This window comes from Aurantimonas sp. Leaf443, assembly GCF_001425575.1.
Classification (GTDB): Bacteria; Pseudomonadota; Alphaproteobacteria; order Rhizobiales; family Rhizobiaceae; genus Leaf443.
Genome location: NZ_LMRD01000008.1, coordinates 283,230 through 337,742 on the forward strand (window position 1 = coordinate 283,230; position 54,513 = coordinate 337,742).

The window sequence follows — 54,513 nt, forward strand, 5'->3', positions numbered from 1 at the left end:
GCGACAACCTCACCCTCAACGTCCTCATGCTCGTCTGGCCGCTCGACGCGGTGCGCGCCTGGCAGGCGGGCGGGTAAGGACGGGCGTCGCGCGCCCTCAGCCCTTGTCGGTGTAGAGCACGCGGTGGTCGAGGAGGAAGCGGGCGAAGAAGGGCAGGCTGGCCGATCCGATCTCGCGGGCGGGCGAGCCGATCGTGCCGGGGCGCACGTCCACCGGCGTCAGGCCCTCGCGCTTGAGCGTGCCCATGGCGCGCGCGGTGGCGGCCACGAGCCGGGCGCGCACGGACGGGGGAAAGCTGCCGTCGATCACCGCGCATTCGAAGTCGTAGACCGAGGCGGCGGCGACGATGGCATAGGCGAGGCCGTAGGCGCAGGTCTCCAGCCAGCGATCGAGCAACGGGCCGAGGCTCTCGAAGGCCGCTTCCGAGCGCCAGATCTCCTGCGGGTCGCCCCCTTCGGCGACGATCATCTTCTCCAGGACGTGGATCGAGGCGAAGTTGATGAGCTGGTCGAAGCCGCCCTCGCGGCGCGGCACGGGCATGGAGCCGAGCGCGCCGGCATTCCCGGACCGGCCCACCACCACGTCGCCGGCGATGACGATGCCCCCGCCGACGAAGGCGCCGACGAAGAAGTAGAGATAGTCGTTGGAGGTCGTCTGGCCGAAGACGTGTTCGGCGGCGCAGGCGGCGGTGGCGTCGTTGGTGAGTTCCACCGGCTTGCCCGTCAGGGCGCCGAGCTCGGCGGCGATGTCGACGCTGCGCCATTCGTCCATCGTGCCGGCCGGCGCGCCGATCTCCTCGCCCCAGGCCCAGAGCTCGAAGGGCATGGCGACGCCGAGGCCGAAGATGCGCGGGCGCAGCCGCGGGCTCAGCGCCTGCACGAGCCGGGCCTCCGCCTCCTGGACGAAGGCGAGGATCTCGGCGACGCGCGGCAGCGCGTAGGTGCGCCGCTCGTGGCCTCGGATGGCGCCGACGAAATCCATCAGCACGAGGTCGACCGAGCGCCGGCCGATCTTGAGGCCGAGCGAGAAGGCGCCGTCGGGATTGAGGCGCATGGGGATGGAGGGCTGGCCGACGCGCCCGCGGCGCGGCTTCTCGCGCAGCACCAGTTCCTCCGCCTCGAGCGCGCGCATGATGACCGAGGCGGTCTGCGGCGAGAGGCCGGTGCGGCGGGCGATGTCGGCCTTGGCGAGTTCGCCGTGGCGGCGGATCAGCGAGAGCACGGCCCGCTCGTTATGGGCGCGCAGGCCCGACTGGTTGGAGCCGCGCATGCGCTCGTCGGTGGCGAGCGGGACGGCGGCCGGGGCGGTCACGCCCCCGTCGCGGTCCGGTCCTGCAGCTATATGCGGCTCCGCCATCTCGTTCCCCCCGCTTCTCGATCCGTCCGCGCGCCCGGCGTCCGAGGGCGCGCGTCGCCCGATCGCCCGGCCTTGATGCCCCCTCGGCGATGCGGGACAGGCCCGATCGCCGCAGGAGGCCCGAGAGGCGGTACCGATCGGCTTCCCAGAAGGCCGGGACCGTGCCATCCTCTTCTCCCGCCTCGCAGATTTCCACGTCGCCCCGCCCGGGTCAATAAATAAATCCACGTGATTTATTATTGTTGACAGGCGGCCGGCGGTTGTGGTTCCTTGAATGGGACGGGTCCGGCAGGGAGGTCGACCCACCATGCACGACGGCGCCTGCCCAGCCGCGGCATCTCTCGGGAGGAGATCCACATGAACATCCGCACGCTTCTGGCTTCGGTCGCGCTCACCGGCCTCGTCGGCCTTGCCGCTTCCCCTGCCCTCGCGCAGGACGCCGGCACCGTCTGCCTCATCACCAAGACCGACACGAACCCGTTCTTCGTGAAGATGAAGGAAGGCGCCGAGGCCAAGGCCAAGGAACTCGGCATCAAGCTGCAGTCCTATGCCGGCAAGATCGACGGCGACACCGAGAGCCAGGTCGCGGCCATCGAGAGCTGCATCGCCGCCGGCGCCAAGGGCATCCTCATCACCGCCTCCGACACCAAGGCCATCGTGCCCTCGCTGAAGCAGGCGCGCGACGCGGGCATGCTCGTCATCGCCCTCGACACCTCGCTCGAGCCGATCGACGCGGCCGACGCCACCTTCGCCACCAACAACCTGACCGCCGGCGAGCTCATCGGCCAGTGGGCCAAGGCCCAGCTCGGCGACAAGGCGGCCGACGCCAAGATCGCCTTCCTCGACCTCAACCCCTCGCAGCCCTCCGTCGACGTCATGCGCGACCAGGGTTTCATGAAGGGCTTCGGCATCGACACGAAGGACATCAACGTCATCGGCGACGAGGACGACGCGCGCATCGTCGGCCACGACGTGACCAACGGCAACGAGGAGGGCGGCCGCACGGCGATGGAGAACCTTCTCCAGAAGGATCCGGGCGTCAACGTCGTCTACACGATCAACGAGCCGGCCGCCGCCGGCGCCTACGAGGCGATCAAGGCCGCCGGCATGGACGGCCAGGTCCTCGTCGTCTCGGTCGACGGCGGTTGCCCGGGCGTCGCCAACGTCAAGGAAGGCGTCATCGGCGCGACCTCGATGCAGTACCCGCTGAAGATGGCGGCCATGGGCGTCGAGGCCGTCGACAAGTTCGTCAAGACCGGCGAGAAGCCCGCCGCGACCGAGGGCCTGAACTTCACCGACACCGGCGTCGACCTCGTCACCGACAAGCCGGCGGACGGCGTGAAGTCGATGAGCTCGGCCGACGCGATGAAGGCCTGCTGGGGCTGAGCCCTGGCGGCGGACCCCGGGCCCTTCAGGCTCGGCGGTCCGCCTCCCCTGCGGCGGCCCGTCCGCCTCGTCCCGATCACGGGGGCCGCTCCAGGGCGGGCCCCGGCCCCGGCCCCGGCCGCGCCAGCGTGGAAGCGCCCGGCCACGGGACTGTCCCGCGCCCGTTCCAGGCCCCGGCGCGGCGGATGCGAGGCCCCTTGCCGGGCACCCTCGCCCAAGGGCCTGCCGCACCGCTCCGCGGACCCGGCGCGCGTCGTTGCCGATGCTCGTGAATTGGCGCAGACTTCGCGCAGAGCGGGACGCCTGAAACGAATTCCGCCAGGGAGAGAACCGTCATGACCGAGACATCCGGGACGCCTCCGCGCGCGCCCACACGACAGAGCGCGGCGGATTTCGAGGCCGTCGCGGCCAAGGGCGACACGCGCGTCGCCGAGTTCGACCGGGGCGGCGGGGCGCTCGCCCGGCTGCAGCATTTCCTGCACGCCAACCCGACGATGGTGCCGGTCATGGTGCTGGCGCTCAGCGTCGCCGTGTTCGGCCTCATGCTCGGCAGCCGGTTCTTCTCGCCGCAGACGCTGAACTTCATCCTGCAGCAGGTGACGATCGTCGGCATCGTGGGCGTCGCGCAGACGCTCGTCATCCTCACCGCCGGCATCGACCTCTCGGTCGGCGCCATCATGGTTCTCTCCTCGGTCGTGATGGGCCAGTTCGCCGTCAAGCTCGGCCTGCCCGCGCCGCTGGCGCTTCTGTGCGGCCTCGCCGTCGGCACGCTCTGCGGCTTCATCAACGGCTTCCTCGTCGCCCGGCTGAAGCTGCCGCCCTTCATCGTCACGCTCGGCACGTGGTCGATCTTCCTGGCCACCAACTTCATCTACTCGGCCAACGAGACGATCCGCGCGCAGGACGTGGAGGCCAACGCGCCGCTCCTGCGCTTCCTCGGCGAGACCTTCCGCATCGGCTCGACGACCTTCAGCTACGGCGCCGTCTTCATGGTGCTGCTCGTCTGCGCCTTCTTCTACATCCTCAACAACACGGCCTGGGGCCGGCACGTCTACGCCATCGGCGACGATCCGGACGCGGCGCGCCTGTCGGGCATCTCCACGCAGAAGACGCTGATCTCGGTCTATGTCGTGGCCGGCCTCATCTGCGGCCTCGCCGGCTGGGCGCTGATCGGGCGCATCGGCTCCATCTCGCCGACCTCCGGCCAGGAGGCCAACATCCAGTCGATCACCGCGGTCGTCATCGGCGGCACCTCGCTCTTCGGCGGGCGCGGCTCGGTCTTCGGGACGCTGATCGGCGCCCTCATCGTCGGCGTCTTCGCCATGGGCCTGCGCATCTGGGGCACCGACCCGCAGTGGACGCAGCTCACCGTCGGCGCGCTCATCATCCTGTCGGTCGCGGCCGACCAGTGGATCCGGAAGGTGTCGGCATGAACCCGCAACTCGTCCTCTCCGCCCGCGGCCTCAACAAGAAGTACGGCAAGGTCGTCGCCATCGACAATGCCGACTTCGACCTGCGCGCCGGCGAGATCCTCGCCGTCATCGGCGACAACGGCGCCGGCAAGTCGACGCTCATCAAGGCGGTCTCGGGCGCGGTCGTGCCCGATTCCGGCGAGATCCGCCTCGACGGCACGCCGGTCAACTTCTCCAACCCCCAGGCCGCGCGCGACGCGGGCATCGAGACGGTCTACCAGCAGCTCGCGCTGTCGCCGGCCCTCTCCATCGCCGACAACATGTTCCTCGGCCGCGAGATCCGGCGCGAGGGCTTCGCCGGCCAGTATCTGCGCATGCTCGACAAGCCCAAGATGCGCAAGATCGCCCGCGACAAGCTCTCCGAACTCGGCCTGATGACGATCCAGAACATCGACCAGCCGGTCGAGACGCTGTCGGGCGGCCAGCGCCAGGGCGTGGCGGTGGCGCGCGCGGCCGCCTTCGGCTCCAAGGTGCTCATCCTCGACGAGCCGACGGCCGCACTCGGCGTGAAGGAGAGCCGCAAGGTGCTCGACCTCATCCTCGAGGTGCGCGCCCGCGGCCTGCCGATCGTCCTCATCTCGCACAACATGCCGCACGTCTTCGAGATCGCCGACCGCATCCACATCCACCGCCTCGGCAAGCGGCTCTGCGTCATCGACCCGCGCAGCGCCACCATGTCGGACGCCGTGGCGCTGATGACGGGCGCCAAGGCCCCCGAGGACACGATGATGGCGGCCTGACCCGTCGCATCCGCTGTCGAAACACCACGCCTCGGCCCCGCGGCCGGGGCGTTTTCCTGTCTCAAGGCGGCGTGAGCGCGGGAACGCCGGGGGCGCGTCGCGGATTGGAGGGATTACAACCTTCGGAGACAGTGCCCGTGCTCGACGCCGCCACCTCACGCCCCGTGCCCTACGACCCCGCCTTCGAGATCGAGGAGGAGAACGAGGCCGAGACCGCCCGCGAGCTCGTCGAGACGATGCGCTCCATCATGGAGACGGTCGTCCGGGACGAGGGCCGCGCCGTGCGCGCCGTCCATGCCAAGAGCCACGGTCTTCTCACCGGCCGGCTCGACGTCCTCCCAGACCTGGCCGAACCCTATGCGCAGGGTCTCTTCGCCAGACCCGGCACGTATGGGGCGGTGCTGCGCTTCTCGACCAATCCCGGCGACGTCCTGAAGGATTCCGTCTCGCTGCCGCGCGGCCTCGCGCTCAAGATCGTCGGCGTCGAGGGCGAGCGCCTGCCGGGCTCGGAAGGCGAGAGCGTGCAGGACTTCGTGATGATCAACGCGCCGGCCTTCACCGCGCCCAACGCGCGCAAGTTCCTGGCCACGCTAAAGCTGCTGGCGGCCACGACCGACACGCCGCAGGTCTTGAAATCCGCGCTCTCCACCGCGCTGCGCGGCGCCGAGAGCCTCGTGGAGGCGGCGGGCGGCAAGAGCGGCACGCTCCTCTCGCTCGGCGGCCATCCCGCGACCCATATTCTCGGCGAGACGTTCCACAGCCAGGCGCCGCTCCTTCACGGCCGCTACATGGGCAAGGTCTCGCTCGCGCCCGCCTCGCCCGAACTCAAGGCGCTGACGGACCGGCCGGTCGACATCACCGCCCATCCCGACGCCCTGCGCCAGGCCGTGCGCGCCTTCTTCCGCGAACATGGCGGCAGCTGGGACCTGCGCGTGCAGCTTCTCACCGACCCCGCCTCGATGCCACTGGAGGATTCCAGCACCGTCTGGCCGGAGGACAAGAGCCCGCACGTCACCGTCGCGCGCATCACCGTGGAGCCGCAGGACCCCTACGATCCACCGCGCGTCTCCGGGATCGACGAGGCCATGTCCTTCTCGCCCTGGAACGGGCTGGCCGAGCACCGGCCGCTCGGCTCGATCATGCGCGTGCGAAAGCCCGCCTACGAAATGTCCTCGGACCTGCGCGCGCGCACCAACGGCTGCCCCATCCACCAGCCGAAATCGGCAGCGGATCTCCCGGCATGAGCGTTCACGCCGACAGCGTCGATCTCTACTACTGGCCGGCGATCCCCGGCCGCGGCGAATATGTGCGCCTCGTCCTGGAGGCGGCGGGCGTTCCCTATCGCGACGTCGCGCGCCTGCCGGAGGAGAAGGGCGGGGGCGTCCACGCCATGCTCGCCTTCCTGCAGTCGTCCGAGCGCCATCCCGCGCCCTTCGCGCCGCCTGTCCTCGTGGAGAGCGACGGCACGCTCCTGTGGCAGAGCGCGCTCATCACGGCCCATCTCGGCGAGAAGCACGGGCTGGCCCCGGCCGATGCGCCGAGCCGGCTCGCCGCGCGCGCCATCGCCATGACCATCGCCGACTTCGTCGACGAGGTGCACGACACGCATCACCCGCTCGGCGTCTCGCGCTACTACGAGGAGCAGACGGAGGCCGCGCAGGAGCGGGCGCTGGCCTTCCGCGACGAGCGCATGCCGAAATATCTCGGCTTCCTGGAGCGCTGCGTCACCGACAATCCGACCCTGTCGGGCTATCTCGTCGGCGACAGCCTCACCTATGCGGATCTGGCGCTCTTCCAGACGCTGGAGGGTCTCGCCTACGCCTTTCCGCGGCGGCTTGCGACGCTGCGCCCCGACGTGCCGGCGATCTTCGCCCTGCATCACCGCGTCGCCGACGATCCGCGCCTTGCCGACTATCTCGCCAGCGACCGCCGCCTCCCGTTCAACGAGGACGGCCTCTTCCGCGCCTATCCCGAACTCGACGGCGACTGAGCGCGCACGAAAAACGCCCCGGTCCTTCTCGGACCGGGGCGCCGTTTTTGCGTCTGCGACGATGGAACGCCCTTCGGCGTCCCGTCCCGCCTTCAGCCCTCGAGCTTGGAGGCGAAGAGCGCGAGCGCCTTCTGGTAGACGCCGGCGCGGTTCCAGTCGCGCAGCACGCCGAAATTGCCCTCGCCCTGCTGGTAGCCCACGCCCGGCTGCCAGCCGTGCTGGCGCAGGAAGTTGGCGGTCGAGAACAGGACGTCGGCGCGCGAGTTGATGAGGTCGCGACGCCCGTCGCCGTCGCCGTCGACGCCGAAGCGCAGGTAGTTCTTGGCGAGGAACTGCGTCTGGCCGATCTCGCCGGCCCAGGCGCCCTTCATCTGGCTCGGGCGCATGTCGCCACGGTCGACGATGGCGAGCGCGGCGAGCAGCTCCTCGGCGAAGAAGTCCGAGCGGCGGCAGTCATAGGCGAGCGTGGCCAGCGAGGAGAAGATGTTCATGTTGCCGGAATTGGCGCCGAAACCCGTCTCCATGCCCCAGATGGCGACGACGATCTCCTTCTGGACGCCGTACTTCTTCTCCATGGCGTTGAGCACCTGCGCGTTGTCGCGGATGATCTTCTTGCCCTTGGTGACGAAGGAGGCCGGCGCGCGGCGCGCCATGAAGTCCTCGAGCGAGATGTTCATGGAATGCTGGTTGCGGTCGAGCTTGATGACCTGCGCCGAATAGGCGGTGGGGGCCAGCGCCGACTGGATCGTGCCCTGCGAGATGCCGGAGGCCATGGCCTCCTGCGCGAACTGCTGCTTCCAGGCCGAGAAGCCGGACGCGTCGTTGCCGCACTGCGCCGCGACCGCCGGGGCGGCGGAAAGGCCCAGAACCATGAGCGTCGCCGCGCCGAGCGCCTTGATCGTGCGGGGGGTGAACGTCATTCTGTCCTCACTTCGTTGTCCATGCGCCGCGGTTCGGCCGCTCGCTCTCAGGATGGGTCCGGACTTCGCCCGCGCGCCTTCGGGTGCCCGTCTCCCCGCGCGGGGCGGGACGGCGGGCGCCCGAGGGCGGGCCGGGAAGCTGCCTTCGTCCGGGGCTTAACGCATCGAAATCCGCAACAGTAGTGCAGACTTGCGACACGCGGTGCGCCGGGGAATGCAAGCAAACTATGGTGAGGGTGTGGACGAGACGTTTAACGCGCAAGCACAGGCGTAAAAGAGCGGGTGCCCCGCCCTCACGATCGCGTCATAGGGCCGCGCGTCGGGACCGACGTGTCTCTGCATCTGCCGCCCGGCGTCCCGCATCGCGGGGATGGACCCGGAGCGTCAGGTCAGGGGCGGGCGCCGCCCGGCTCGGAGCCGGGCGCGGCCTGGCGGCGTCAGGCCGCGGCGGGGAAGAGCGCCCATTTCAGCGGCCGCACCGCGATCGGCCCGGCGACGGCGGACGGCGCATCGGCCGGCACCTCCACCTCCAGGCGCTCGCCGCCGGAGAGAAGCTCCAGTTCCACGACGCGCGTGCCCGCCGAGCGGCGCGAGGCGGTGACACGCCCGGCCAGCGTGCCGGGGCCGCCTTCGGCCACGACGAGGTCGTGCGGGCGCAGGAAGATCTGCGCCGGCCCGTCCGGCAGCGAGCCGTCGCCGGGGCCGATCGGCGTGCCCGCGTGGAAGACCGTGCCGCCGCGCAGTTCCACCGGCAGCGCGTTGGAGGCGCCGATGAAGGAGAAGACGAAGGGCGAGGCGGGCCGGTCGTAGATGTCGTCGGCCCCGCCCACCTGCTCGATGCGGCCCTGGCTCATGACGACGACACGGTCGGCGAGTTCCAGCGCCTCCTCCTGGTCGTGCGTGACGAAGACGGTCGTGTGGCCGGTCTTCTCGTGCAGGTCCCGCAGCCAGCGGCGCAGTTCCTTGCGCACCTTGGCGTCGAGCGCGCCGAAGGGCTCGTCGAGGAGGAGGACCTTCGGCTCGATGGCGAGCGCGCGGGCGAGCGCCACGCGCTGGCGCTGACCGCCCGACAGCTGGCTCGGATAGCGCTGGCCGAGGCCCGACAGCTGCACGAGGTCGAGAAGCTCGTGGGCGCGGCGGCGGATCTCGGCCTCGGGCGGGCGCGTCGCCTTCGGGCGCACCGAGAGGCCGAAGCCGATATTCTCGGCGATCGTCATGTGCTTGAACAGCGCGTAGTGCTGGAAGACGAAGCCGACATTGCGCTCCTGCACGCTCTTAAGCGAGGCGTCCTCGTTGCCGAAGCGGATCGTGCCCCGCGTCGGGAACTCGAGCCCGGCGATGAGGCGCAGGAGCGTCGTCTTGCCCGAGCCCGAGGGGCCGAGCAGGGCGATCAGCTCGCCCGAACCGATGTCCAGCGAGACGTCGTGCAGCGCGGGGAAGCGGTCGAAGTCCTTGGCGAGATTGCGAACGGCGATTTCCATGGGGGAGTCCTTTCGGCATCGGCCCGGCGATCGAACCCGATCGGCGGAAAGCCCGATGCGTGGAGCCAGAGGTCGGAGCGTCGCGCGCGTCCGAAGGGACGCGCGGCGCCTAGTGTCCGCCGCGCGTGGCCTTGAGGCCGTCGGCGTAGCGCCATTCGAGGACGGTCTTCAGCCCGAGCGTGATGAGGGCGAGAAGGGCGAGGAGCGAGGCGACGGCGAAGGCGGCCGAGAAGGCGTATTCGTTGTAGAGGATCTCGACATGCAGCGGCATCGTGTTGGTGACGCCGCGGATATGGCCGGAGACGACGGAGACGGCGCCGAACTCGCCCATCGCGCGGGCGTTGCACAGGAGCACGCCGTAGAGGAGCGCCCATTTCACGTTGGGCAGCGTCACGCTCCGGAAGGTGCGCCAGCCGCTGGCGCCGAGCGAGATCGCCGCCTCCTCGTCCCCCGTGCCCTGCTCCTGCATGAGCGGGATCAGCTCGCGGGCGACGAAGGGCACGGTGATGAAGACGGTGGCCAGGACGATGCCCGGCACGGCGAAGACGATCTCGATGCCGTTGCGCACGAGGAAGGGGCCGAGGAGCCCCTGCGCGCCGAAGAGCAGCACGTAGACGAGGCCCGAGATGACCGGCGAGACAGAGAAGGGCAGGTCGATCAGCGTGGTGAGAAGGCTCTTGCCGCGGAACTCGAACTTCGCCACGCACCAGGCGGCGGCGAGGCCGAAGACGCAGTTGGCCGGCACCGCGATGGCAGCGACGAGAAGCGTCAGGCGGATGGCGGCGAGCGCGTCCGGCTCCACGATGGACTCGAGATAGAGCGCCACGCCCCCGCGAAAGGCTTCCACGAAGACCAGCGCCAGCGGCAGGAACAGGACCAGCGCCAGGAAGGCGACGGCGATGCCGATCAGCAGCCGGCGCATGCCCGGCGATTCGGACGTGGGCGATCTCGGCCTGCGGCGCGGCACGGCGCGGCTCCCTTCGCCGAAGGCGGGCACCGCGCCGGTGCCCCCGTCGAAGGCGGCGACGGGAGACGGGCGGGCGCCGCTCATGTCGAGTGCGAGGCTCGTCTCAGACGCCATGACCATACCGCTTCCGGCTCCAAGCCTGAACGAGATTGATGAAGAGCAGCATCGCGAAGGAGATGGCCAGCATGATGCAGGCGAGCGCCGTCGCACCCGCATAGTTGAACTCCTCCAGCCGGATGACGATGAGGAGCGGGGCGATCTCGGACACGCCGGGAATGTTGCCGGCGATGAAGATGACGGAGCCGTACTCGCCGACCGAGCGGGCGAGCGCCAGCGCGAAGCCCGTCGTGACGGCGGGGGCCAGCGTCGGCAGCACGACCTGCGTCACCGCCTGCAGGCGCGAGGCGCCGAGCGTGGCGGCGGCCTCCTCGTATTGCAGGTCGACCTCCTCCAGAACCGGCTGCACCGTGCGCACCACGAAGGGCAGCGAGACGAAGACCAGCGCCACCACGACGCCGAGCGGCGTGTAGGCGACCTTGATGCCGAGCGGCGTCAGGATCTGGCCGATCCAGCCGTTCGGCGCGTAGAGCGCCGTCAGCGCGATGCCCGCGACGGCCGTCGGCAGGGCGAAGGGCAGGTCGATCATGGCGTCGACGAAGCGCTTGCCGGGGAAGCGGTAGCGCACCAGCACCCAGGCCAGCAGAACGCCGAAGACGGTGTTGATCAGCGCCGCGACGAGCGAGGCGCCGAAGGAGAGCCGCAGCGCCATCAGCGTGCGGTGGTCGGTGGCGAGCGTCCAGAACCCGTCCCAGCCGATGCCGGCGGCGCGCATGACGAGCGCGGCGAGCGGCACGAGCACGATCAGGGAGAGATAGGTGAGCGTGAAGCCGAGCGCGGGGCCGAAACCCGGCACCACGCTGGGGCGCCGGATCCCTGGAAGGGAGAGGACGGTCATCGGGCGATCAGTTCGCCGGCTTATAGATCTGGTCGAAGACGCCGCCATCGCCGAAATGGTCGGGCTGCACCTTCTTCCAGCCGCCGAACATCGGATCGTCGATCGTGACGAGCTTCAGCTCGGGAAAGCGCTTCAGGTCTTCGGGCGCGGCCGAGTCCGGCCTGGACGGCCGGTAATAGTGCTTGGCGGCGATGGCCTGGCCCTCGGGCGAGTAGAGATAGTCGAGATAGGCGGTCGCCACCTCGCGCGTGCCCTTGGCGTCGACATTGGCATCGACGAGGGCGACGGAGGGCTCGGCCTTCATGGAGACGGAGGGGACGACGATCTCGAAATCGTCGGGCCCCAGTTCCTCCAGCGCCAGGAAGGCCTCGTTCTCCCAGGCCAGCAGCACGTCGCCGATGCCGCGCTGGACGAAGGTGGTGGTGGCGCCGCGCGCGCCCGTGTCGAGCACCGGCACGTGGGAGAGGAGCGTGCCGACATAGGCCTTCACCTTGGCCTCGTCGCCGCCGAACTTTTCGTGCGCCCAGGCCCAGGCCGCCAGGTAGTTCCAGCGCGCCCCGCCCGAGGTCTTGGGGTTCGGGGTGATGACCTCGACGCCGTCCTTCACCAGATCGCCCCAGTCGGCGATGGCCTTCGGATTGCCCTTGCGCACGAGGAAGACGATCGTCGACGTGTAGGGCGCGGAGTTGTTGGGCAGGCGCGAGCGCCAGTTCTCGGGAAGCTTCTTCGAGTTCTGCGCGATCGCGTCGATATCGGCCTCGAGCGCGAGCGTGACCACGTCGGCCTCCAGCCCGTCGATCACCGAGCGGGCCTGCTTGCCCGAGCCGCCATGCGACATCTGCACGGTCACGGCTTCCTTGCCCTCGGCCTCGCGATGCTTGGAGAAGGCGGCGTTGAAATCCTTGTAGAGCTCGCGCGTCGGATCGTACGAGACGTTGAGGAGGGTCTGCGCCGCGACGGGGCTCGCCAGGAGGCTGGCCGCGCCGAGCGCCGCCAGAAGGGTCATGCGAAAGCCGGTCATCGATGTCTCCATCAGGATTGTCCTGTATGAAGATAATCTCGATCGGATTGATATGGATTGTCAAGAGAGTCAGATTTCGTTCGAATGCCACGGAGTTTCCGTCAAAGGCCTGCGCGCCCTCGACAATGGCGCGGGCCACCCGCCAAGGTGGCGTTAAGCATGTCGGAAATCTTCGATGCGCGAAGGCCGTGGAAGCGGCTCCTGCGATGTTTCGATGACGCGGGATAGACGAGCAGAACAGCCGCCCGGCGGCGCCGCGAGGCCCGTTTCGACCTTCGCGCAGAGGGCGAACGCGGTGCGGGGCGCGGGTCCGCGACGACGCGCCCGCCCGGCTGCGGGAAGGCCCGTCCGGTTCGCGGCCGGGGCGAGCGTCAGTGGGCGGCGGCGACCGCGCGGCTCTGGCCGAGATCGTCGAGAAGGCCGGGCTCGGCCATGGCATCGGCGATCGTCGTCTCGTCGAGCACGGCGCGGGCCGACTCGGCGACGCGCGCGAAGACGCGGCGGATCTCGCAGGACTCCTCCTCGCCGCAGTCGTCGCAGCGCCGGTAGGCGATGCGGCTGAGGCAGGGCAGCGGCGCGATGGGCCCGTCGATCAGCCGCAGCACCTGACCGAAGGTGATCTCCTCGGCGGGCTTCAGCAGGGCATAGCCGCCGAATTTGCCGCGCCGGCTCTGCACGAGGCCGACGCGCTTCATGTCGAGAAGGATCTGCTCCAGGAACTTGCGCGGGATCGCCTGCGCCTGCGCGATCTCGGCCGTCACGAGCGCCCCTTGCGAACGGGCGAGGGCGATGAGGGCGCGCAGGGCGTATTTGGCTTTCTGGGAGATCATCGGCGTCCGGTCGGCTCGGCGACGGGCCGCCGCCCGGAGGTTGAGGCCGGGCGGCGCGCGTCGCGATCCCCTCGCATATGCCGCTTTTTGCCGGCCCGCGCCACCCGGAGGCGCGGTCTCGGTCGAAGCGAGGCCGCGGCCCGCCCGGCGCGCGCGGCGCGCCGCTAGAGGCCGAGCGCCGCGTCGATCCTGTCCCGGCCGGGCATGGCCGTCTGCGCGCCGAGGCCGAGGCAGGCGAGCGAGGCGGCGGCCACCGCGCGGGCCGTGGCCTCTCGGAAGTCGCGCCCCTCGGCGAGCCCGGCGGCGAGCACCCCCACGAACGTGTCGCCCGCGCCCGTCGTGTCCACCGGCTCCACGCGCAGCGCCGGCACGCGGGCGGGCGGCAGGCCGGAGCGCGCGACCAGCGCCCCTTGCGCGCCGAGCGTGGCCACCAGCGTCATGGCGAAGCGCGAGACGAGCGCCTTGGCCTCGGCCTCGAAGGGCCCGGGCAAGGCGAGGAGCCGCGCCACGGCCTCGAGCTCGGTCTCGTTGACGACGAGGACGTCGGCGAGCGGCAGGAGGAGCTCGAGATCGGCGGCCGAGAGGTCGGCGGGAACGGGCGCGAGGTTGAGCACGACCCGGCCCCCGCGCGCGCGCGCGGCCCTCGCGGCCTCGATCGAGGCGGCCTTGGGCACTTCCATCTGCAGCACCAGCACGTCGCCCGGGGCCAGATGCGCCGGGTCGAGCCCGCCGAGCCGGGCATTGGCGCCGCTCGCCACCGTGATCGCGTTCTCGCCCGAAGCGTCGATCACGATGAAGGCGCAGCCCGTCGGCGCGTCGAGGACGGCGAGGGCGGAGAGATCGATCCCCTCCCCTTCGAGATTGGCGCGCGCCGCGCCGCCGAGTTCGTCCGGGCCGATCGCGCCGATCATGGCGACGCGCGCCCCGCCGAGCACCCGCGCGGCGGCCACCGCCTGGTTGGCGCCCTTGCCGCCGAAAAACTGTTCGTAGCCCGGCGACAGCACCGTCTCGCCCGGCCGCGCGATCGCCTCGACGCGGCAGACGAGATCGACATTGATCGAGCCGAAGACCACGACCCGGCCGCCACTGTTGGCTGCGCTCTCCATCCTCATCTCCTCCCGGCGGTCCGCCTTTGCGGGCGCCGCCTCGACCACGCCGGTGCACCCCGCCGGCCCGCCGGGCCGTCCGGCGCCACTGGCGACGGCTCATAGACCATCGCGCGCCAAACCGCACCCGGCCAAGCGGCGAGGCCCCGCGCCCGGCGCGGGCCGCGCCCTCCCCCTCCGGTCGAGGCACTTCCGCAGCGCCGTGACGGCCCCCGGAAGGGTCGTCGTGCCCGCTTCCGGCTTGTCCGGTCTTCGCGGCAGGATGGAAGACCGCGGGCCGGCGATCTCAACCCCGCCGCAATCGCCATGCTGCTAGGCAATATGACACTTTCGCGACAGTAAGGGGCGAGACGATGAAGCACCGGACCACCGTCCCCCTCCTCGCCTGGGGCCTTCTCGCCGCGATCGTCTTCGTGACCCTGTGCCCGATCGGCCTGCGGCCGGCGACGGAGATCTCCGTCAACGCCGACCGGGCGCTTGCCTTCGCGCTGCTCGGCGCCGTCTTCGCCCTCGCCTATCCCGGGCGCTGGCTGTGGCTCCTGGCCCTCCTGCCGCTCGCCGCCTTCGGCATCGAGGCGCTGCAGTTCCTGTCCGCCACGCGCCATCCCCATTTCGAGGATGCCGCCTTCAAGGCCCTGGGCGCCGCGCTCGGCATCCTCGCCGGGCGTCTGGCGGCCGCCTTCCTGCCGCCGGCCCCCACGGGCGCCGAGACGCGCTGAGGCCTCCGGTTCCATCCCCGCGCCAAGTCCTGTAAACGGGCGCGTGCCCGCAGCGCCGGCCGCGGACGACCTGCGACGGCGCACGCCGCGGCATCCGCCCGCAATGGCGATGGAGACGAGTGACATGCCGCAGCTTCCCGAACAGATCGCCTCCGACGGCGGCCTCGCCACGGTGACGCAATCGGCGCTGCGCACGCTGGACGTCCAGATCGCGGGGATGACGACCTTGCGCGAGGCGCTGGCGGACGGGCTCGACGCCGCGCTCTCGCAGGTCGTCGATCTCGTGCTCGGCTCGTCCGGCCGCGTCATCGTCAGCGGCATGGGCAAGAGCGGCCATATCGGGCGCAAGATCGCCGCCACGCTCGCCTCCACCGGCACGCCGGCCTTCTTCATGCATCCGGCCGAGGCGAGCCACGGGGATCTCGGCATGGTGGCGGGCGACGACCTCGTCCTCGCCCTGTCCTGGTCGGGCGAGACGCGCGAGCTCGGCGACATCGCCAGCTACACCCGCCGCTACCAGGTGCCGCTCGTCGCCGTGACCAGCGAGCGCGACAGCACGCTCGGGCGCGCCGCCGACCTCGTGCTGGCGCTGCCCAAGGTGACGGAGGCCTGCCCGCACGGGCTGGCGCCCACCACCTCGACGCTCCTGCAGCTGGCGCTCGGCGACGCCATCGCCATCGCGCTCCTGGAACGCCGCAGCTTCACGCCCGCCCATTTCCACCGCTTCCATCCCGGCGGCAAGCTCGGCAGCATCCTGCGCACGGCCGGCGACCTGATGCGGCGGGCGCCCGACATCGCGGCCGTCGGGCCGCAGGTCACGCTCGGCGCGGCCGTCATCGAGATGACGACGCGCAGCCTCGGCAGCGCCTTCGTGGTGGACGAGGAGGACCGCGTCCTCGGCGTCGTGACCGACGGCGACCTGCGCCGCCATCTGCGCGGCGACTTCCTCGCCCGGCCCGTCTGCGAGGTGATGACGCCCCGGCCCGTCAGCTGCGCGCCGGACATGCTGGGCAGCGCGGCGCTCGCGCTGATGAGCCGGCACAAGGTCAACGCGCTGGCGGTGGTGAGCGGCGAGCGCATCGTCGGCGTCCTCACCATGCACATGCTGCTCGCCGCCGGCATCGTGTGAGGCGGGCCTGCCGGGCGGCGCCGAGGCCTCGATAAAGCCGGGCGCGCGGTGTAGCGAAGGGCCAAGGGCCCCGCCAGGGCCATCGCCGCCCGGCCGGGCGGCCGAACCCCATGGACGAGAACGGCAGGGCAGAGAGACGATGAGCGACCACCTGAAGATCTATGTCGGCTACGACACGCGCGAGGACATCGCTTGGCAGGTCTGCCGCGCCTCGCTCCTGCGCCATGCGAGCGGGCCCCTGGAGATCCACCCGCTGAAGCAGGCGAGCCTGCGCGAGCTCGGCCTCTACACGCGGCCGGCCGACAAGGCCGCCACCGAATTCTCGCTGACGCGCTTCCTCGTGCCCTATATCGCCGCCCATGACGGCTGGACGATCTTCGTCGATTGCGACTTCCTCTTCACCACCGACATTCTCGGCCTCGTGAAGGGCCTCGACCGGTCCAAGGCCGTCCATGTCGTGCAGCACGACTACGTGCCGGCCAACGCGGTGAAGATGGACGGGCAGGCGCAGGCCAGCTACCCCCGCAAGAACTGGTCGTCCTTCATCCTCTTCAACAACGCCCATCCGCTGGTGAAGGCGCTGACGCCCGACGTGGTGAACGCGGCGAGCCCCGCCCATCTCCACCGCTTCTCCTGGATCCCCGACGACACGCTCATCGGCGCGCTGGATCTGACCTGGAACTTCCTGGAAGGCGAATATCCCCGCCCCGAGCGCGTGCCCAACGCCATCCACTTCACCAATGGCGGCCCCTGGTTCGACGACTGGCAGAGCGTCGACTTCGCCGACCTCTGGCGCGAGGAGCGCCGCCTCTACGAGGCCGGCCTGCCGCAGACGCAGGCCTGAGACCCGCGCGGCGCGGGCGGGAGCGCGACATCTTGCGCCCTCTGCCCGCCCACGCCCGCAAGACAGCCGTCACGGCGCGCCCATCGCCCGCGTCACGCGAAGGGATGTCGGACGAAAGGCTCTATCTTTTGGAAAGTTGAGAAAGCGCGGCCCCGACGGGCCTGTCGCTGAAAACTTGGGGCTTCCCTGACGCATCAGGGGAATTGGTGCCCAGGAAAGGACTCGAACCTTCACGCCTCGCGGCACACGGACCTGAACCGTGCGCGTCTACCAATTCCGCCACCTGGGCACGGGGGTGGCTTTAAGGGGTGGCTGGCGGCCTGTCAACGCCGGGTTGGGGCCATCGGTGACGATTGTCGCAGGCCCCAGGGCGTCGCGGCGGTGGCGCGACGCGATGCGCCTTCATTTCGGGGCGCGAAGCGTCTATGACGCGCGACAGGTGAAGAGGCTTCGGCGGCGGCCCGGCGGCCGCCCCGTACGGCGACAGGGCATCGCGATGACGATCGATACGCAGGCCACCGTGGTGATCTTCGGCGGTTCGGGCTTTCTGGGCCGCTACGTGGTGCGCGCGCTCGCCAAGCGCGGCCATCGAATCCGCGTCGCCTGCCGGCGGCCGGATCTGGCCTATCACCTGCAGACGGCGGGCAATATGGGCCAGGTCATGCCGATCCAGGCGAACCTGCGCCATCGCTGGTCGGTGGACCGCGCGGTGGAAGGCGCCCATCACGTCGTCAATCTCGTCGGCGTCCTCGCCGAGAGCGGGCGTCAGAGCTTCGAGGCGCTGCAGTCGGCCGGCGCCAGGGCCGTGGCGGAGGCCGCCCGCTCCGTCGACGCCTCGCTGACGCAGGTCTCGGCGATCGGCGCGGACGAGGCCTCGCCGAGCGCCTATGCCCGCTCCAAGGCCCGCGGCGAGCGCGCCGCGCTCGAGACCGTGCCGCAGGCGCGCATCCTGCGCCCCTCCATCGTCTTCGGCGCCGAGGACCAGTTCTTCAACCGCTTCGCCGACATGGCGCGCTTCTCGCCGGTCCTGCCGCTTCTGGGCGGGGGCACGACGCGCTTCCAGCCGGTCTATGTCGGCGACGTCGCCGAGGCGGTGGCGGATTGCGTGGACGCCAGGGTGGCGGGCGGGCGCATCTACGAGCTCGGCGGACCGGAGGTCCTCACCTTCCGCGAGATGATGGAGCTCATGCTCGCCGAGATCGAGCGCAAGCGCGGCTTCGTCACCCTGCCCTTCGGCCTCGCCGCGCGCATGGCCGAGGTGATGAAGTACCTGCCCGGCGCGCCGCTGACGCCCGACCAGGTCGTGCAGCTGCAGCGCGACAACGTCGTCTCCGAGAGCGCGATCGCCGAGAAGCGCACCTTCGAGGCCTTCGGCATCGAGCCGCGCACGCTCGCCGCCATCCTGCCGACCTATCTCGTGCGCTTCCGCCCGGAGGGCCAGTTCACCAAGCCGGGCGCCCATCCGCAGGACAGCAATTCCGGCACCATGATGTGACGGGCGCGCCGGCAGGCGCCCCCGATCGAGGACCGGGCGCGGCCTTGGACGGCCGGAACGGGTAAGGGACGGGCCGTTTTTCTCGAAGGAGGATCGCACGCCATGGACATCACGCGGAACGGATCGCGGCCCTCGGCCAGGGGGCCCGCCGACTGGTTCACCGGCGCCGTGCGCATCGACCCGCTCTTCTCGGCCAACGAGGCGCGGCGCGGGGCGGCGGCGCGGGTCACGTTCGAGCCGGGGGCGCGCACCGCCTGGCACACGCACCCGCTCGGGCAGACGCTGATCGTGACGGAGGGGCTCGGCCTTGTGCAGCGCGAGGGCGGACCGGTCGAGGAGATCCGGCCCGGCGACGTCGTCTGGTTCGCGCCGGACGAGAAGCACTGGCACGGCGCCGGCCCCACCACCGCCATGACCCACATCGCCATCCAGGAACATCGCGACGGCACGGTCGTGGAGTGGATGGAGCCCGTCAGCGACGCGGATTACGCGGGCTGACGGAGCGAGGACGCGCGCCGGTGGGGCCCGGCGCCGTCCGGCCGCGGAAAGCGGCCAGGACGGGCCCTTCCGAACGCGCGGCGCTCAGACGAGCGCGGTCGGCAGGTCCCGCCCGGCGAAATGCGCGTCGAGATTGGCCAGAACCAGATCGGCCATGGCCTGGCGCGTCTCGTGCGTGGCGCTCGCCATATGCGGCGTGAGGACGACGTTCGGCAGGCCGAGAAAGCCGGCCGGCACGTTCGGCTCGTCGGCGAAGACGTCGAGCCCGGCGCCGGCGATCTCGCCGGCCTCGAGCGCCGCGAGAAGGGCGGGCTCGTCGACCACCGAGCCGCGGGCGACGTTGACGAGGAAGCCTCTGGGGCCGAGCGCCTTCAGGACCGCCGAATCGACGATGTCGCGGGTCTGCGCGGAGGCCGCGGCGGCGACGACGAGGATGTCGCAGCCGGCGGCGAGGGCCCGCGGGTCGGCGACATAGGCATAGGGCACGTCGTCCCGCGGGTTGCGGTTGTGGTAGCTGATCGCGGCGTCGAAGCCCTCGAGGCGCCGGGCGATCGCAAGACCGATCCGCCCGAGGCCCAGAATGCCGACGCGCTTGCGCGAGACCTTGCTGGCGAGGCCGAGATCGCCCTTCGGCCAGGCGCCGGCGCGCACATGGCCGTCGCCGCGCACGATCTGGCGCAGAAGCGCGACGATCAGGCCGATCGCGAGGTCGGCGACGTCCTCGGTGAGGACGTCCGGCGTGTTCGACACGCGGATGCCGCGCCGCTTCGCCTCGGCGAGATCGACCTTGTCGAAGCCGACGCCGTTGATCGCGACGATCTCGAGCGCGGGCAGGCGCGCGGCGAGATCGGGCGAAATGCCGATATGGCCGCCGGTGACGACGCCGCGGATGGCGGGGGCGAGCGCATCGAGCCGCCCTTGCGTCCCAGCCTCGAAATGGCGGTGCACGGTGAAGCGCTCGGCGAGCGCCGCCTCGAGAGCGGGCAGGAGCGGGCAGAGCTGCAGGATCTCGGCGGTCTTCGGCATTGGCTGGGACATGGGACCTTCCGGATCGGCCTTCACTTGATGTCGGCCTTGATGAACTGCGCCATTTCCGGCGTCTTCGGGCTCGCGAAGAGCTCGGCCGAAGGCCCCGCCTCGTGGATGCGGCCCTGGTGCATGAAGACGGTGGTGTTGGCCACGCGTTTGGCGAAGCCCATCTCGTGCGTGACGAGGAGCATGGTCATGCCGTCGCGCGCGAGCGTCTCCATCACCGCGAGCACCTCGCCGGTGAGTTCGGGGTCGAGCGCGGAGGTCACCTCGTCGAAGAGCATGACCCTCGGGCGCATGGCGAGCGAGCGGGCGATGGCCACGCGCTGCTGCTGGCCGCCGGAAAGCTCGTCGGGATAGGCGTCGAACTTCTCCGACAGGCCGACCAGCGCCAGAACCTCCTCGGCGATCGCGCGCGTCTCGCCCTTGGCCGCCTTCTTCACGATGCGCGGGGCCAGCATGATGTTCTGCCCGACCGTCAGATGCGGGAAGAGATTGTAGCTCTGGAACACGATGCCGACGTCGCGGCGCAGGGCCCGAAGCGCGGCCTTGTCACGGCTGACCTTGTGGCCGGCGATCTCGATCGAGCCCGAATTGATCTTCTCCAGCCCGTTGACGCAGCGCAGCAGCGTCGACTTGCCCGAGCCCGAACGCCCGATCAGCGCCGTGACCTCGCCGCGCCCCACCGTCATCGAGATGCCCTTCAGGACCTCGACGGCGCCGAAGCTCTTGTGGACGCGGTCAATGACGACTTCCGACATGAAGCCTCCTCTCCAGCCAGCGCGAAAGCTGGGACAGCGGGTAGCAGACGGCGAAGTACAGCGCGGCGACCACGAGGAAGACGCGGAAGGGCTGGAACGTCGCGTTGTTGATGAGCTGGCCGGCGCGGGCGAGCTCGACGAAGCCGATGAGCGAGGCGATGGAGGTGTTCTTCACCACCTGCACCGCGAAGCCGACGGTGGAGGGCAGCGAGATGCGCACCGCCTGCGGCAGGACGACGTGGCGATATTGCTGCCAGCGCGTCATGGCGAGGGATTCGGACCCCTCCCACTGCTGCTTGGGGACCGACTGGATGGAGCCGCGCCAGATCTCGGCGAGATAGCCCGAGGCGTAGATCGTCATGGAGACGCCGGCGGCGACCAGCGGCGGCAGCTGGTAGCCCATGAGGCTCAGCCCGTAATAGGACAGGAACAGGATCATCAGCACCGGAATGCCCTGGATGACCTGGATGTAGACGGAGGCCGCAAGCCGCAGCCAGCGCCAGACCGAGACCCTCGCGAGCGCCACGAGGAAGCCGACGACGCCCCCGCCCGCCAGCGCGAGCGCGGTGAGGATCAGCGTCCATTGCAGGGACTGGACGAGGAAGATGAATTCGTCTTGGCCGAAGGAGCGGAACATCAGGCCGACGCCTCCACCACGGGGCGCACGGCGGCTTTTGCCGTGCGGCGGCCGAAGAGCCAGAGCCCGATCAGCGCCAGCAGCCCCCGCAGGAGAAGGGCGAGCGCCAGATAGATGATCGTGACGGCGATATAGACCTCGAAGGAGCGGTAGCTCTGCGACTGCACGAAGGAGGCGGCCGCCGTCAGTTCGCCGGTCGAGATCGCCGAGGTGATGGAGGAGGCCAGCATCATCAGCACGAATTGCGATGAGAGCGCGGGATAGACCTTCTGGATCGCCGGCAGGATGACGACGTGCCGGTAGATCTGGATCTGCGTGAAGCCGAGCGCCTCGCCGGCCTCGATCTGCGACTTGTGGACCGCCTCGATGCCGGCGCGGATGATCTCGGTGGAATAGGCCGCGAGGTTGATGGTCATGCCGATCAGCGCGGCGGTGACGGCGCCGACGCGAAAGCCCATGCCCGGCAGGCCGAAATAGATGATGAAGAGCTGGACGAGGAAGGGCGTGTTGCGGATCAGCTCGACATAGGCGTCGACGAGGAAGCGCACCGGCCTCCCGCCCATCGAGCGCAGCGAGGCGAGGAGGATGCCGAAGGCGGTGCCCACGACGATGGCGAAGGCCGAGATCTGCACCGTCAGCCACAGGCCCTTCAGGAGCTGGTCCTGATACTGGGCGAGGACGCCGAACTGGAACGTGTAGTTCATGGGGACATCCCGGGGCGATCGCCGCCCGGCTCAAGGGGCCGGGCGGACGGATCGTGCGAGGGGCGAAGGGCCCGCCTGCGCGGGCCGCCGGGCGAAGGCGACGGGCCGGGCCCGGCTCAGAAGCTCGGCAGGGTCGGCGGCAGCGGCGCGCCCGTCCACTTCACGGCGATCTTGTCGAGATCGCCCGAGACCTTCATCAGGTAGATCGCGGTGTTGAGATACTGGTGCAGCTCGAAGTCGGTCGGCAGGACCGCCATGGAATTGCCCTGGCGGAAGAAGGTGAAGCCCACCTGCAGCTTGGCGTCGGGCATCTGCTTCATCAGGCCGTCGGCGACGGTGGACGGCAGGGCGGTGGCGTCGGTCTGGCCGGAGAGGAGCGCCTGCGCGGAGGTCGAATCGTCCTCGTAGACGACGATCTCCAGGCCCTCGACATTGGCGCGGCGCAGCGCCGCCTCCTGCGAGGAGCCTCGATTGACCGCGATGCGCTTGCCCTTCAGGCTGTCGAGACTCTCGAACTTCTGGTCGGGGCCGGAGACGACGACCATGTTAAAGGCCGAGTAGGGCGCGGTGAACATCACCGTCTTGGCGCGCTCGCCGGTCGGCGCCAGCGTGGCGACGAGGAAGTCGACCTGGCCGGTCTGGAGCGCGGGAATGCGGGCGGGCGGCGTCAGCGGCACGAGCTGCACGGGCAGGCCGAGATACTGGGCGACGAGATTGGCGACGTCGACGTCGTAGCCGGTCGGGTTGCCCTGGCTGTCGATCATGCCCATCGGCGGGGCGCCGGTCAGGACGCCGATGCGCACCGTGCCCCGGCTTTGGATGTCGGCGAGGCTCGCGGCCTCGGCCCTCGTGGGGGCCGCGCTCGTGGCGGCGATCAGCGCGAGCGCCAGGGCGCCGGCGCCGAGCGCCGTCTTCAGTCGATGCAACATGTCCATTCCTCCCAGAAGGTTGTTTGCGGTCGATGTCGGGTCAGAGGGTGGCGAGCACGCCCCCGTCGACATAGACGATCTGTCCGTTGACGAAGTCGGACGCGGCCGAGGCGAGGAAGATCGCCGCGCCCTGCAGCTCCTCCACGCGGCCCCAGCGCCCGGTGGGCGTGCGCGTCTTCAGCCATTCGGTGAATTTGGGGTCGTCGACGAGCGCCTGGTTCAGCGGCGTCTCGAAATAGCCGGGGCCGATCGCGTTGACCTGCAGCCCGTGGCGCGCCCAGTCGGTGCACATGCCGCGGGTGAGGTTCAGCACCGCGCCCTTGGTGGCGGTGTAGGGCGCGATGGAATAGCGTGCGGCCTGCGCCTGGAGGCTCGCGATGTTGACGATCTTGCCGCGTCCGCGGGCGATCATGTGCCGGGCGACGGCCTGGCCCACGAAGAAGACCGAATCCACGTTGGCGCGCATGATCTCCGACCAGGTCTCGGCCGGATAGGTCTCGAGCGGCGCGCGGCGCTGGATGCCGGCATTGTTGACGAGGATGTCGATCGCGCCGATCTCGCTCTCGATGCGCTCGACGCCGTCGCGAACGGCGTTGATATCGGTCACATCGAAAATCGCGACATCGACGGCGATGCCCTCCGATGCCAGCCGCGCCGCCGCCTCCTCCACCGCCTCGCGGCGCCGCCCGTTCAGGACGATCGACGCCCCGGCGCGTCCCAGGCCTTCCGCGAGCGCATAGCCGATGCCCTGGCTGGACCCGGTGATGAGCGCCCGACGGCCGGTCAGATCGAAGAGTTTCAGGGACATGCTCGCGTTCCGCTTCCAGGACAGGGCGACAGGCCGCGCATGTCCGTCGTTTTGTTATCGGTATCATCGCTTGCCACGGGAGGCAAACTGTTTCTGGCCCTGCGCCCGGGCGAGGCGGCGGCGGCGCGGGGCCGCGAGGGGCCGGCGTCATACGGCGGGCCAGCGGTGGTGGAAGACGCCCTCCGCGTCGAGGCGGCGGAACGTGTGGGCGCCGAAGAGGTCGCGCTGGGCCTGCGTGAGATTGGCGGTGCCGCGCGCGCGGCGGTAGTCGTCGAGATAGGCGAGCGCGGCCGAGAGGGCGGGCACGGGCAGGCCGCCGAGCGCGGCCTTGGCGACCACGCGGCGAAGGCTCGCCTGCCCCTCCTCCACGAGGCGCCGGAAGGAGGGCGCCTGCAGGAGGTTCACGACCTCGCCGCCGCCGGCCTCGTAGGCCTGCGTGATGTCGTCGAGGAAGCGCGAGCGGATGATGCAGCCGGCGCGCCAGATGCGGGCGATCTCGCCGAGCGGCAGCGACCAGCCGAACTCCCGGGAAGCTTCGGCGAGCGTGGCGTAGCCCTGCGCATAGGCGATGAGCTTGGCGGTCTCGAGCGCGGCCTCCAGTTCGGCAAGGCCCGCCGCGTCCGCCTCGAAGGCGGCGGGCTCGGTGCGGATGTCGAAGAGGCCGGCGGCGGCGGCCCGCTCGGCGCGGCGCGAGGAGAGGCCGCGCGCCGAGACGGCCGCCTCCAGCGTGGTGGCGCCGATGCCGAGCTTCTGCGCCTCGATCACCGACCAGCGCCCCGTGCCCTTCTGCCCCGCCTCGTCGACGATGAGGTCGACGAGCGGGCGCCCGGTCTCGGGGTCGATCTCGGCGAGCGTGACGGCGGTGATCTCGACGAGATAGGAGGAGAGGCCGCGCGTGTTCCAGTCGGCGAAGATCGCGGCCATGGCGGGCGCCTCCATCCCGACGCCGTCGCGCAGGATGCCGTAGACCTCGGCGATCATCTGCATGTCGGCATATTCGATGCCGTTGTGGATCGTCTTGACGAAGTGCCCCGCCCCGTCCGGCCCCAGCCAGTCGACGCAGGGGCTGCCCTCGTAGCGGGCCGCGATCGGCTCCAGCAGAGGCTTCAGCCGCTCCCAGACCGCCTTGTCCCCGCCGACCATGATCGAGGGACCGTGGCGCGCCCCCTCCTCGCCGCCCGAGACGCCCATGCCGACGAAATGCACGCCCGTGCCGGCCGTCTCGCGGTCGCGCCGCACCGTGTCGTTGAAATCGGCATTGCCGGCGTCGATCAGGATGTCGCCCGCCTTCAGATGCGGCAGGACCTGCGCCATCTGCTCGTCCACCGGGCGCCCGGCATTGACCATGAGGACGACGACGCGCGGCGCCTTCAGGGAGGCGACGAACTCGGCGATCGAGCGCGTCGGCACCAGCCGTCCGGCGAGCGCCGGGTTGGCCTCGCGCACCGCATGGGCCTTCTCCACCGTACGGTTGAAGAGGGCGACGGTGAAGCCGCCATTGTCGGCGAAGTTCAGCGCCAGATTGGCGCCCATCGTTCCCATGCCGAGGACGCCGAGGTCCGCCCCGCTCTCATTCATGTGTCGCTCCCGACGCTCTGCGTTTCAGGGTCCATCGCCTCAGGCCGCCTCGTGCGGGCGCCCGAAATCGAACAGTTTCATATAGGCCGCGCTGTCCTCGGCGCCGATGCCGGCGGCGACCATCATGCGGTGCAGGTCGGCGATCAGGCTCGTGACGGGCATGGGCGTGCGCAGCGCCATGGCGAAGGCCTGCACCGCCTCCAGGTCCTTCAGCATGTTGTCGATGCGTCCGGTCGGGGTGAGGTCGCGCCTGGCCATCTTGCCCATGAACTCCTGCAGGATGCGGCTGTCGGCGCGCCCGCCCGCGAGCGCGGCCGGGATCTTCGCCGCGTCGACGCCGGCATCGAGCGCCAGGCGCGTCGCCTCGGCCACGGCCATGAAGGTGCAGGCGCAGAGCACCTGGTTGATGAGCTTGGTCGTCTGGCCGGCGCCCACCGGGCCCATATGGCTCATGTTGGCGGCCACGAAGCCGAGCACGGCGCGGGCGCGTTCGACATCCGCCTCCGCGCCCCCCATCATCAGCGTCAGCCGCCCTTGCGCCGCCGCCGGCGCCCCGCCCGAGAGCGGCGCGTCCACCCAGGCCATGCCGGTCTGCGCGCGCAGCCGCGCCGCCATCGCCGCCGTCGCCTTGGGGTCGATGCTCGACATGTCGATGAGGAGCTTGCCGGGCCCGGCGAAGCCCGCGAGCCCCTCGGCGCCGAAGAGGACGGCCTCCACGATCTCGGCCGTGTTGAGGCTGAGGACGATCGTGTCGCACGCTTCCATCAGCGCCTGCGAGGAGGCGGCGACGCTCGCGCCGCGCGCGGCGAGCGGAGCCAGCTTCCGCGCGTCGCGGTCGCGCAGGACGAGCGCGATCCCCTCGTCCAGAAGCCGTCCGGCGATGGCGCTGCCCATGACGCCGACGCCGACGATGCCGACGCGCCCGATCCCTGCTTTATCGACCATCGCCGTCTCCTTGCCTTGCTGCGGCCGCGCAGGGCGCGGCCTTCGCCTCGATCGTGGTGCGCCGCGCCACGACGCTGACGCCGATATCCTGCGAGACCGGCACCGCGGCCCCCGACTTGCCCTCGAAGAGATCGAGGAGGAGGCGCCCCGTGCGCTCGCCGATCGCCTTGGCATCGACGCGCACGGTCGAGATCGGCGGCTCGCTCTGGCGCCCGATCTCGAAATCGCCGAAGCCGAGGACGGCGACGCGGCCGGGCACGTCGATGCCGCGGCGCCGGCACTCCATCATCGCGCCGAAGGCGGAGGCGTCGGAGACGGCGAAGACGGCCTCGACGTCCGGCGCGCGGTCGAGAAGCGCGGCCATGGCCGCCGCGCCGTGCTCGTAGGAGACGGGCGCATGGCCGAGCCGCAGGACGAGCGCGTCCGACAGGCCGGCATCCTTCAGCGCGGCCGCGAACCCCTGCAGGCGCGCCTCGCCGCGATGGTCGGCGACGTCCTCGCCCACGACCGAGCCGAAGGCGGCGATGCGCCTATGCCCGAGCCCGATCAGGTGGCGCGCGGCGGCCCGGCCCGCCTCGAAATTGGAGAAGCCGACCGCCCGGTCGAGCGGGGGCTCCGGCCGGTCCCAGATCTCGACGACCGGGATGCGCGCATTGGTCAGCATGCGCCGCGTGGCGCCGGTGTGGATGGAGCCGGCCACGACAAGCGCCTCGGGACGGCGCGACAGGAGGGCGCGCACGAGGCGCTCCTCCTCGGCGAGGTGGTAGAGCGTGTAGCCGATGAGGAGCTGGTAGGCCGGGCCGAGCGTCTCGGCGAGCCCCTGCGCCGTGTCGCCGAAATTGCTGTTGGTCAGGGTCGGCAGGATGAGGCCGACGAAGTTGGTGCGGCGCGAGGAGAGCGAGCCGGCCACGAGGTCCGGCACGTAGCCGAGCTGCTCGACCGCCGCCAGGACGCGCGCGCGCGTCTCCTGCGAGACGATGGAGGGATCGGCGAGGACCCGGCTCACCGTCATCGTGGAGACGCCGGCCAGGCGCGAGACGTCCCGCATGGTCGGCTTTTTGGGGGTGGCGGGCATGGGTCCGGGCGGCTCGTCTGTGTCTGGGGATGCGGGGCTCAGGCCTGTCGCTCGTAGACGACATGGCGCAATTCTCCCACGAACATCGTCATCAGGCGCGCCACGACCGGCGCGCCCTCGGCCCGCACGGGCGAGGCCTCGGCGATCTCGACGGCCGCCATCGAGGCATAGTCGATCTCCTGCATCAGGACGATCGGCGGGGCACCCGCCTCGGCGCGCCGGGGCCGGTAGACCCGAAGATCGAGCGCGCCCGGCATGCGGCGCCAGACGGGCACGAGACCGGTCTCGACGATCTCGAAGAACTCGGCCTCGCGCCCTTCCTCGATCCGTCCCAGAAACAGGGCGCTGCGCGTGAACACGGGGATGCGGCCTCCGGCCCTGTCAGAAGTGGAGATGGACCTTGATGGCGCGGCGCCGGTCGGCGGCGAGCGCGAAGGCCTCGTCGAGCCGCGCCATCGGCATCAGGGCCGACATGACGGGCGCCACGTCGATCCGGTCGCGCACCAGCCAGTCCACCGCCGTCTCGAACTCGCCGGAGAAGCGGAAGGCGCCGACGAAGTCGATCTCGCGGGCCATCAGCATGTTGACGGGCACGGGGCTGTCGCCCGGCGGCATCATGCCGAGCTGGACGACGCGCCCGCCGGGACGCACGACGCGGAAGAGCGAGGCGAGCGCGGCGGGCGAGCCGGTCGCCTCCAGCGCCACGTCGAACGTGCCCTTGTTCGCCTCGTAGGCGGCGAGCCGCTCGGGATGGGCCGCCACGTTGATCCCCTCGTCGACGCCGGCCCGGCGGGCCAGCGCCAGCGGCTCGTCGACGAGATCGGTGATGGTGACGGTGCCAGCGCCCACGCGCCGCGCCGCCAGCGCCAGGAGAAGGCCGATCGGCCCGGCCCCCGCGATGAGGACGCGCTTGCCGAGAAGCTCTCCGGCGCGGCGGATGCCGTGGATCGCCACCGACAGCGGCTCGGCGAGCGCCGCCTTCTCGAAGGGCATGTCCGCCGGCACGGGCACGGCCTGGTCGGCGCGGCAGACGAAGCGCTCGGAGAAGCCGCCCTGCACATGCGGCACGATCGCCGCCGAGCCGAAGAAGCGCATGTTGCGGCACAGGTTCGAGCGCCCGGCGCGGCAATAGTCGCAGTGAAGGCAAGGCCGGCTCGGATTGACCGCCACGCGCTGGCCGACGGCCAGGCCCGAGACCCCCTCGCCCAGCGCCTCGATCTCGCCGGAGATCTCGTGGCCGAGGACGAGCGGCTCCTGGAGCGCGAAGTCGCCCACGCGCCCCTTCGACCAGTAGGACAGGTCGGACCCGCAGATGCCGCCGGCGCCGAAGCGCACGACGACTTCGCCGGGCATGGGCGAGGGTTCGGCGCGCTCGTCGAGGCGCAGGTCCCGGGCGGCGTGGATGACGGCGGCTCTCATGGCGATGCTTTCCGGCGGCAGGGGCGGGGCGAATGTCGTGATATCGATAACAGACGGGACGGGCGATGCAAGCCCGTTCCGTGCGCGGGCGTCGGTCCCGCCTCGTCAGTCGGCGAAGCCGCAGGCATGGGCGTTGACGTAGATCGCGTAGAGCGAGGTCTGGGCGGTGATGTAGAGGCGGTTGCGCTTCTGGCCGCCGAAGCACAGGTTCGAGACCATTTCGGGCACGGGGATGGAGCCGATATGCGTGCCGTCCGGCGCGTAGACGCAGACCGCGTCGGCATTGGAGGCCCAGAGATGGCCCCGGTCGTCGCTGCGGAACCCGTCGAAGAAGCCGCTCGGCGAGGCGGCGAAATGGCGGCCCTCGCCCGGGCGCCCGTCGGGCCCGATCGCATAGGCGCGGATGCAGGGCGTGTGGTCGCGATCGTGCGTGCGCCCGGTGTCGGAGACGTAGAGCGTGCGCTCGTCCGGCGAGAAGCACAGGCCGTTCGGGCGCAGCATGTCGGTGACGACCGCCTCGATCGCGCCCGTCCGCGGATCCAGCCGGTAGACGTCGCAGGAGGAGAGTTCGGGGCTGGCGCGATGGCCCTCGTAGTGGGAATCGATGCCGTAGGTCGGGTCGCTGAACCAGATCGAGCCGTCGGAATGCACGACGACGTCGTTGGGCGAGTTCAGGCGCCGCCCCTCGAACCGGTCCGCGAGGCCGCGCCAGATGCCGTCGTGATCGAGCCGCGAGATGCGCCGGCCGCCGTGCTCGCAGGCGATCACCCGCCCCTCCCGGTCGAGCGTGTGGCCGTTGTGGAAGCCGCAGGGCCGCTCGAAGACGCCGACGGAGCCGTCGCATTCGTCGAGCCGCATCAGCGCGTCGTTCGGAATGTCGGAGAAGAGGAGCGACTTGGCGGCGGGCACGTAGACCGGCCCCTCCAGCCAGCGCCCGCCCGTCCACAGCCGCTCCAGCCGCGCATGCCCGATGAAGAGGGCGGAGAAGCGCGGATCGTGGACGATGTAGGTGTCGGACATGGCAGGCCCCCTCTGACCGGCGCGCGTCGGGAACGGCGCGTCTTCACAATGGGCCGCGCGGTGGCGGCCCGCGCGGCGCTCGAGCCTCTCACGGCGCCGCGGGGGCCGGCCCGACCGGTCGATCCGCGCGCGCGCGCCGGTGTCAGTCCGTGGGAAGCGGATAGTCGTCCGCCCGGAAGACCGTGTGGAAGATGTCGCCCTCGTAGAGCTCGAGGAGGCCCTTGGTCACCTCGCGCGAGCGGTAGCGCACGTCGGAGGCCAGCGCCAGTTCGATCGCCTCGCGCGAGGGGTAGCGGACCTGGAGGACCATCTCCAGATGCGGGTCGGCGACGTCGGACTCCTCCTGGCGCCAGATGCGCACTTCCTCGGCGCCGGGAAAGCGGGTCCAGAGCGGCACGAGCCGCTCGCGGACATAGGCGGTGAACTCCGCCTCGCGGCCGGGCTTGGCGCGGCCGCGGAAGAAGGCGCAGCGGATATACATGGAAGGCTCCGGGGATCGATGGCGGGAGGTCGGCGGGGATTGGCGGAGGGCGGGACGACCGCCCTGCGCCGGGTCTGCGAGGGCTAGCTCACGCCCCAGAGGGCCTTGCAGGCGTCGCGATAGCCGTTCTGCGGGTCGAAGGCGTTGTCCGGCCCGCCGTCGAACTGGACATTGGCCTTGGTGACGACGGGGAGCGGCGCGCCATCGCCGGAGCGCATGGCGAAGCCGACGCCCGTCAGGGCCGGCGTGCCGCCGAACCGCTTCTGCAGGTTCCTGAACTCAAGCTCCGCCAAGTCAGCCTCCCAGCCCGTCTTCGGCTCGCTTTTGTTATCGATATCATCAACACTTGTCAAACGGCCCTCGATGGTCCGTCCTGCAACCGGAGGCGGAAGGGCACGGGAACGAACCGAGCGCGATGCCGGCGCGTCGGGCCGCCCCTTCCCAAGCGGCGCCGGCCGAGCCGACGCATCGCGCATGGGCCCTTCTCGGCCGAGGCCTCGGGGCGTGCGGTGACGGGGCGAGGCGACCGGGAGGCGGAACGCCCCGCACGGCGTGGGAACGCCCGTAGAGCGAACGGCCGGGTTCCGGCTGCGTCTCGGACCGCGCCGCTAGTAGCCGACGGCCTTGCCCGCCGCGGCGCGGCTGTCGATGGCGCCTGTGTAGCGCGCGCCCGTGCCGGCCTCGACCTCGGCGAGGCTTTCGCCGCCGACGAGGATGCCCGCCGCCTCGCCCCAGATCGTCCAGTCGGGATCGATTGCCACGTCGTAGCCCATGCCGGCCAGGATGCGGCGCGTGTCGGGCGAGAGGGCGAAGGGCTCCATATACACTTTATCGGGCAGCCACTGGTGGTGGATGCGCGGCGCGTCGATCGCCTCCTGCAGGTCCATGCCGTGGTCGACGACGTTGAGGATCGCCTCCAGCGTGATGGTGATGATGCGCGAACCGCCCGGGCTGCCGATGACCATGAAGGGCTTTCCGTCGCGCGAGACGATGGTCGGGCTCATGGAGGAGAGCGGCGACTTGCGTGGCTCGATCGCGTTGGCCTCGCCCTGCACGAGACCGTAGAGGTTCGGCACGCCGGGCTTGACGGTGAAGTCGTCCATCTCGTTGTTGAGGAGGATGCCCGTGCCCGGCGCCACCACGCCCGCCCCGAAGGAGCCGTTCAGCGTGTAGGTGACGGCGACGGCGTTGCCCGCGTCGTCGACGATCGAATAATGCGTCGTCTCCGTCGATTCCCCGAAGCCCTTCGGCATCAGGTCCTCACTGACGCCCGCCCTGAACGGGTCGATCCTGTCGCGGATCTCCTGCGCATAGGCCTTGCTGAGGAGCTTCTCGACCGGATTGTCGACGAAATCGGGATCGCCGAGCGAGGCGTTTCGGTCGACGAAGGCGTGGCGCATCGCCTCCACCATGAGGCGCGTCGTCTCGGCCGAGCCGGCGCCGAGATAGGAGAGCGGATAGGCCTCCAGCACGTTGAGGATCTCGCAGATGATGACCCCGCCCGAGGAGGGCGGCGGCGAGGAGGCGATCTCGAAGCCGCGATAGGAGCAGGTCACGGGCTCCAGCTCGCGCACCGCATAGGCTTCGAAATCGGCCTTCGCGAGGACGCCGCCTCCGGCCCGGCTGGCCTCGACGATCCGCTCGGCGATGGCGCCGCGATAGAAGGCGTCGGGCCCCTCGCGCGCGATGGCCTCGAGCGAGGCGGCGAGATCGTCCTGGCGCAGCGTCGCGCCGAGCTCCAGCGGCCGGCCGTCCTTCAGGAAGATCGCGGCCGCCGCTTCATCCTTCGCCAGCAGGTCGTTGCCCTCCGCGAAGGCGGCGACGTCGCCGGGCTCCAGCACGAAGCCCTCGCGCGCGAGGCGGATGGCGGGCGCCAGCAGCGCCTCGCGCGGCTTGGTGCCGTAGGTCTGGCGCGCCCTCTCGAAGCCGGCGACCGAGCCGGGAACGCCGACGGCGAGATAGCCGCGCGTGCTGGCGTCCTCGATCGGGTTGCCGTCCTTGTCGAGATACATCGTCTTGGTGGAGGCGAGCGGCGCGCGCTCGCGGAAGTCGAGGAAGGTCGTGCGCCCGTCCTTCAGGCGGATGGTCATGAAGCCGCCGCCGCCGAGATTGCCGGCCGTCGGATAGACGACGGCGAGCGCATAGCCGACGGCGACCGCCGCATCCACGGCGTTGCCCCCGCTCTTCAGCACCTCGATGCCGACATCGGAGGCGAGATGCTGCGCGGTCACCACCATGCCGTGCTCGCCCCTGGCGGGCGCCGGCGAGGCGGCTTGGACGGGCCCGAGCGGCGCGAGGCCGATCGCGAGCGCGACGATGAGGGCAACGGGTCCACGCAGTCTCGGCCGCATCTCGAAATCCCCCTTCGGCAAGCGCCGCGCCCGTCCGCGGCCAGCACGACGGCGAGCCTAGAGCCTGACGCGGAGGTTGAACAGGCCGGACGCGAGACGCGCCGGCGGCCGAGGCGCCGGACGCGCGACGGTGGTACCCCGAAAGAACAGGCGAGGCGAAGATCTTCGATCTGCTGCCCGCCGCTCAAACATAAGCCCTCCAAAGGAATGGCTTGCAAGCTTTCGTGCGAGCGCCCACAGTCGCGGCCATGATCCTGCTCAAGACGATCGACCCCGCCGTGCCGCATGCCGGGCATCGCGCCGCCTGCGGGGCCTGCCACGCCTGCGACGTGCGCACCATGGCGGTCTGCGCGGCGCTGGAGCCGGACGAGATCGGCGCGCTGGAATCCATCATGACGGCGCGCCGGCTCGCCGGCGACGAGACGCTGGTGGAGGAGGGCGAGCCGCGACGGCGCGTCTACAGCCTGACCTCCGGCATGCTGCGGCTCGTCAACGGCCTGCCCGACGGGCGCCGGCAGATCACCGGCTTCCTCATGCCCGGGGACTTCCTCGGCCTTGCCGACGACGGGGTCTATTCGGCGAGCGCCGAGGCCGTCACGCCCTCGGCCCTGTGCTCCTTCCCCGTGGCGGGCATGGACGCGCTGGCCGTGCGCTTTCCCAAACTGAACGACCGGCTCTTCGCCTTCACCCGCGCCGCCCTGCGGCGCTCGCGCGAGAACCAGATGATCCTCGGCCGCCTCGCGCCGGTCGAGAAGCTGTCCACCTTCCTCCTCATGCTCTCGCAGCGCGCGGTCGAGCATCACCTGCCGGCCGACCCCGTCGCCATCCCCATGTCGCGCGCCGACATCGCCGACTATCTCGGCCTCACGATCGAGACGGTCAGCCGCTCCTTCACCAAGCTGCGCAACCAGGGCCTCATCGACCTGCCGGACGCGCGCCTCGTGGAGATCCGCGACCGCAAGGCGCTGGAGGCGGTCGCCGGCACGCTGCGGGCCTGATACCGCCCCGCCCCTCAGCCCTCGTCCAGAACACCGCCGCGCAGCGTCGCCATGCGGTCGGCAAGCCCCGGCGGCACGTCGGCATGGGTCGCGATCACCACGGTGCGCCCGGCCGCGGCGCCGCGCAGATCGGCGAAGAAGGCCCGTTCCGTCTCCCGGTCGAGCCCGCTCGTCGGCTCGTCGAGAAGCAGGATGCCCGCCGGCGAGAGAAGCGCGCGGGCGAGGCAGAGCCGCCGCGCCTGGCCGGCCGACAGCGTTCGCCCGCCCTCGCCGAGAAAGGTCGCGAGCCCCTCCGGCAGCGTGCGCACGAAGGCGGCGAGGCGGGCGGCGCCGAGCGCGGCCCAGAGTTCGTCCGGGCCGGCATCCGCCCGGCCGATGCGCAGGTTCTCCTCGATCGTGCCGAGAAAGACCGGCGCGCCCTGTTCGAGCAGCGCGACATGGCGGTGGAGATCGTCGGGATCGCACTCGCGAAGGTCCGTGCCGCCGACGCGCACCGTGCCGCGCGTCGGGTCCTCGAACCGCAGGGCGAGGCGTAGGAGCGTCGATTTGCCGGCGCCGCTCGGCCCCTGCAGCACGACGCATTCGCCGGGCGCGACGCGAAGGTCGACGTCCCGCAGCGCGAAGCGGCCGGGCGCGAAGGAAAAGCTCACGCCCTCGAAGGCGAGCGCGCGCGCGGAGCCGACGGCGCGGGGCATCGGCGCCGGCCGCACGGCGGGGGGCTGGGCGGCGAGTTCGCGCAGCCGCTCGGCCGCGGCCATCGAGGCGCCGAGCCGGGCGACGCTGCGCACCGTGCCGGCGCCCGCCTCGAAACTGCCGACCACCGCGAGCACGAGACCGACGAGGAGCGGGGCGGAAAGCGCGCCCGCGCCATGGGCGGCCAGGCCGGCGGCGAGCGTCGCGATGAGCGCGGCCCCGGCAAGGAGCTGGATCGCGGCGAGCGCGAGGGCGGCCCGGGCCGCGATGCGCCGGCGGATGCGCCCGAGCGTTGCGACGCTCGCCCCGAACTCGGCCCGCGCGCTCTCGACCGCGCCGAGCGCCACGAGATCGTCATGCCCGTCCAGCGCGTCGAGGCCGAGCTGGCGAAGGCGCGCGCAGGCCAGGACCGCCTGCGAGCCCGCCCGCCGCGTCGCCGCCGCGAGGGCGAGCGGCACGAGGATCGCCGCGCCCGCCATCGCCGCGCCGTAGGCAAAGGCCGCGCCCGGCAGGAGAACGGCCAGGAGGGCCGTCACCGAAGCGCCGACGAGGAGACCCGTCACCATCGGCCCGACGGCGAGAAGGAACACCGTGTCCAGCGCCTCCACGTCGGCGACGAGCCGGGAGACGAGGTCGCCGTGCCGGATGTCGCGCTCGATGCGGGAGATGCGCGGCATCAGGGCGCGGAACAGCCATTGGCGGATGTCGGCGAGCGTGCCGAGCGTCGCCTCGTGGCCGGAGAGCTTCTCGCCGTAGCGCGACAGGATGCGCAGGAAGGAGAGGCCGCGCACGGCCGCCGAGGGGCCGAAGAGGTTGAAGGCCGCGCCGAGCCCCGTCAGCGAGGCGGCGGTGAGGAACCAGCCGGAGACGCCGAGGAGCGCGACGCCGCACAGGAGCGTGGCGAGCGACAGGCATAGCGCCAGCGCGAAGGCGCCGCGGCGGCGGGCGAAGAGCGGGCGGAAGGAGAGAAGGGCGTTCATGCGGCGTCCTCGCAGAGGGCGAAGCGGCGAAGGCCCCCGACGGGAGGCGCCGCGACGAGCCGGCCGCCCTCCAGCGTGAGGACGAGGTCCATGCGCGCGGCGACCGCGGGCGAATGGGTGGCGAGGAGGAGCGTGCGCCCGTCCGCGAAGGTCAGGAGCTTGTCGAGGACGCGCTCCTGCGTCGCCCGGTCGAGATGGGCGGTCGGCTCGTCGAGAAGGATCAGCCCGGGATCGCGCAGGTAGAGGCGGGCGAGCGCGACGCGCTGGGCCTCGCCGCCCGAAAGGCCGAGGCCGCCGTCGCCGACGGGCGCGTCGAGCCCGCCGGGCAACAGGTCGGCGAAGGCGTCGACCTCGGCCAGCTCGGCCGCCCGGCGCAGGGCCGCCGCGCCCGCCTGCGGGCGCCCGAGGCGGATATTGTCGGCGATGGTGCCGTGGAAGAGGCGCGGGCGCTGGCCGACAAAGGCGACGCGCTCGCGAAAGGCCGCCTCCGCGATCTCGGACAAGGGCACGGCGCCGAGCCGCACCGTCCCGTCCGCCTCGCGCAGCCGGGCCAGCGTCTCGAGAAGCGTGGTCTTGCCGCAGCCGCTCGGCCCGAGCAGCGCCACGCGAAGGCCGGGGCGGATGGTAAGGTCCGCGCCGTCGAGCAGGCGGCGCGTGCCGCAGGGCGTCGACAGCCGCAGCCCGCCGACGGCGACGCCGAGCGCGCCCTGCGCCGGCGTGCTTGCCCCGGCGGGCGCTTCGGCGGCGGGCGAGGACGGCGGCAGGGCACCGAAGGCGGCGGCGATCTCGCCCGCGGCGGCCATCGCGCCGGCGCGGTCGTGATAGTGCGCGGCAAGCTGGCGCAGCGGCGCATAGACCTCCGGCGCCATCAGGAGGCAGAAGAGCCCCGTCTCCAGCGTCAGCGTGCCGGCATGGAGATCGACGAGGCCGAGAAAGGTGAGGCCGACATAGAGGGCGACGCCCGCCACGCCGAGCGCCGCGAAGAATTCGAGGACCGCCGAGGAGAGGAAGGCGATGCGCAGGACGCCCATCGTGCGGGCGCGCCATTCCTCCCCGATCCGGCCCATCTCGTCCGCCTCCGCCTGCGCCCGGCCGAAGGCGAGGAGGGTGGAGAGGCCGCGCAGCCGGTCGGCGAACCGCGCGGACAGGCGCGAGAGAGCGAGCGCCTGCGCCTTGCCGGCGGCCTCGGCGCCCCAGCCCACCAGGGCCATGAAGAGCGGCACGAGCGGTGCCGTCACCAGGAAGAGGAGCCCGACCGCCCAGTCGAGCGGCAGCACCAGGAGGGCGAAGGCCGGCGGCAGCACGGCGGCCGCGACCATGGCCGGCAGGAAGCGCGCGAAGAACCCGTCGAGCGCCTCCACCTGCTCGCAGAGCGCGCCGGCAAGGGCGCCCGAGGCGCGCTGCGCCGTCCAGTGCGGACGCTGCTCCAGAAGCGCCGCGAAGAGACGCTCGCGCACCACGCGCTTGACGCGCTCGGCTCCGGCCACGGCCGCCCGCTCGCCGAGATAGGAGAGGAGCGCCCGCAGGCCCAGAAGAGCGGCGAGGAGCGCCAGATCCGGCACCAGCGCCTCGAGCGGCCGCCCGTCCGCGATCGCGGCGTGGAGGAGCGCGGCGAGGAGCGCGGCCTGTCCGAGGAGGACGAGGCCGGAGAGGAGCGGAAGGGCGAGCGCGAGCGACAGGGGCCAGCCGCCGTCGCGGCGCAGGGTTCCCAACCAGCGTCGCTCGTCCCGCGTCGACGGCGCGCCGCCGCCCTCGTCGCCCTTCGCCCGCCCTGCCCCGTCCATGCCGCCACCGCCCTCGATCCGTCGCCCGAAGCGATAGGCAGGGCGCCGCGCGGGAGCATTGATTTCGATCAAGGCGCCGTGATCGGCGCGGTCCTAAGGCATGGGCTCCAGCCGGGAGCGGCCGGCATTCCAAAAAGGCGGGCAGACCCATGATCGACATGACGGTCGTCGACCTGTCGCGACTCCAGTTCGCGGCGACGGCGATGTACCACTTCCTCTTCGTGCCCCTGACGCTCGGGCTGTCCTTCCTGATGGCCATCATGGAGAGCGTCTACGTCATGACCGGCCGCGAGATCTGGCGGCGCATGACGCTCTACTGGGGCACGCTCTTCGGCATCAACTTCGCCATGGGCGTGGCCACCGGCATCGTCATGGAATTCCAGTTCGGCATGAACTGGAGCTACTACAGCCACTATGTCGGCGACGTCTTCGGCGCGCCGCTCGCCATCGAGGGCCTCATGGCCTTCTTCCTCGAGGCGACCTTCATCGGCCTGTTCTTCTTCGGCTGGGACCGCCTGTCGCGCGTCGGCCATCTCTGCGTCACCTGGCTGGTGGCGCTGGGCGCCAACTTCTCGGCGCTGTGGATCCTCATCGCCAACGGCTGGATGCAGAATCCGGTCGGCGCGCGCTTCAACCCCGACACGATGCGCATGGAGATCACCGACTTCATGGCCGTGGTGTTCAACCCGGTGGCGCAGGCCAAGTTCGTCCACACCGTCTCGGCCGGCTACGTGACGGGCGCCATGTTCGTCATGAGCGTCAGCGCCTGGTTCCTGCTGACAGGGCGCCACGCCGATCTCGCCAAACGCTCGATGGCGGTGGCGGCGAGCTTCGGCCTCGCCTCGGCGCTCTCGGTCGTCGTCCTCGGCGACGAGAGCGGCTACACCACGACCGAGCATCAGAAGATGAAGCTCGCGGCGATGGAGGCCATGTGGCACACCGAGCCCGCGCCGGCCGGCTTCACCCTCTTCGCCATTCCCGGCGACGGCGAGAACAGCTTCCAGGTGCAGGTGCCCTACGCGCTCGGCCTCATCGCCACGCGCTCGATCTCCGGCGAGATCCCCGGCATCCTCGACCTCGTGGAACTCGCCGGCACGCGCATCCGCAACGGCCTCGTCGCCTACCGGGCGCTCCAGGACATCCGCGCCGACGGCAGCGACAGGGCGGCCCGCCAGACCTTCGAGGCCACCTGGAAGGATCTCGGCTACGCGCTCCTCCTCAAGCGCTACCGCGAGGACGTGACGCAGGCGAGCCCGGAGGAGATCACGCAGGCCGCCCTCGACACGGTGCCGGGCGTCGCGCCGCTCTTCTGGAGCTTCCGCCTGATGGTGGTCTGCGGGCTCTACATGATCGTCTTCTTCGCGGCGGCCTTCGTCCTCGCCTCGCGCCACAGGCTCGGCGAGAGCCGCCCCCTCCTGTGGATCGCGCTCCTGTCGCTGCCCACGCCCTGGATCGCCATCGAGGCCGGCTGGTTCCTCGCCGAATACGGCCGCCAGCCCTGGGTGGTGGAGGGCGTCCTGCCGACCTTCTACGCGGCCTCGGACCTGACGCTGACCGACCTCTCCATCAGCCTCGCCTTCTTCCTGACGCTCTACACCGCGCTCGCCATCGTCATGGTGATCCTGATGCTGAAGGTCATCAAGGCCGGCCCCTCGCAGACCTCTCTCCTCGGCAGGGCGGCGGGCGGATCGCCCGCGATCCCCCAGGGCGCCGCCGCCCGTCCCGAACACCGCTGACCGAAGGCCGAACGACCATGACAAGCATCCCCCTCGACTACGAAACGCTGCGGCTCGTCTGGTGGGCGCTCCTCGGCATCCTGCTCATCGGCTGGGCCGTGATGGACGGCGCGGATCTGGGCATCGGCACGCTCCTGCCCTTCGCCGCGCGCAGCGACGCGGAGCGGCGCGTCCTCATCAACCTCGTCGGCCCGACCTGGGAGGGCAGCCAGGTCTGGCTCGTGCTGGGCGGCGGGGCCATCTTCGCGGCCTGGCCGGCGCTCTACGCGGCGAGCTTCTCGGGCTTCTACCTCGCCATGATCGCGATCCTCCTGGCGCTGATCCTGCGGCCCGTGGGCTTCAAGTTCCGCGGCAAGATCGAGGACCGGCGCTGGCGCGAGGCCTGGGACTGGGCGCTCTTCGTCGGCGGCTTCGTGCCGGCGCTGATCTCGGGCGTGGCGGTGGGCAACGTGCTCCTCGGCGTGCCCTTCGGCCTCGACGCGACGATGCGCGCGAGCTACGCCGGCAGCTTCTTCGGGCTCCTGCGCCCCTTCGCGCTCCTGTGCGGCCTCCTCGGCGTCGCGATGGTGGTCACGCTCGGCGCCGCCGTCATCGCCGCGCGCTGCGAGGGGCTGCTCGCGGAACGCGCCCGCGACTTCGGCCGCAAGGCCGCGCTGGCCGGGCTCGGCCTCTTCGTTCTCGGCGGCTTCTGGGTCGCCTTCGGCATGGAGGGCTATGTCGTCACGAGCGTGCAGGACAGGCTGGCCCCCTCCGACCCGCTCGCCAAGACGGTGGCGCGCGAGACGGGCGCATGGATCGCCAATTACGGGCGCCATCCCTGGATGCTCGCCGCCCCGGCGCTCGGGCTCCTGGGGCTCGCTCTCGCGCGAGCGGCGCTCGGAGCGCGGGCCGGGCGGACCGCGATCCTCGCCGGTGCCGCGGCGATCTTCGGCATCGTGTCGACGGCGGGCCTGTCGCTCTTTCCCTTCCTCCTTCCCTCGTCGGCCGCGCCCGACGTCAGCCTCACGGTCTGGGACGCCTCGTCCAGCCATCTCACGCTCTTCGTGATGCTGGTGGCGACCGTCGTCTTCCTGCCGCTGATCCTCGCCTACACGACCTGGGTCTACCGCGTGATGCGCGGGCCCGTGACCGCGGCCTCGATCGGCCGCAACCCCAACGCCTACTGAAAGGGACCTGCGGACGATGTGGTATTTCTCCTGGACCCTCGGCGTCGGCCTCGCCTGCGCCTTCGCCATCCTCAACGCCATGTGGTTCGAGATGCGCGAGGACCGGCGCCTCTCGGCTTTGCCCGCCACTCCCTCGGGCGAGCGGGCGGACGCCGACCGAACGCCATGAGACCGGACCTCGTGCGGCGCCTCGCCGGGCTCAGCGTGCCGCGCTACACGTCCTATCCGGCGGTGGCGGACTTCTCGCCCGCCGTCGGGCCGCGGCAGGCCGCGGCCTGGCTCGGGGCGCTCGATCCGGGCCGGCCGGTCTCGGTCTTTCTCGCCGCGCCCAAGCAGGCCGAGGCGGCGCCCCGGACGGCGGCGGCGGCGGGCTACGAGGCGGCGCTGCGGGCCGAGATCGCCCTCGTCGCCGCCGGCCTTCAGGCCCGCCTGCCCGTCTCGCGCATCGCATGGGGCCGCGGCATGCCGGAGATCCTCGGGGCTCGCGGGCTCGCGGCCGTGCTGTGCGAACTCGCCGGACATTTCCAGCTCCCGCCGGGGCTCGACCATGCGATCGCGCTCGATCCCGACCTGCTCGATCCCGCCTTCTGCACGGCGCTCGCGGCGCTCGGCGTCAACCGGGCGAGCCTTCGCATCGAGGACATCGATCCGGCGCCGCGGGCCGCGAGCGGGCGGGAACGGCCGCTCGGCACGGCGCGGGCGGCGGCCTCCATGCTGCGGCGCGCCGGGATCCGCCGGCTCGATCTCCACATCGCCGACGGCCTGCCGCACCAGACGGGCGCCGGACTCGTGCGCGCCTGCCGCGAGGCGCTGGCGCTCGTGCCCGACCGTCTCGTCCTGCACGCCGACGCCCCTTTGCCGACCGCGCGCCCCGACCGGGGCCGCATCGAGCTCGACGCCCTGCCGGCGGCCGAGGAGCGGGTGCGCCGGGCCGAGGCGGTGGACAGGACGCTGCGGGCCCACGGCTACCGCGCCGTCGGCATCGACCACTATGCCCGGCCCTGCGACCCCCTGGCCGTCGCCGCCCGCAACGGGCGCCTGCATCGCGACGTCGAGACCTATACCGACGACGACGCGCCCAATCTCGTCGGCTTCGGCGCCTCCGCCATCTCGCGCCTGCCCGGCGGCTACGCGCAGAACGTCCCGGACCTCGCGGCCTACGGATCGAGCGTGGCGGCCGGGCGGCTCGCCACGGCGCGAGGCCACGCCCTTTCGCCCGAGGACCGCGAGCGCGGCGCGATCATCGAACGTCTGATATGCGACTTCTCAGTCGATCTGGGCCCGCGCGCCGCGCGCTACGGCGACGAGCTGGCGCTGCTGCGCCCCTTCGTCGCCGACGGTCTCCTGGAGACGAGGGGCCAGACGCTGCGCCTCACGCGCGAGGGCCGCCCCTTCGTGCACCTCGTCTGCGCGCTCTTCGACCAGTTCCGCACGGACGGCGGGAGCCGCCTCGCCGAGGCCGTCTGAGGCCTCGGGACCGTCCGTCAGCCGGCGGCGAGCGGGAAGGCGCGCATGGCGTCGATCGCCCCGTTCAGGATGATCTGGACGCCGATGCACAGGAGCAGGAAGGCGGCGAGGCGGCTGACGATCTGGGTGCGGGCATTGCCGAGGAGATCCGTCACCGTATCGGCGAAATGGTAGGCGATCCAGACGAGAACCGCGACGGCGAGGGCCGCGAGCGAGGTCGCCGCGAGGAAGGCGGCGAGCGGCGCGCTTCCCGAGGGGCGGTTCGAGCCGAGGGCGATGGCGACCGAGATCGTGCCGGGGCCGGTCGTCATCGGCATGGTCAGCGGGAAGAAGGCGACGTCGTCCGCATGCATGGCCTCGCCGGCCTGGCTCTCCTTGCGCTCCTGGCGCTCTTCGGGCGTCGACAGCATGGACCAGGCAGTCGCCGCCACGACGAGGCCGCCGGCGATGCGAAGGGCCGCCAGCGTGATGCCGAAGAAGTTGAGGACATAGACGCCGACCCAGAGCGCGCCCAGCATCACGACGCCCGCATAGAGGCCGATGCGCCGCGCGAGGAGAAGGCGCTCGTCATGCGTGCGCCCGCCGGTGAGCTGGCGGAACAGCAGCGCGCCGCTCAGGGGATTGACGATGGAGAAGAGCGCGGAGAAGGCGAGGAGGAAGGTCTGCGCGAAGTGGGAGCCGATGCCGAGGAGATCCATCGCGCCGCTCCCTCGATCCGCCACCGCCAGGAGCGCCCGGCGCTTGCCGGGACGCTCCATCCCCTCGTTCCGGGGTCCCCCTCGCGCCGCCTGCTTCGGATGCGTCCGGTCGCGCAGGTCTCCCCGCGCAAGGACTGCACGCTCGCGGCGGGCGATGCAACCGCCATCGCCGGGCGCGGCGCAGACGGCCCGTCTCAGCCGGCGGCGCGCACGGCTTCGAGGATCGCCTCCACCATCGCCTCGCCGGCCTCGCTGAGGCGCCCGCGATCCCCGTCCACGGTGAGGAGGCCCGCCTCCTCCAGTTCCGCGACGCCCCCGGAATCGGCCTTGTGGCCGGCGCCGTCGGCGAGGACGACGTCGCGCACCCGCTCGCCGCTGGACAGTTGGTGATAGGCGGCGAAGACGAGGATGGACCGGGCCTTGTCGGACATTGCCATGACGTGAACTCCCTGATGGTGCCGGCGGAACGCGCCGGCGGCGCGCGGCGATCCGCGATCCGCCGCGCCTGGGTCCATTCGCCGCGACGGCGGGCAGCCCAGGCGCATCGGTGAGCCGGCTCATGAACGCCGGACGGCCGTTGTCAGGGTCGCGAGAGGAGCGCCGCGAGCACCGGCCGGTCGTCCTCGTGCTCGGCGAGCGCGCCCGCATAGGCCTCGGCCGCGTCGAAGAAGGCGTCGGCGTCGAACCAGACGAGTTCGGCGGGCACCGCGAAGGGCCCGACCGCGACGCTGCCGAAGACGGCGCAGGCCAGGAGCGACGCGCCGTCCGAGGTCGGCCCGCAATGGAGCGTGTCGGGCGCGGCATCCGGCCGCGCGGTGCCGGGGCGCGCCGTCTCGATCGCCACGCGCAGCGTCTCGAAGGCGAGCGCGGCGGCGCAGGCCGGCCAGTCGACGGGCGCGCCGAGCGACAGGCCGTCGAGTTCGGCGGCGTAGGAATCGTGCCAGGACTCGAGGGCGGCCGCGCGGGCCATGTCCTCGGCCTCGAGCGCCTCCTCGCTCGTCGGCGGGCCCGGAAGCGCGCCGAGCGGCACGCGCTCGAGGGCGGCCAGCGCGCCGAAGACGATCTCCTCGCCGGGGCCCTCTTCGAGGCCCGGCTCGAAGGGCGGACGAGCCTTGCCGGCCTCGCCGCCGGAAAGCCGGGCGACGAGGCCGTCATGCAGCGCCCGCACGCGTCCGGGCGTCGTCGCCTGCGGCGCGAAGGCGGCGAGCGGCAGGACGAGGCCCGGCTGCACGAGGCAGGCGCCGGCCTCCGGCACGACGCCGCTCTCGCGCAGGGACGACGCCAGCCGGGCCATCTCCGCCCCGTCCCCGGCGAAGGCGAGGACGCGCGCGCGCGGACCGCTGACGGGCAGGAGGACGAGGCGCGTGACGGTGGCGCCCTCCTCGGACAGCCCGCCGCCGGCCTCGACATAGGCCTGCACCATGAAGTCGGGGAAGTCGGCGTCGAGAATGTCGCGCAGGTCGTCCGAGAGCCGCTCCCAGGTCTCGTCGAAATCGGGGGCGGAGACGTGGGGACCGAGCTCCCCGACGAGGCCGTCCCCGGCAAAGGCCGCCGCCGCGCGCAGGATGGCGCCCTCGGTCGGCGTCTTCGCCCGCTTCATCGCCTGTCTGGCGATCTTGGCCGTCGCCCGCCGATCTGCCCGGTTGCCCATGGAACGCCTCTTCCTGCCGCAAAAGCCCGCCGCCGCTCTAGCACGGTTGCGCGCCGGGGCCGAACCCGCGCGGTGCCGCCCCGCCGGGCAGACGAAGCGTCGCAGGGGCCGCCGCTTGCCGGCCCCGTCCGCGCGCCATAGGTCGCGTCATCGGCGCGCCTCCCGCAGCGCCGCGCCGTTCATCGAACAAAGGCTCGCATCCTTGGCGCCTCGCTCTCGCCCGCCCGGCGGCTCCACCGTTCCCGCGAGCCGCCTCTGGCGGCTGGCGCGGCTCGGCTCCATGGCCGGCGGGGTCGCCGGCGGCATGCTGCTCGACGGTCTTTCCGAGGTCGCGCGCGGGCGCCGGCCGCGCCTCGAAGACCTCCTGATGACGCCCGCCAACGTCCTGAAGGTGACCGACCAGCTCGCCCGGCTGCGCGGGGCGGCGATGAAGATGGGCCAGCTCCTGTCCATGGAGGCGGGCGACGTGCTGCCGCCCGAGCTCGCCGCCATCCTGGAGCGGCTTCGCGCCGACGCCGAACCGATGCCGCGGGCGCAGGTGCAGGCCGTGCTCGACCGGGCCTGGGGCAGGGGATGGGAGAAGCGCTTCGACTATTTCGCCTTCCGCCCCGTCGCCGCCGCCTCGATCGGCCAGGTGCACCGCGCCCAGACGAGCGACGGGCGCGATCTCGCCGTGAAGATCCAGTATCCGGGCGTGCGGCGCAGCATCGACAGCGACGTCGACAACGTCGCCCTGCTCCTGCGCGTCTCCGGTCTCGTGCCCGCCCATCTGGACGTCGCGCCCCTTCTCGACCAGGCCAAGCGCCAGCTGCACGAGGAGGCCGACTACGAGCGCGAGGCCGACTGCCTGGAGCGGTTCGGCGCGCTTCTTTCGGGCGACCCGCATGTCGTCGTGCCCGGCGTGCACCGCGACCTGACCCGGCCGGACGTCCTCGTCATGTCCTATGCCGAGGGCCGGCCGATCGAGAGCCTGGAGAGCGCGCCGCAGGCCGAGCGCGACCGGGTCGGGGCGCTTCTCGTCGATCTGGCGCTGCGCGAGCTCTTCGTCTTCCGCCTCATGCAGACCGACCCCAATCTCGCCAACTACCGCTACGACCCGGCCACGCGGCGCGTCGTGCTCCTCGATTTCGGCGCGACGCGCGCCTTCCCGCCCGAGCTTGCCGCCGGCTGCCGCGCGCTCGCCCTGGCGGGGCTCTCGCGCGACCGCGAGGCGAGCGAGCGGGCGCTCCTGGAGCTCGGCCTCCTCGACGAGAGCGTGCCCGCGCGACACCGCCAGAACGTCCTGTCCACCTTCGAGACCGCGCTCGAGCCGATTCTGGCGACGGACGTCTTCGACTTCGGCGACGCCACGATCCTCAGACGCCTGCGCGAGGACGGGATGGCCTTCGCGCAGGAGCGGGAGGGCTGGCGCCTGCCCCCGGTCGACGCGCTCTTCCTGCAACGCAAGTTCGGCGGCACCTATCTGGCCGCCGCGCGCCTCAAGGCGCGGGTCGACGTCAAGACCATCCTGGCACGGTATCTGTGAGGGGCCGCCCGGTCCCGGCGCGGCGGCGGCCCGTCCCGGCAGCGCGGTCCGGCGGCATCGGCGCCGCGCGAGGCGTCGTCCGGGCGGGTGCGCGGGCCGGTTCGTCCTGTGCCGATGGCCTGTTGCGGGCCCGCCTCCCGCGTGCCACCCTGCGCCCGAACGCCGCCGCGAGCGGCGCCGCGCGGGCGCCCCTCCGCGTCGCCGCGCCGGTGCCGACCCCTTCGGCCGGAGCGCTTCCCCGCCGGAGGGTCCTGCCGTGATCACCTTCGACGCCGTCACCAAGCTCTATCAGGGAAGCGTCGCGGTGGACGGGCTGTCGCTCGTCGCGCCGACGGGCAAGCTCACCGTCCTCGTCGGCCCGTCCGGCTGCGGCAAGACGACCTCGCTGCGCATGGTCAACCGCCTCATCGCGCCGACCTCCGGCTCGATCCTGCTCGACGGCGAGCCGACCGAGCGGATGGACGTGGCGCGCCTTCGCCGGCGCATCGGCTATGTCATCCAGCATGCGGGCCTCTTCCCGCACCGCACCGTCGTGCAGAACATCGCCACCACCGCGCGGCTCAACAAGGTGCCGAAGGCCGAGGCCCTGCGGCGCGCGCACGACCTCCTGGAGCGCGTCGGCCTCAGCGCCGCCTTCGCGGACCGCTATCCCTGGCAGCTCTCGGGCGGCCAGCAGCAGCGCGTCGGCGTCGCCCGGGCGCTCGCCTCGGACCCGAACTTCATGCTGATGGACGAGCCCTTCAGCGCCGTCGATCCCGTGGTGCGCGGCCAGCTGCAGGAGGAGTTCCTGCGCCTGCAGCGCGAGATCGGCAAGACGATCATCCTCGTCACGCACGATATCGACGAGGCGCTGAAGCTCGGCGACCAGGTGGCGGTGCTGCGCACGGGCGGGCGGCTCGCGCAGGTCGCCAGCCCGCGCGACCTCCTCGCGCGCCCCGCCGACGCCTTCGTCGCCGACTTCATCGGCCGCGACCGCGGCTACCGGTTCCTCAGCTTCGCGGGCATCGACGGGACACTGGCGCTGCGCGCCGAGCCCGCCGTCCCGCTCGGCACGGCGCCGGAAGAGGCGCGCCGCGTGGCGCTCGACCGTTGGCTGCTCGTCACCGACGCCGCGCGCCGCCCGCTCGGCTGGGCGGATGTCGAGACCTTGCGCGCCCCCTTGCGCGACGGCGACCTCAATCTCAGCGGCACGTTCGCCCCCGAGGGCGGCACGCTGCGCCACGTGCTGGACGCCGCGCTCAGCGCCCCCTCCGGCCGCGGCGTCGTGGTGACGCCCGCCGGCGAACTCGCCGGCACCGTCACCCTGCCGGCCATCGCCGCCGCCATCGAGGCCGAACGCCAGGGGCGGATCGGGCCGCGCCCATGAGGCTCGACTGGCTCGCGCGCGAATCCGGTCGCATCCTCGAACTGTTCCTCTGGCATCTCGGCCTCTCGCTCGCGCCCGTCGCGATCGGCCTTCTGCTCGCCCTGCCGCTCGGCTGGCTGGCGCAGCGCGCCGGCCTCTTCCGCCAGGCGCTGCTCGGCACGGCGGGGCTCCTCTACACGATCCCCTCGCTCGCGCTCTTCGTGCTCCTGCCCGCGATCCTCGGCACGCGCATCCTCGATCCGCTGAACGTCGTCGTGGCGCTGACGGTCTACGCCGTGGCGCTTCTCGTGCGCACGGTCAGCGACGGGCTGGAGACCGTCTCGCCGGACGTGCGGCAGGCGGCGGACGCGATGGGCTACCGCGCGCCGGCGCGCTTCCTCAAGGTGGAGCTGCCGCTCGCCGTCCCCGTCATCGCGGCCGGGCTTCGCGTGGCCGTCGTCTCCAACGTGTCGATCGTCTCGGTGGCGGCCCTCGTCGGCACGCCGCAGCTCGGCACGCTCTTCACGCAGGGGCTGCAGCTGCGCTTCCTGACGCCGATCGTCACCGGCATCGTCCTGTGCGTCCTCCTCGCCGCGCTGCTCGACGCGCTCGTCCTCTTCCTCGCCGGGCGCCTCACGCCCTGGCAGCCGAAGGGGCGCTGAGCGATGCTGGCCGAACTCGCCGCCTGGTTCGCCGATCCCGCCCGCTGGCGCGGCAGCGACGCCATCCCCACCCTCGTCCTCCAGCATCTGGCCTATAGCGGCGCGGCGCTCGCCGCCGCCTGCCTCGTGGCCCTGCCGATCGGCCTCTATGTCGGCCATACCGGGCGCGGCACGGTGGTGGTGGCGGGGCTCGCCAACGCGCTGCGGGCGCTTCCGAGCCTCGGGCTGATCGTGCTCCTCGTCATCCTGTTCGGCCCCGTCTTCACCTCGGAACTCGCCTTCGTCGTGCCGAGCCTCATCGTCCTCGTGGTGCTGGCCGTGCCGCCGATCATGACGGCGACCTATGCCGGCATCGCGGCGGTGGACCGGTCGGCGGTGGACGCGGCGCGCGGCATGGGCCAGCGGCCCTGGCAGGTGCTTCTGGGCGTCGAGCTGCCCTGCGCCCTGCCGCTGATCTTCTCGGGGCTGCGCAGCGCCACGCTGCAGATCGTCTCGACGGCGACCATCGCCGCCTACGTGTCGCTCGGCGGCCTCGGCCGGCTCATCATCGATGGCCGGGCCCAGAACGACTACTACCAGATGGCCGCGGGCGCCGTACTTGTGGGTGTTCTGGCGCTCGCCGTCGATCTCGTCATCGGCCTCGCCTCGCGCCTTGCCGTCTCACCCGGCCTCACGCGCCGCCCGCAGCGGGCGCGCGCGTGATCCATGGCCCGACGCATCACCCCTAGAGTTCCGTTCAAGGAGACCTTCCCCATGGCCTACCGAATGACGACCACGATCGGCGCGTTCGCGCTCCTCGCCTTCACGGCGCTGCCGGCCTTCGCGATCGACCCGCTCGCGCCCGAGACCCCGGCCCGCGCCGACGCGACGACGCTGATCGTCGGCTCCGCCGACTTCCCCGAGAGCCAGCTCCTCGCCACGATCTACGCCAAGGCGCTCGCCGCCAAGGGCGTGGAGGTCGACACCAAGATGAGCATCGGCAGCCGCGAGGTCTACATGCCCGCGCTTCTCGACGGCTCGATCGACCTCCTGCCCGAATATGCGGGCGCCGCGCTGAGCTATCTCGACAAGGCCGCGACGGCCCATTCGCCCGACGAGGTCGCGGCCGCGCTGAAGGCGGCGCTTCCCGAGGGCGTGACCATGCTGACGCCCTCGCCGGCGCAGGATTCGGACGCCGTCGTGGTCACCCGCGCCACCGCGCAGAAACACAATCTCAAGACCATCGCCGATCTCGCGCCTGTCGCCGGCGAGTTCGTGCTCGGCGGACCGCCCGAGTGGAAGACGCGCAAGGAGGGCATCGTCGGCCTGAAGGACCTCTACGGGCTCGAGTTCAAGTCCTTCCGCGCCCTCGACGTCGGCGGCCCGCTCACGCTGACCGCGCTCGTCAACGGCCAGGTCCAGGCCGCCAACCTCTTCTCCACCGATCCCGCCATGCAGGCGAGCGACCTCGTGGCGCTGGAGGACACGAAGAACCTCTTCCCCGCGCAGAACATCGTGCCGGTGCTGGCGAGCGCGAAGGCGAGCGAGACGGTGACGGCGACGCTCGACGCCATCTCGGCGGCGCTGACGACGGAGGATCTCGTCAAGATGAACGGCCGGCTCGCCAAGCAGGAGAGCTACGACGTCGTCGCCGGCGACTTCCTGAAGGAGAAGGGCCTCCAGTAAGGCCGAAGGCCCATCGCGCAGCAGACGCGCGGCCCGCCTTCACCCGAAGGCGGGCCGCATCGTTTCGCCGGGAAAGGCGGGCGATTCGAGAAGCGGGCCGAGCGCGGCGATGTCGCCGCTCAGCGGCCGGTCGTCGCGATAGGCGGGCACGAGCGCGCGGATGCGCGCGTAGAGCGCGTCCGTGCCGGGCGCCCGCCCGCCGGCCTGAAACTCGTAGGCCTGCGCGGCCGCCAGGAGCTCGATGGCGATCACGTCGCGCAGATTGTCGAGGATCGCCAGGAGCTTGACCGCGGCCGGCGTCGCGTGGGTCAGCATGTCCTCCTGGAGCGCGGAGGTGATGCCGCCGTCGAGGCTCGCCGGCAGGGCGTGGCGCCGGTTCTCCGCCACGAGCGCGGCCGCCGTGTACTGGGCGATCATGAAGCCGGAGAAGGTGCCGCCCGCCTCGGCCAGAAAGGCCGGCAGGCCGCTGACGAGCGGGTTCACCAGGCGGTCGATCCGCCGCTCGGCGATCGCGGCAAGCTCGGCCGCCGCCACGCCGAGACCGTCGAGCGCGAGCCCCAGGGCGGCGGCGACGGCATGGGCCTGCGAGCGCACCTCAGGCGCCTGCGGCGTGCCGCCGACGGCCGGATTGTCGGTGACGCTCGCCAGTTCCCGCTCCACCACGGGCAGGGCCTGCGCCAGCGCGTCGCGCACCGCGCCGTGGATCTGCGGCACGGCCCGCAGGCTGAGCGGGTCCTGCGTGCGCCGCCCGGCGCGCGCCGCGACGAGCGGGCTGCCGGCCAGGAGGGCGCGCAGCCGCGCGCCGACCGCCTGCAGCCCGTCCGAGCGGCGAAGGGCGAGCGTCTCGGCGTCGAAGGCGCCGGCCTGCGCGCCGAGGCTCTCGCAGGTCATGGCCGCCGCCGCGTCCGCCCAGTCGAGAAGGCGCGCGAGCCGGTCGAGCGCGAGGCAGGCAAGGCCGGTCGAGCAGGGCGTGCCGTTGACGAGGCTGAGCCCTTCCTTCGCCTCCAGCACCAGGGGTTGCCGGCCGATCGCCGCCATCGCCGCGCCGCCGGCGAGCCGCGCGCCGTCCGGCCCGATCGCCGCGCCGGCGCCGATGAGGACGAGGCCGATCGCCGCCGCATGGGTGAGATAGCCGACCGAGCCGCGCGAGGGCACGAGCGGCAGGAGGTCGGCGTTCAGAAGCGCCGCGAGCGCCTCCACCAGTTCCGGCCGCACGCCGGACGCGCCCTTGGCGAAGCCCGAAAGCTGCGCCGCCATGACGGCCCGCGTCTCCGCCCGCCCGAGCGGCGCGCCGAGGCCGCAGGCATGGCTGAAGAGGATGCGGCGCGACAGCGCCCGCTGTTCCTCGAGCGGGATGATCGTGTCGCAGAGCGCGCCGACGCCCGTGTTGATGCCGTAGCCCCGGATGCCGCGCTCCGACAGGGCCTCGACGATGCGCCGGCCAGCCGCGACGCGGGCGCGCGCGGCGGGGCCGAGTTCGAGCCGCGCGCCCCGGGCGAGCGCTGCGATGGCCGCCGCGTCCGGGCTCTCGTCGAGGGAGACGGTCGTGCCCGTCATTGCAGGCGGCGCAGCGTCTTCAGGAAGGCCGCGTCGATGGCCTCGTCGCGCGCATGGCGCCCCTCGCGCACGACGAAGCGCCCGCCCACGAGAACGTCGCGCACCGCCGAGGGCCCGAGCGCGAAGAGCCAGCGGTCGAGGAGAGCGTCGCCCTGCGCGGTCGCGAGATAGGGGTCCGCCCCGTCGAGGACGAGGAGGTCGGCCGCCGCGCCCGGCTGCAGGCCCGCGAGGCCCGCGCCGCAGGCCTGCGCCCCGCCGGCGAGCGCGGCGTCGAACAGGGTGCGCCCGACCGAGGCGCCGGGCCCCGAGGCGAGGCGCGCCCGGCGCCGGTCGCGCAGGCGCTGGCCGTATTCGAGAAGGCGCAGCTCCTCGCCGACGCTCGTCGCGACATGGCTGTCCGTGCCGATGGCGAGGCGCCCGCCCGCCTTCAGGAAGGCGGTGGCGGGGAAGATGCCGTCGCCGAGATTGGCCTCGGTCGCCGGGCACAGACCCGCGACGGCGCCCGAGGCGGCAAGGCGCGCCGTCTCGCCCTGCGTCATGTGGGTCGCGTGGATCGCGCACCAGCGCGCGTCGACCGGCGCCTCGTCGACGAGCCAGTCCACCGGGCGGCGCCCGCTCCAGGCGAGGCAGTCCTCGACCTCGCGCTCCTGCTCGGCGACATGGATGTGGATCGGCCCGCCCGTCGCCTCGGCGGCGAGGATCGCGGCGATCTCGCCGGGCGTCGCCGCGCGCAGCGAGTGCAGCGCGAGGCCGAGCGTCGCGCCGGCGGCCTCGCAAGGGGCCTGCAGGCGCTCCAGAAGGCGCAGGAACCCGTCGACATCGTGCAGGAAGGGCCGCTGCCCCTCGCCGGGCGCCGCGCCGCCGAAATTGGCATGGGCGTAGAAGACCGGCAGATGCGTCAGCCCGATCCCCGCCTCGCCCGCCGCGGCGAGGATGGAGAGCGAGGTCCGGGCCGGATCGGCATAGGGCGTCCCGTCCGGGCCGTGATGGAGATAGTGGAACTCGGCGACCCGCGTGAAGCCGCCCTTCAGGAGCTCGACATAGAGCTTGGCCGCGATGGCCTCGACGTCGTCCGGCCCCATCAGGCCGACCGTGCGGTACATCTCGGCCCGCCACGTCCAGAAACTGTCCTCGCCCGCGCCGGCGCACTCGGCAAGGCCTGCCATGGCGCGCTGGAAGGCGTGGGAATGGCAATTGGCGAGCCCGGGAACGACCGGCCCCGCCAGAATCTCGCATCCGGACTTCGAAGCGCCGGTCGCCAGGTCCGCGATGCGGCCTTGCGCGTCGATCCCGATCGCGACGTCCCGCTCCCACCCGCCGGGAAGAAGCGCCTGGGGGCAGAACAGGCGTGTCGAAACCGCGCTCATCGAAGCTCCACGTGAGTCCCTGGACGAGGGAGCCGTGCCGCTCCCGGAGATCGGGCCGGACCATTTCCGATCCGGCGCCCCCGCGCAAGCGCGCATCGCGCCGCCGTGCCGGCCGTCCCGTTCGGCGATCCGGCCCGTCGCAGGCCCGTCAGGCGGCGTCGACAAGGCTTTCGCGCGGCACCAGCGCGCCGTGGTGCTGGATGACGCGCGCGGCGACGTTGGCGGCAAAGGCGGCGGCGGCTTCGGGCGCCTCGCCTTCGCCGTAGCGGGCGAGGAAGGCGCCGTTGAAGCTGTCGCCGGCGCTCGTCGTGTCGACGACGCGGGCGACGGGGGCGGCCGGCACGAAGCGGGTCTCCTTGCCCTCGAAGGCGAGCGTCACGCCCTTCTCGCCGTCCTTGACGACGACATGGGCCACGCCGAGCCCGCGATAGCGCGCGATGGTCTCTGCGATCGAGGCGTCGCCGAAATGGCGCGTCTCGTCGTCGAAGCTCGGCATCAGAAGCGTGGCGGCGCGGGCCCCGCGCGAGATCGTCTCCAGCATGCGCGCGCGCCCGTCCCACAGGCGCGGGCGGATGTTGGGATCGAAGACGACGAGCTTGCCCGCGTCGCGCGCCCCGGACAGGGCGTCGAGCAGCCGGTCCACCGCGTCGGGCGCGAGGATGGCGAGCGTGATGCCGGAGAAGACGATCGTGTCGCTCGCGCCGACGGCGCGGGCGAGATGGGCGGGATCGTCGGCGAGCGCCTTGGCGGCGGAGGCCGAGCGCCAGTAGGAGAAGCTGCGCTCGCCCTTCTCCAGATGGATCATGTAGAGGCCGGGAATACGGTCCTCGACCGTGCGCACGAAGCCTGTGCCGACGCCCGCGCCCTCCATGAAGGCCAGCATCTCGCGCGAGACGAGGTCGGTGCCGACGGCGGTGAGATAGTCCACCTTGCGGGACGCGGGCAGGAACTGGCGCGCGTAGTAGGCGGCGTTGAACGTGTCGCCGGCATAGCCCTTGCCGAAAAGGTCGGCCTGGCCGGCCTGCTTCAGCTCGACCATGCATTCGCCGATGCACAGGATCCTGCCGCCCATGGTCACGCGCCCCTTCGCCGTCACATCGTGGCGCCGAGCTGCCACGGCACAAATTCGTGGCGGCCATAGCCCAGAAGTTCGGACTTGGAGCGTTTTCCCGAGGCCGTGTCCAGGATGACCTGGAAGATCTCGCGCCCCTTCTCCTCGATGGAGACGCCGTCGAGCACGTCGCCGCAGTTGATGTCCATGTCCTCCTCCATGCGGGTGTAGAGGTCGGTCGTGGTGGCGAGCTTGATCGAGGGCGTCGGCTTGCAGCCATAGGCCGAACCGCGCCCGGTGGTGAAGCACAGGACGTTGGCCCCGCCCGCCACCTGGCCGGTGGCGGCCACGGGATCGTAGCCCGGCGTGTCCATGTAGACGAAGCCGCGCGTCTCCACGCGCTCGGCGTAGCGATAGACCTCGCGCAGCGTGGTGCTGCCGCCCTTGGCGACGGCGCCGAGCGACTTCTCGAGGATCGTCGTCAGCCCGCCGGCCTTGTTGCCGGGCGAGGGATTGTTGTTCATCTCGCCGCCGGCGCGCGCGGCGTAGTCGCGCCACCAGTCGATGAGGTCGACGATCTTGGCGCCCACCGCCTCGCTCTCGGCGCGCGCCGTCAGGAGATGCTCGGCGCCGAAGATCTCGGGCGTCTCGGACAGGATCGCCGTGCCGCCCTGGCGCACGAGGATGTCGACGGCCGCCCCGAGGGCGGGATTGGCGGTGAGGCCGGAATAGCCGTCCGAGCCGCCGCATTGCAGGGCGAGCGTCAGTTCGGACGCGGGCACGCGCTCGCGCCGGCAGGCATTGGCGAGCGGCAGCATCTCGGCGATCTTGGCCACGCCCGAGGCGATCGCCTTGCGCGTGCCGCCGGTCTCCTGGATCGTCAGGCTCTGGAAATGCGGGCCCTCGGCGATGCCGTAGGTCTTCTTCAGCCGCGGGATCTGGAAGACCTCGCAGCCGAGGCCGATGAGGAGGATGGCCGAGAAGTTGGGATGGGTGGCGTAGCCCCACTGGGTGCGGGCGAGAAGGTCGTATTCCTCGCCCTTGGAGCCCATGCCGCAGCCGGTGCCGTGGGTGAAGGGCACGACGCCGTCGATATTGGGATAGTCGGCGAGAAGCCCCGAGCGCATCACCTCGTCGGCGATGAAGTCGACGACCGTCGCCGAGCAGTTCACCGAGCTCAGGATGCCGATATAGTTGCGCGTGCCCACGCGCCCGTCGGCGCGGCGGAAGCCCTCGAAGAAGGCCGGCTCCTCGCCGGGCAGGAGGCCCGTCGCCGGTCTCGCCTCGGAGGCGAAGGCGTAGTCGCGGTCGAACTCGTGGATCTCGACATTGTGCTCGTGCACCCAGTCGCCCGGCGCCACGGCGACCTTCGCGAAGCCGATGATCTGCCCGAACTTGCGGATCGGCTCGCCCGGCGCGATCGGCGCCACGGCCACCTTGTGGCCGCGCGGCACGGCCTTCGCCGCGGCGAGCCCGCCTTCGAGCGGCGCCCCGGCGGGCAGGCTGTCGATGGCGATGACGA

General features: G+C 71.7%; 52 protein-coding genes, 1 tRNA gene and 1 pseudogene (2 of these 54 running past the window's edge). 21 read left to right on the forward strand and 33 right to left on the reverse strand.

Annotated elements, in window-relative coordinates; translation table 11 throughout:
- Positions 1–77 carry the end of a DUF2585 domain-containing protein gene (locus tag ASG48_RS12705; RefSeq protein ID WP_055850227.1) on the forward strand. It extends 517 nt beyond the left edge of the window, so only the last 77 of its 594 coding nucleotides appear in the window; its start codon lies off the left edge, out of view; the stop codon is at positions 75–77.
- 19 nt (positions 78–96) lie between these two features.
- Here ASG48_RS12705 and ASG48_RS12710 read toward each other — a convergent pair whose 3' ends face one another.
- A complete protein-coding gene (locus tag ASG48_RS12710) occupies positions 97–1,356 on the reverse strand; it encodes an ROK family transcriptional regulator (RefSeq protein WP_082529445.1) in 1,260 nt (419 codons plus the stop codon).
- Positions 1,357–1,713: 357 nt separating this feature from the next.
- Here ASG48_RS12710 and ASG48_RS12715 point away from each other — a divergent pair, with 357 nt between their 5' ends.
- The 5 genes from ASG48_RS12715 (at position 1,714) to ASG48_RS12735 (ending at position 6,944) form a co-directional block, all read left to right on the forward strand.
- Positions 1,714–2,742, forward strand: a complete 1,029-nt coding sequence (locus ASG48_RS12715; RefSeq protein WP_082529446.1) for a sugar ABC transporter substrate-binding protein — start codon at positions 1,714–1,716, stop codon at positions 2,740–2,742.
- Positions 2,743–3,077: 335 nt separating this feature from the next.
- Complete coding sequence (locus tag ASG48_RS12720; protein ID WP_055850229.1) at positions 3,078–4,175, forward strand: ABC transporter permease; 1,098 nt, start codon at positions 3,078–3,080, stop codon at positions 4,173–4,175.
- Complete coding sequence (locus ASG48_RS12725) at positions 4,172–4,954, forward strand: ATP-binding cassette domain-containing protein (RefSeq protein ID WP_055850230.1); 783 nt, start codon at positions 4,172–4,174, stop codon at positions 4,952–4,954. The genes ASG48_RS12720 and ASG48_RS12725 overlap by 4 nt, the downstream gene beginning before the upstream one ends.
- A gap of 137 nt (positions 4,955–5,091) precedes the next feature.
- Positions 5,092–6,198: a catalase family protein gene (locus tag ASG48_RS12730; RefSeq protein WP_055850233.1), complete on the forward strand. Its 1,107-nt coding sequence runs from the start codon at positions 5,092–5,094 to the stop codon at positions 6,196–6,198.
- The gene (locus tag ASG48_RS12735; protein WP_055850235.1) at positions 6,195–6,944 is read left to right on the forward strand and encodes a glutathione S-transferase; all 750 of its coding nucleotides are present in this window, start codon (positions 6,195–6,197) and stop codon (positions 6,942–6,944) included. The genes ASG48_RS12730 and ASG48_RS12735 overlap by 4 nt, the downstream gene beginning before the upstream one ends.
- A 92-nt stretch (positions 6,945–7,036) precedes the next feature.
- Here ASG48_RS12735 and ASG48_RS12740 read toward each other — a convergent pair whose 3' ends face one another.
- The 7 genes from ASG48_RS12740 to ASG48_RS12770 form a co-directional block, all read right to left on the reverse strand.
- On the reverse strand, positions 7,037–7,864 hold the full coding sequence (locus ASG48_RS12740) for a lytic murein transglycosylase (RefSeq protein ID WP_055850237.1): 828 nt from the start codon (positions 7,862–7,864) through the stop codon (positions 7,037–7,039).
- A 437-nt stretch (positions 7,865–8,301) separates the two neighbouring features.
- On the reverse strand, positions 8,302–9,345 hold the full coding sequence (locus ASG48_RS12745) for a sulfate/molybdate ABC transporter ATP-binding protein (RefSeq protein WP_055850239.1): 1,044 nt from the start codon (positions 9,343–9,345) through the stop codon (positions 8,302–8,304).
- A gap of 109 nt (positions 9,346–9,454) precedes the next feature.
- Positions 9,455–10,267 (reverse strand): sulfate ABC transporter permease subunit CysW, encoded by an 813-nt coding sequence (gene cysW, locus ASG48_RS12750; protein WP_055850668.1) that lies wholly within the window; start codon positions 10,265–10,267, stop codon positions 9,455–9,457.
- 148 nt (positions 10,268–10,415) lie between these two features.
- A complete protein-coding gene (gene cysT, locus ASG48_RS12755; RefSeq protein WP_055850241.1) occupies positions 10,416–11,267 on the reverse strand; it encodes a sulfate ABC transporter permease subunit CysT in 852 nt (283 codons plus the stop codon).
- 7 nt (positions 11,268–11,274) lie between these two features.
- On the reverse strand, positions 11,275–12,273 hold the full coding sequence (locus ASG48_RS12760; RefSeq protein WP_244486901.1) for a sulfate ABC transporter substrate-binding protein: 999 nt from the start codon (positions 12,271–12,273) through the stop codon (positions 11,275–11,277).
- 386 nt (positions 12,274–12,659) lie between these two features.
- On the reverse strand, positions 12,660–13,118 hold the full coding sequence (locus ASG48_RS12765) for an Rrf2 family transcriptional regulator (RefSeq protein ID WP_055850246.1): 459 nt from the start codon (positions 13,116–13,118) through the stop codon (positions 12,660–12,662).
- A gap of 164 nt (positions 13,119–13,282) precedes the next feature.
- The gene (locus tag ASG48_RS12770) at positions 13,283–14,224 is read right to left on the reverse strand and encodes a ribokinase (protein ID WP_055850248.1); all 942 of its coding nucleotides are present in this window, start codon (positions 14,222–14,224) and stop codon (positions 13,283–13,285) included.
- Positions 14,225–14,577: 353 nt separating this feature from the next.
- Here ASG48_RS12770 and ASG48_RS12775 point away from each other — a divergent pair, with 353 nt between their 5' ends.
- The 3 genes from ASG48_RS12775 (at position 14,578) to ASG48_RS12785 (ending at position 16,916) form a co-directional block, all read left to right on the forward strand.
- Complete coding sequence (locus ASG48_RS12775; RefSeq protein ID WP_055850250.1) at positions 14,578–14,943, forward strand: hypothetical protein; 366 nt, start codon at positions 14,578–14,580, stop codon at positions 14,941–14,943.
- Positions 14,944–15,067: 124 nt separating this feature from the next.
- Positions 15,068–16,072 carry a KpsF/GutQ family sugar-phosphate isomerase gene (locus ASG48_RS12780; protein WP_055850253.1) on the forward strand — a complete coding sequence of 335 codons (1,005 nt, stop codon included), beginning with the start codon at positions 15,068–15,070 and terminating at the stop codon, positions 16,070–16,072.
- A gap of 139 nt (positions 16,073–16,211) precedes the next feature.
- Entirely contained in the window at positions 16,212–16,916 is a 705-nt protein-coding gene (locus ASG48_RS12785; RefSeq protein WP_055850254.1) for a hypothetical protein, read from the forward strand.
- Positions 16,917–17,120: 204 nt separating this feature from the next.
- Here the strand turns inward: ASG48_RS12785 and ASG48_RS12790 are convergent.
- Positions 17,121–17,205: transfer RNA gene (locus ASG48_RS12790), tRNA-Leu, on the reverse strand.
- A 207-nt stretch (positions 17,206–17,412) separates the two neighbouring features.
- Here ASG48_RS12790 and ASG48_RS12795 point away from each other — a divergent pair.
- Positions 17,413–18,411: a complex I NDUFA9 subunit family protein gene (locus ASG48_RS12795; protein WP_055850257.1), complete on the forward strand. Its 999-nt coding sequence runs from the start codon at positions 17,413–17,415 to the stop codon at positions 18,409–18,411.
- Between the two features lie 102 nt (positions 18,412–18,513).
- The gene (locus ASG48_RS12800) at positions 18,514–18,909 is read left to right on the forward strand and encodes a cupin domain-containing protein (protein ID WP_055850258.1); all 396 of its coding nucleotides are present in this window, start codon (positions 18,514–18,516) and stop codon (positions 18,907–18,909) included.
- Between the two features lie 84 nt (positions 18,910–18,993).
- Here the strand turns inward: ASG48_RS12800 and ASG48_RS12805 are convergent, their stop codons facing one another.
- From ASG48_RS12805 to ggt, 15 genes and pseudogenes are all read right to left on the reverse strand, one after another.
- On the reverse strand, positions 18,994–19,947 hold the full coding sequence (locus tag ASG48_RS12805) for a 2-hydroxyacid dehydrogenase (protein ID WP_244486897.1): 954 nt from the start codon (positions 19,945–19,947) through the stop codon (positions 18,994–18,996).
- A gap of 20 nt (positions 19,948–19,967) precedes the next feature.
- The gene (locus ASG48_RS12810) at positions 19,968–20,699 is read right to left on the reverse strand and encodes an amino acid ABC transporter ATP-binding protein (protein WP_055850262.1); all 732 of its coding nucleotides are present in this window, start codon (positions 20,697–20,699) and stop codon (positions 19,968–19,970) included.
- Positions 20,680–21,339 carry an amino acid ABC transporter permease gene (locus ASG48_RS12815; protein WP_156381604.1) on the reverse strand — a complete coding sequence of 220 codons (660 nt, stop codon included), beginning with the start codon at positions 21,337–21,339 and terminating at the stop codon, positions 20,680–20,682. Before ASG48_RS12815 ends, ASG48_RS12810 begins: the two co-directional genes overlap by 20 nt.
- Positions 21,336–22,040, reverse strand: coding sequence for an amino acid ABC transporter permease (locus ASG48_RS12820; protein ID WP_055850266.1), 705 nt, complete (start codon positions 22,038–22,040; stop codon positions 21,336–21,338). Before ASG48_RS12820 ends, ASG48_RS12815 begins: the two co-directional genes overlap by 4 nt.
- A gap of 116 nt (positions 22,041–22,156) precedes the next feature.
- Complete coding sequence (locus ASG48_RS12825) at positions 22,157–22,969, reverse strand: transporter substrate-binding domain-containing protein (RefSeq protein WP_156381591.1); 813 nt, start codon at positions 22,967–22,969, stop codon at positions 22,157–22,159.
- A 40-nt stretch (positions 22,970–23,009) separates the two neighbouring features.
- Positions 23,010–23,777, reverse strand: coding sequence for an SDR family oxidoreductase (locus ASG48_RS12830; protein ID WP_055850270.1), 768 nt, complete (start codon positions 23,775–23,777; stop codon positions 23,010–23,012).
- Positions 23,778–23,924: 147 nt separating this feature from the next.
- Positions 23,925–25,355 (reverse strand): NADP-dependent phosphogluconate dehydrogenase, encoded by a 1,431-nt coding sequence (gene gndA, locus ASG48_RS12835; RefSeq protein WP_055850272.1) that lies wholly within the window; start codon positions 25,353–25,355, stop codon positions 23,925–23,927.
- 39 nt (positions 25,356–25,394) lie between these two features.
- Positions 25,395–26,300, reverse strand: a complete 906-nt coding sequence (locus ASG48_RS12840) for an NAD(P)-dependent oxidoreductase (RefSeq protein ID WP_055850274.1) — start codon at positions 26,298–26,300, stop codon at positions 25,395–25,397.
- Positions 26,290–27,348 (reverse strand): LacI family DNA-binding transcriptional regulator, encoded by a 1,059-nt coding sequence (locus ASG48_RS12845; protein WP_055850276.1) that lies wholly within the window; start codon positions 27,346–27,348, stop codon positions 26,290–26,292. The genes ASG48_RS12840 and ASG48_RS12845 overlap by 11 nt, the downstream gene beginning before the upstream one ends.
- Positions 27,349–27,413: 65 nt before the next feature.
- Positions 27,414–27,734 (reverse strand): hypothetical protein, encoded by a 321-nt coding sequence (locus ASG48_RS12850; RefSeq protein WP_055850278.1) that lies wholly within the window; start codon positions 27,732–27,734, stop codon positions 27,414–27,416.
- Positions 27,735–27,756: 22 nt separating this feature from the next.
- Complete coding sequence (locus tag ASG48_RS12855; protein ID WP_055850280.1) at positions 27,757–28,794, reverse strand: L-idonate 5-dehydrogenase; 1,038 nt, start codon at positions 28,792–28,794, stop codon at positions 27,757–27,759.
- A 105-nt stretch (positions 28,795–28,899) separates the two neighbouring features.
- Positions 28,900–29,814: an SMP-30/gluconolactonase/LRE family protein gene (locus tag ASG48_RS12860; protein WP_055850282.1), complete on the reverse strand. Its 915-nt coding sequence runs from the start codon at positions 29,812–29,814 to the stop codon at positions 28,900–28,902.
- 142 nt (positions 29,815–29,956) lie between these two features.
- On the reverse strand, positions 29,957–30,295 hold the full coding sequence (locus ASG48_RS12865; RefSeq protein WP_055850283.1) for a hypothetical protein: 339 nt from the start codon (positions 30,293–30,295) through the stop codon (positions 29,957–29,959).
- Between the two features lie 83 nt (positions 30,296–30,378).
- Positions 30,379–30,507, reverse strand: a pseudogene (locus ASG48_RS18845) (sugar ABC transporter substrate-binding protein); the annotation flags it as partial.
- A 396-nt stretch (positions 30,508–30,903) separates the two neighbouring features.
- Positions 30,904–32,646, reverse strand: a complete 1,743-nt coding sequence (gene ggt, locus ASG48_RS12875; protein ID WP_055850288.1) for a gamma-glutamyltransferase — start codon at positions 32,644–32,646, stop codon at positions 30,904–30,906.
- Between the two features lie 338 nt (positions 32,647–32,984).
- Between ggt and ASG48_RS12880 the strand changes: the two genes are divergently transcribed.
- The gene (locus tag ASG48_RS12880) at positions 32,985–33,644 is read left to right on the forward strand and encodes a helix-turn-helix domain-containing protein (RefSeq protein WP_055850671.1); all 660 of its coding nucleotides are present in this window, start codon (positions 32,985–32,987) and stop codon (positions 33,642–33,644) included.
- Positions 33,645–33,658: 14 nt separating this feature from the next.
- Here ASG48_RS12880 and cydC read toward each other — a convergent pair whose 3' ends face one another.
- Both cydC and cydD read right to left on the reverse strand, forming a co-directional pair.
- A complete protein-coding gene (gene cydC, locus ASG48_RS12885; protein ID WP_055850290.1) occupies positions 33,659–35,317 on the reverse strand; it encodes a thiol reductant ABC exporter subunit CydC in 1,659 nt (552 codons plus the stop codon).
- Positions 35,314–37,101 carry a thiol reductant ABC exporter subunit CydD gene (cydD, locus tag ASG48_RS12890; protein ID WP_055850292.1) on the reverse strand — a complete coding sequence of 596 codons (1,788 nt, stop codon included), beginning with the start codon at positions 37,099–37,101 and terminating at the stop codon, positions 35,314–35,316. Before cydD ends, cydC begins: the two co-directional genes overlap by 4 nt.
- A 149-nt stretch (positions 37,102–37,250) precedes the next feature.
- Here cydD and ASG48_RS12895 point away from each other — a divergent pair, with 149 nt between their 5' ends.
- From ASG48_RS12895 to ASG48_RS12910, 4 genes are read left to right on the forward strand one after another with little or no spacing between them, the layout of a single operon-like run.
- Positions 37,251–38,837 carry a cytochrome ubiquinol oxidase subunit I gene (locus ASG48_RS12895; protein WP_055850294.1) on the forward strand — a complete coding sequence of 529 codons (1,587 nt, stop codon included), beginning with the start codon at positions 37,251–37,253 and terminating at the stop codon, positions 38,835–38,837.
- Positions 38,838–38,854: 17 nt separating this feature from the next.
- Positions 38,855–40,003 carry a cytochrome d ubiquinol oxidase subunit II gene (gene cydB / locus ASG48_RS12900; RefSeq protein WP_055850296.1) on the forward strand — a complete coding sequence of 383 codons (1,149 nt, stop codon included), beginning with the start codon at positions 38,855–38,857 and terminating at the stop codon, positions 40,001–40,003.
- Between the two features lie 16 nt (positions 40,004–40,019).
- Positions 40,020–40,172 (forward strand): cytochrome bd-I oxidase subunit CydX, encoded by a 153-nt coding sequence (cydX, locus tag ASG48_RS12905; RefSeq protein ID WP_055850298.1) that lies wholly within the window; start codon positions 40,020–40,022, stop codon positions 40,170–40,172.
- Positions 40,169–41,470, forward strand: a complete 1,302-nt coding sequence (locus ASG48_RS12910) for a hypothetical protein (RefSeq protein ID WP_055850300.1) — start codon at positions 40,169–40,171, stop codon at positions 41,468–41,470. The genes cydX and ASG48_RS12910 overlap by 4 nt, the downstream gene beginning before the upstream one ends.
- Before the next feature lie 17 nt (positions 41,471–41,487).
- On the opposite strand, the gene ASG48_RS12915 is transcribed toward ASG48_RS12910, so the two are convergent.
- The 3 genes from ASG48_RS12915 to ASG48_RS12925 all read right to left on the reverse strand — a co-directional run bounded on the left by ASG48_RS12915 (position 41,488) and on the right by ASG48_RS12925 (position 43,819).
- Entirely contained in the window at positions 41,488–42,168 is a 681-nt protein-coding gene (locus ASG48_RS12915; RefSeq protein WP_055850674.1) for a MarC family protein, read from the reverse strand.
- A 194-nt stretch (positions 42,169–42,362) separates the two neighbouring features.
- Positions 42,363–42,605 carry a hypothetical protein gene (locus tag ASG48_RS12920; RefSeq protein WP_055850304.1) on the reverse strand — a complete coding sequence of 81 codons (243 nt, stop codon included), beginning with the start codon at positions 42,603–42,605 and terminating at the stop codon, positions 42,363–42,365.
- 143 nt (positions 42,606–42,748) lie between these two features.
- Positions 42,749–43,819 (reverse strand): hypothetical protein, encoded by a 1,071-nt coding sequence (locus ASG48_RS12925; protein WP_055850305.1) that lies wholly within the window; start codon positions 43,817–43,819, stop codon positions 42,749–42,751.
- Between the two features lie 202 nt (positions 43,820–44,021).
- Here ASG48_RS12925 and ASG48_RS12930 point away from each other — a divergent pair, with 202 nt between their 5' ends.
- The 5 genes from ASG48_RS12930 to ASG48_RS12950 all read left to right on the forward strand — a co-directional run bounded on the left by ASG48_RS12930 (position 44,022) and on the right by ASG48_RS12950 (position 49,016).
- Entirely contained in the window at positions 44,022–45,344 is a 1,323-nt protein-coding gene (locus ASG48_RS12930; RefSeq protein ID WP_055850308.1) for an AarF/ABC1/UbiB kinase family protein, read from the forward strand.
- A 256-nt stretch (positions 45,345–45,600) separates the two neighbouring features.
- Entirely contained in the window at positions 45,601–46,710 is a 1,110-nt protein-coding gene (locus tag ASG48_RS12935) for an ABC transporter ATP-binding protein (protein ID WP_055850310.1), read from the forward strand.
- Positions 46,707–47,351 carry an ABC transporter permease subunit gene (locus ASG48_RS12940; RefSeq protein ID WP_055850312.1) on the forward strand — a complete coding sequence of 215 codons (645 nt, stop codon included), beginning with the start codon at positions 46,707–46,709 and terminating at the stop codon, positions 47,349–47,351. The genes ASG48_RS12935 and ASG48_RS12940 overlap by 4 nt, the downstream gene beginning before the upstream one ends.
- Before the next feature lie 3 nt (positions 47,352–47,354).
- Positions 47,355–48,053, forward strand: a complete 699-nt coding sequence (locus tag ASG48_RS12945; protein ID WP_055850315.1) for an ABC transporter permease — start codon at positions 47,355–47,357, stop codon at positions 48,051–48,053.
- Positions 48,054–48,104: 51 nt separating this feature from the next.
- Positions 48,105–49,016, forward strand: coding sequence for an ABC transporter substrate-binding protein (locus tag ASG48_RS12950; protein ID WP_055850320.1), 912 nt, complete (start codon positions 48,105–48,107; stop codon positions 49,014–49,016).
- Between the two features lie 39 nt (positions 49,017–49,055).
- Here ASG48_RS12950 and ASG48_RS12955 read toward each other — a convergent pair whose 3' ends face one another.
- The 4 genes from ASG48_RS12955 to ASG48_RS12970 all read right to left on the reverse strand — a co-directional run.
- A complete protein-coding gene (locus ASG48_RS12955; RefSeq protein ID WP_055850322.1) occupies positions 49,056–50,573 on the reverse strand; it encodes an aromatic amino acid lyase in 1,518 nt (505 codons plus the stop codon).
- Entirely contained in the window at positions 50,570–51,940 is a 1,371-nt protein-coding gene (gene hutF / locus ASG48_RS12960) for a formimidoylglutamate deiminase (protein ID WP_055850324.1), read from the reverse strand. Before hutF ends, ASG48_RS12955 begins: the two co-directional genes overlap by 4 nt.
- Positions 51,941–52,088: 148 nt before the next feature.
- The gene (locus ASG48_RS12965) at positions 52,089–53,012 is read right to left on the reverse strand and encodes a sugar kinase (protein ID WP_055850326.1); all 924 of its coding nucleotides are present in this window, start codon (positions 53,010–53,012) and stop codon (positions 52,089–52,091) included.
- A gap of 20 nt (positions 53,013–53,032) precedes the next feature.
- Positions 53,033–54,513, reverse strand: partial view of an altronate dehydratase family protein gene (locus ASG48_RS12970; protein ID WP_055850327.1) — the 3' portion only. The gene runs 43 nt beyond the window's last position; 1,481 of the gene's 1,524 nt are visible here — the last part of the coding sequence; its start codon lies beyond the right edge, outside the window; the stop codon is at positions 53,033–53,035.

What these genes read in the sequence shown, in the direction of transcription:
- ASG48_RS12710 (WP_082529445.1), bottom strand. Translation starts at nt 1,356, where the DNA reads ATGGCGGAGCCGCATATAGCTGCAGGACCGGACCGCGACGGGGGCGTG.
- ASG48_RS12715 (WP_082529446.1), top strand. Translation starts at nt 1,714, where the DNA reads ATGAACATCCGCACGCTTCTGGCTTCGGTCGCGCTCACCGGCCTCGTC.
- ASG48_RS12720 (WP_055850229.1), top strand. Translation starts at nt 3,078, where the DNA reads ATGACCGAGACATCCGGGACGCCTCCGCGCGCGCCCACACGACAGAGC.
- ASG48_RS12725 (WP_055850230.1), top strand. Translation starts at nt 4,172, where the DNA reads ATGAACCCGCAACTCGTCCTCTCCGCCCGCGGCCTCAACAAGAAGTAC.
- ASG48_RS12735 (WP_055850235.1), top strand. Translation starts at nt 6,195, where the DNA reads ATGAGCGTTCACGCCGACAGCGTCGATCTCTACTACTGGCCGGCGATC.
- ASG48_RS12740 (WP_055850237.1), bottom strand. Translation starts at nt 7,864, where the DNA reads ATGACGTTCACCCCCCGCACGATCAAGGCGCTCGGCGCGGCGACGCTC.
- ASG48_RS12745 (WP_055850239.1), bottom strand. Translation starts at nt 9,345, where the DNA reads ATGGAAATCGCCGTTCGCAATCTCGCCAAGGACTTCGACCGCTTCCCC.
- cysW (WP_055850668.1), bottom strand. Translation starts at nt 10,267, where the DNA reads ATGCGCCGGCTGCTGATCGGCATCGCCGTCGCCTTCCTGGCGCTGGTC.
- cysT (WP_055850241.1), bottom strand. Translation starts at nt 11,267, where the DNA reads ATGACCGTCCTCTCCCTTCCAGGGATCCGGCGCCCCAGCGTGGTGCCG.
- ASG48_RS12760 (WP_244486901.1), bottom strand. Translation starts at nt 12,273, where the DNA reads ATGACCCTTCTGGCGGCGCTCGGCGCGGCCAGCCTCCTGGCGAGCCCC.
- ASG48_RS12765 (WP_055850246.1), bottom strand. Translation starts at nt 13,118, where the DNA reads ATGATCTCCCAGAAAGCCAAATACGCCCTGCGCGCCCTCATCGCCCTC.
- ASG48_RS12770 (WP_055850248.1), bottom strand. Translation starts at nt 14,224, where the DNA reads ATGGAGAGCGCAGCCAACAGTGGCGGCCGGGTCGTGGTCTTCGGCTCG.
- ASG48_RS12775 (WP_055850250.1), top strand. Translation starts at nt 14,578, where the DNA reads ATGAAGCACCGGACCACCGTCCCCCTCCTCGCCTGGGGCCTTCTCGCC.
- ASG48_RS12780 (WP_055850253.1), top strand. Translation starts at nt 15,068, where the DNA reads ATGCCGCAGCTTCCCGAACAGATCGCCTCCGACGGCGGCCTCGCCACG.
- ASG48_RS12785 (WP_055850254.1), top strand. Translation starts at nt 16,212, where the DNA reads ATGAGCGACCACCTGAAGATCTATGTCGGCTACGACACGCGCGAGGAC.
- ASG48_RS12795 (WP_055850257.1), top strand. Translation starts at nt 17,413, where the DNA reads ATGACGATCGATACGCAGGCCACCGTGGTGATCTTCGGCGGTTCGGGC.
- ASG48_RS12800 (WP_055850258.1), top strand. Translation starts at nt 18,514, where the DNA reads ATGGACATCACGCGGAACGGATCGCGGCCCTCGGCCAGGGGGCCCGCC.
- ASG48_RS12805 (WP_244486897.1), bottom strand. Translation starts at nt 19,947, where the DNA reads ATGTCCCAGCCAATGCCGAAGACCGCCGAGATCCTGCAGCTCTGCCCG.
- ASG48_RS12810 (WP_055850262.1), bottom strand. Translation starts at nt 20,699, where the DNA reads ATGTCGGAAGTCGTCATTGACCGCGTCCACAAGAGCTTCGGCGCCGTC.
- ASG48_RS12820 (WP_055850266.1), bottom strand. Translation starts at nt 22,040, where the DNA reads ATGAACTACACGTTCCAGTTCGGCGTCCTCGCCCAGTATCAGGACCAG.
- ASG48_RS12825 (WP_156381591.1), bottom strand. Translation starts at nt 22,969, where the DNA reads ATGTTGCATCGACTGAAGACGGCGCTCGGCGCCGGCGCCCTGGCGCTC.
- ASG48_RS12830 (WP_055850270.1), bottom strand. Translation starts at nt 23,777, where the DNA reads ATGTCCCTGAAACTCTTCGATCTGACCGGCCGTCGGGCGCTCATCACC.
- gndA (WP_055850272.1), bottom strand. Translation starts at nt 25,355, where the DNA reads ATGAATGAGAGCGGGGCGGACCTCGGCGTCCTCGGCATGGGAACGATG.
- ASG48_RS12840 (WP_055850274.1), bottom strand. Translation starts at nt 26,300, where the DNA reads ATGGTCGATAAAGCAGGGATCGGGCGCGTCGGCATCGTCGGCGTCGGC.
- ASG48_RS12845 (WP_055850276.1), bottom strand. Translation starts at nt 27,348, where the DNA reads ATGCGGGACGTCTCGCGCCTGGCCGGCGTCTCCACGATGACGGTGAGC.
- ASG48_RS12855 (WP_055850280.1), bottom strand. Translation starts at nt 28,794, where the DNA reads ATGAGAGCCGCCGTCATCCACGCCGCCCGGGACCTGCGCCTCGACGAG.
- ASG48_RS12860 (WP_055850282.1), bottom strand. Translation starts at nt 29,814, where the DNA reads ATGTCCGACACCTACATCGTCCACGATCCGCGCTTCTCCGCCCTCTTC.
- ASG48_RS12865 (WP_055850283.1), bottom strand. Translation starts at nt 30,295, where the DNA reads ATGTATATCCGCTGCGCCTTCTTCCGCGGCCGCGCCAAGCCCGGCCGC.
- ggt (WP_055850288.1), bottom strand. Translation starts at nt 32,646, where the DNA reads ATGCGGCCGAGACTGCGTGGACCCGTTGCCCTCATCGTCGCGCTCGCG.
- ASG48_RS12880 (WP_055850671.1), top strand. Translation starts at nt 32,985, where the DNA reads ATGGCGGTCTGCGCGGCGCTGGAGCCGGACGAGATCGGCGCGCTGGAA.
- cydC (WP_055850290.1), bottom strand. Translation starts at nt 35,317, where the DNA reads ATGAACGCCCTTCTCTCCTTCCGCCCGCTCTTCGCCCGCCGCCGCGGC.
- cydD (WP_055850292.1), bottom strand. Translation starts at nt 37,101, where the DNA reads ATGGACGGGGCAGGGCGGGCGAAGGGCGACGAGGGCGGCGGCGCGCCG.
- ASG48_RS12895 (WP_055850294.1), top strand. Translation starts at nt 37,251, where the DNA reads ATGATCGACATGACGGTCGTCGACCTGTCGCGACTCCAGTTCGCGGCG.
- cydB (WP_055850296.1), top strand. Translation starts at nt 38,855, where the DNA reads ATGACAAGCATCCCCCTCGACTACGAAACGCTGCGGCTCGTCTGGTGG.
- cydX (WP_055850298.1), top strand. Translation starts at nt 40,020, where the DNA reads ATGTGGTATTTCTCCTGGACCCTCGGCGTCGGCCTCGCCTGCGCCTTC.
- ASG48_RS12910 (WP_055850300.1), top strand. Translation starts at nt 40,169, where the DNA reads ATGAGACCGGACCTCGTGCGGCGCCTCGCCGGGCTCAGCGTGCCGCGC.
- ASG48_RS12915 (WP_055850674.1), bottom strand. Translation starts at nt 42,168, where the DNA reads ATGGATCTCCTCGGCATCGGCTCCCACTTCGCGCAGACCTTCCTCCTC.
- ASG48_RS12920 (WP_055850304.1), bottom strand. Translation starts at nt 42,605, where the DNA reads ATGGCAATGTCCGACAAGGCCCGGTCCATCCTCGTCTTCGCCGCCTAT.
- ASG48_RS12925 (WP_055850305.1), bottom strand. Translation starts at nt 43,819, where the DNA reads ATGGGCAACCGGGCAGATCGGCGGGCGACGGCCAAGATCGCCAGACAG.
- ASG48_RS12940 (WP_055850312.1), top strand. Translation starts at nt 46,707, where the DNA reads ATGAGGCTCGACTGGCTCGCGCGCGAATCCGGTCGCATCCTCGAACTG.
- ASG48_RS12945 (WP_055850315.1), top strand. Translation starts at nt 47,355, where the DNA reads ATGCTGGCCGAACTCGCCGCCTGGTTCGCCGATCCCGCCCGCTGGCGC.
- ASG48_RS12950 (WP_055850320.1), top strand. Translation starts at nt 48,105, where the DNA reads ATGGCCTACCGAATGACGACCACGATCGGCGCGTTCGCGCTCCTCGCC.
- ASG48_RS12955 (WP_055850322.1), bottom strand. Translation starts at nt 50,573, where the DNA reads ATGACGGGCACGACCGTCTCCCTCGACGAGAGCCCGGACGCGGCGGCC.
- hutF (WP_055850324.1), bottom strand. Translation starts at nt 51,940, where the DNA reads ATGAGCGCGGTTTCGACACGCCTGTTCTGCCCCCAGGCGCTTCTTCCC.
- ASG48_RS12965 (WP_055850326.1), bottom strand. Translation starts at nt 53,012, where the DNA reads ATGGGCGGCAGGATCCTGTGCATCGGCGAATGCATGGTCGAGCTGAAG.